Below are 57,671 nucleotides of genomic sequence, written 5' to 3'. Positions count from 1 at the left end.
TGTCTCCAGCGCGATGGGCATTGAGCGTGTTCGCTATGCGGCACGTATCGCCAAGGTCTCTCAGCTGCCAATTCTTATTTCCGGAGGCTCACCTTTGTCTTCGCCTCCCAGCGAAGCGGAATTGATGACCGAGGTCATGGAAAAAGACCTGGGCGTATCGGTGCGGTGGCAGGAGAAAGACAGCCGTACCACGTGGGAAAATGCGACGCTCAGCGCGGCTATTCTCAAACCAGCAGGTGTTAAGCGAATCGTGCTGGTTACCCAGGCGTTTCATATGGCGCGTGCCCGGTGGTGCTTCGAGCGCCAGGGGTTCGAGGTGATCGCTGCGCCAATGGGATTCATGAGCACGCCTAACGGCAAGCCGCTGGGAGGATGGGTGCCCGAGGCCAAGGCAATTGCCCAAAGCATGATTCTGTTGAACGAAGCGATAGGGCTCATAGCCTATCCGCTGGCCTACCGTTGAAGTAGGGCAGGCCAGGCAGCTGGCCTGCCACTGTCTGTCCTTAGACGATAGGGCGGGAGCGCTCAAGGCCTCTACGAGCCAGCGCCCAAAGCACCAGCAAGCCACACAGAATGGCCAGCGGCCAGAGGCGCCAGGTCAGGTAAGGTGTGGCTCCCTTCATCGGCACGACCGACCCATGCAGTGTAGCCAGCTCAAATGACGGAATCTGGGTGGTGATGCGGCCAAAGGGGTCAATCAGGGCCGTGACACCATTATTGGTGCCCCGGATCATCCAGCGACCACTTTCCAATGCACGCATCCGGGCCATTTGCAGATGCTGCTGAGGACCGAATGATTTACCGAACCATGTGTCGTTACTTACCGTCAGCAGAAGATCGCTACGGGTGGCCATGTCTGCCACGAATTCCGGATAGACCACTTCATAGCAGATGAACGGGGCGATCTGGTATCCCTTGGCCGTCAACAACGGCTGACCTTCGGGGCCCGGGACGAAATCGGACATCGGTAGGTTGAAGAAGGTGATCAGTCCGCGTAGCTGCTCCTGCAAGGGAACATACTCGCCAAACGGCACCAGCTTCTGTTTGTAATACGTGTTTGTATTGTCGCCATTGACCGTTAGCGCGTTATAAAAACGATCCTGGCCCTTGTCGTCACGCTCACGTACCGGAATGCCCGTGATAAGCGTTGCGCCGCGCTGGTTGGCGATAGCCGTAACGTCTTGTAAATAGCCGTCAGCATATTCCTTGAGCACTGGAATGGCATTTTCCGGCCAGACAATCAGATCGGTCTTGCCTTCCCGAATAGTCATCTGGCGATACAGGGCCAGCGTATCCTGCACATGGCCCGGATCCCACTTGAGTTCCTGGGCAATATTGCCTTGCATGGCGGCTACCTTGAGCGGCTCGCCGGCTGGCTGAGTCCAGACTTGTCCTTTGAAGGCAATGGCGCCGAACCAGGGTGCAATCAGCAGGACGATACCTGCAACCAGGCTGACGGGTCTGCGAATCAGCCAGGGAATATTGACGAGCAGAGCGGCGATCAACGCCACGCTGAATGACAGAAGCCAGACACCTCCTACTGGAGCAAGGCTGGCCAGCGGGCCATCCATCTGGCTGTAGCCTGCAAACAGCCAGGGAAAGCCGGTCAGGAACCAGCTGCGGAACAGTTCCAGGCCAAACCAAAGCGCTGCAAAGGCCAGGGCGTCACTGGCGGGTGCATGATTGCGGCGCAAACAAAGCACCCATAACCAGGCTGGCAGCGCAAAAAACAGGGCAATACCGGCGCAGAACCCAAACGTGAGGCCCGCCGCCAACGGCATGGATGCCGCACCGTAGTCGTGGATGCTGACATATACCCAGCTCGTACCCGCCAGAAAGGCCCCCAGGCCATAGCACCAGCCTCGCAGAAAGGCCCATCCGGCGCGCAATTCGCGCAATGAAAGATAGAAGAGGGCAATCGATACTATTTCCAGCGGCCAGAAGTTGAACGGCGCCAGTGCGAGGGGCGTTAGTGCGCCGGCAACCAGTGCCAGCAAATTGCCTTTCCAGCCGGGAGTAATCATCCAGCGCATCGGAAATCCTTGGTCTATGCAGCGGTGCGCAAGCTTAATGGATGCCAGGTGCTGCTAGCTACTAAGAGAGGTATATACGGGGCTATTCAGCGGCTTGCCTGCTCAGGCGAGCAGACAGGCCGCTGCAGTTTATCGCTCGGTGAGCGGAGTCATGCGCAGCAGATGGATGCGACGACCGTCTGCGTTGAGTACACGAAAGCGGAAGTCGTCGATGACCACTTCCTCGTTTCGGCGAGGAAGATGACCGAAGGCGCTCATGACAAGACCGCCCACTGTATCTACATCCTGATCGGGGTACTCTGTGTCGAAGAAATCATTGATGGCCTGGACAGGTGTCAGCGCCTTGACGATGAAGTCCCCGCTGGGAAGCGGTTTGATGAAGCTCTCTTCCTCGACATCGTGCTCGTCTTCAATGTCACCCACGATCTGCTCAAGCACGTCCTCAATGGTGACAAGACCTGCCACACCACCATACTCATCCACCACAATGGCCATATGGTTGTGCGTGGTACGAAACTCACGCAGAAGCACATTGAGCCGCTTGGATTCTGGAACAAAGGTGGCCGGGCGCAGAATAGTCTTGAGATCGAAGGCTTGGTCACCGTGAATGATCAGGGGCAGCAGGTCCTTGGCGAGCAGGACGCCAAGGATATCGTCAGGCGTCTCGCCAATGACTGGATACCGGGAGTGAGCGGCCTCGATAACGGCCGGCAGAAACTCCTGGGGCGTCTGGTGGGCCTTGACGCTAATGATCTGTGAGCGCGGCACCATGATGTCGCGTACTTGCAGGTCGGCAACAGAGATAGCGCCCTCGACAATGGATAAGGCTTCACTGTCGAGCACCTTGTTTTCGTGAGCCTCACGGAGCAGCTCCAGGAGTTCCTGGCGGCTCTTGGGCTCGTGGGCAAAAGCCTGGACAATCCGTTCCAGCCAGGACCTGTGCCCGTTACTCGATCGATCTTCGTTCATGTCAGTTTTGTTCGTCGCCATAGGGGTCGGGATGACCTAGTTCTGCCAGCAATTCTCGTTCCAGGCTTTCCATTTCTTCCGCTTCTTCGTCTTCGATATGGTCATAGCCAAGCAGGTGCAGGCAGCCATGAATAACCATATGAGCCCAATGGGCCTTGAGAAGCTTACCCTGCTCGGCAGCCTCACGCGCGATGACTGGTGCGCAGATGATGACGTCACCCAGCAGCGGAATATCCAGCAGCTCGTCGGGTACATCGGCCGGGAAAGTAAGTACGTTGGTGGCATAGTCCTTGTGCCGGTAGGTGCGATTGAGTTCGCGACCTTCCGGCTCATCCACCAGGCGGATGGTCAGTTCTGAATCAGTGGTGCGCTGGCGGAGGGCGACCTCACACCAGCGACGTAACTCAGGTTCCTCAGGTAGATCGGGCGCTTCGCTGGCGATTTGTACATCAAGCTCAATCGTCATTCGTGTTTTCCCGCGACTGACGTTTGTCAGTCTGCTGTTGTTCGAAGCGATCATAAGCTTCGACAATGCGCTGTACCAGAGGATGACGTACCACGTCCTTTGCCAGGAAGTGCGTAAATCCAATGCCCGGCACGTCTTTCAGGACGTTGATGACATGAGCCAGGCCTGAGCGCGTGCCGCGGGGCAGGTCGACCTGGGTGATATCGCCGGTGATGACGGCTGTAGAGCCGAAGCCGATACGTGTCAGGAACATTTTCATCTGCTCGACGGTAGTGTTCTGGCTCTCGTCAAGAATGATGAAGCTGTTGTTGAGCGTTCGACCCCGCATGTAAGCCAGTGGAGCCACTTCGATGACCTGCCGTTCGATCAGTTTGGCTACGGTCTCAAAGCCAAGCATCTCGTACAGGGCGTCATACAAAGGACGCAGGTACGGGTCGATCTTCTGAGCCAGATCACCCGGTAGGAAGCCGAGCTTCTCGCCCGCTTCAACCGCGGGGCGAACCAGCAGGATACGGCGGATCTGCTCTCGTTCGAGAGCATCGACGGCACAGGCTACGGCGAGGTAGGTCTTGCCGGTGCCCGCCGGGCCAATGCCGAAGTTGATGTCATGGTCGAGAATCGACTTGACGTACCGCTGCTGATTGGCACCGCGAGGACGAATCATGCCTTTGCGGGTGCGCAGCGAGACATTCAGATCGCTCTGAGGCTCGGAAAGCCCCTCAAGGCCAGACTCCTGCAGAAACAGATGAACCATATTAGGCGTCAGGTCATCTTCGGTCTTGGTCTCGCGATACAAACGTCGCAGCAGATTTTCAGCCGACTGGATACGCTCCGGCGTGCCGACCAGTTCGAACTGGTTGCCGCGGTTGCGGATTTCGATATCGAGCCGTTTTTCGATCTGCCGAAGGTTTTCGTCGAGCTGGCCGCAAAGCTTGGCAAAGCGTTGAGCATCAAACGGTTCGAGAGTAAAGCGCCGAGGTTCTTGAGGTGTATTCAAGGAAGGAATAATCGCCCTATAGCTGATGGTGTTTACTTGAAGAGTAATCGGTTGTGCGCACTTCGCAAAGTGCGCACTCTACCAATAGTCAGACAGTGACTATGGCACTGGAAGTTGCATGCGGCTGTGCAATTTCTGCCAGAAGGGTGCCTCGCAGGGAGTGGGGCAGAGCGTCATCAATATGAACCTGGACGAACTGGCCAATCAGCAGGGCATTGCTAGAGCGGAAATTGACGATGCGGTTGTTTTCCGTACGACCCTGGAGCATGCCTGGGTCCTTCTTGGAAAAGTCGCTGACCAGGATGGTCTGGACCGTGCCAACCATGCGACGACTGATCTCGAAGCCCTGCTGGTTGATGCGGGCTTGCAGGATCTGCAGACGCTGTTTCTTGACCTCTTCCGGGGTATCGTCCACCAGATCCGCTGCCGGTGTGCCGGGGCGTGCGCTGTAGACGAAGGAATAGGAGAAGTCGAAGCCGACATCCTCGATCAGCTTCATGGTCTGCTCGAAGTCTTTCTCGGTTTCGCCCGGAAAGCCAACAATGAAGTCAGAGCTGATGCAGATATCAGGAACCGCCGCCTTGAGTTTGCGAATACGTGATTTGTACTCGATGGCCATGTGGTTGCGCTTCATGGCTGCCAGGATTCGGTCAGAACCCGACTGCACCGGCAGATGCACGAATTTGGCCAGTTCCGGGATTTCGGCGTGTGCCTGGATCAGGGCGTCGGAAAACTCCAGCGGATGCGAGGTGGTGTAGCGAATCCGGTCGATACCATCAACGGCCGCCACCACGCGCAGCAGCTCGGCAAAGTCGGCGATCCGGCCATCATGGGTCAGGCCGCGATAGCCATTGACGTTCTGTCCGAGCAGAGTGACTTCGCGAACGCCGTTCTCGGCCAGGTGAATCACTTCGGCCAGGACGTCATCAAAGGGTCGACTGACCTCTTCACCACGGGTATAGGGCACGACGCAGAACGTGCAGTACTTGCTGCAGCCTTCCATGATCGAGACGAATGCGCTGGGACCATCGACACGAGGTTCGGGCAGGCGATCGAATTTCTCGATTTCCGGGAAGGAAATGTCGACCTGTGGTGCGCGAGTAGCACGGGCCGCGTCGATCATTTCAGGCAGGCGATGCAGCGTCTGAGGGCCGAACACCACGTCGACGTAGGGCGCACGATCACGAATCGCGGCGCCTTCCTGGCTGGCCACGCAGCCGCCCACGCCGATCACCAGCTCGGGGTTCTGTAACTTCAGTTCGCGCCAGCGGCCCAGTTGCGAAAAGACCTTTTCCTGAGCCTTTTCACGAATGGAGCAGGTATTGAGCAGGATCACATCGGCTTCGGCCGGATTTGCGGTCAGCTCCAGCGCCTGATGCTCACCGAGGAGGTCGACCATGCGGGACGAGTCATACTCGTTCATCTGGCAGCCGTGAGTTTCGATGAAAAGCTTCTTGGTCATGCGCGCTTCGTCGGGGAAAAAATTGAGGACCGCATATTATAAGGATGAGAGTCCTTGCTTCCTAGCACTGATCGTCTCCTCACTGCTATTATCCGTCCCCGTTTTCATTCCTGTTACCCATCATCATGAGCAAACCAGCGATCTATAAGGTGATTTTTCATAACCAGGGACAGGTTTACGAGATGTATGCCAAGCAGATCTATCAAAGTGATCTGTGGGGCTTTCTCGAAGTCGAGGAATTCGTCTTTGGCGAGCGTACACAAGTCGTCGTAGACCCCAGTGAAGAAAAACTGAAGTCCCAGTTCGAAGGCGTTATCCGCAGCTTCGTTCCCTTGCACTCGGTCATCCGGATCGACGAAGTGGAGCGTCTTGGCCAGGCCAAGATCAGCGAAGCCAAGGGCGGAACGAACGTCATGCCATTTCCGGTACCAATGCCGGAGAAATAATGCCGCAAAACGCAGCCGTCATACCATGCGGCTGCGTCTACCGGTTTGTCAGGGAAGTGGCGCGAAAGGATTTCCGGTGCCTGCCGTCTGCAGATCCTGCAGGTAGTCTCTGAAAATCTGACCCAGCACCTGGGTTGCAATTTCCAGCTCATCCCTTCTCATCTGCTCAGCTACCAGATCCGCGGTGTCCATGGCGTCTTCCGAGCCGTTGATGGCAGCCATCTTGAGTACGATATAGGCCTGCACGGTATTGGCCTGAACACCTTCGCCACGGAAAAACATGGTGCCCAATCGGTACTGCGCATCAGCATGGCCCTTCAGCGAAGCCTGCTCGAACCAGATACGAGCCTGATTCAAATCCTTTGGGGTCTGTTTGCCATCGTAGTAAAAGCTGCCTAGCTCATATTGCGCCTGCGCATCACCGGCGCGGGCAGTCTGCTGGCACTTGGAGAGGGCTTGCGGAAGCTCTTCCGGGGCTGCATTGAGGTTGCAGCGGCTGGTGCTGGGAATGAGCAGGGAATTACCGCCCGCAAAGGCGAGCAGCGGGAACAGGAGCAAGCTGGTAATGATGAAACGGCCGGCGCGGTGCATGGAACGCCTCCAGGATCGAGGCAGGTTTTTCTGGAAACCCGACCGGCGAAACGCGCCGGCTCGCACATTATGAGTGAAGCCGATACCACCTTACAAAAAATTTACGCAGTTACGATGAACTTTTTTTGTAATTGCCTGATATCGGCTGTTTCAAACTGAGAGGCTCATTGCAAACGATGGTTCCGCTCCGTTTGCCTACAAGCGAAACCATCGATAGGCGGTACTCAGTTTTTCAGCGCGGCAAAGGCACGTTCGGCTGCTTTAAAGGTGATGTCGAGTTCCGCTTCGCCATGTGCAATAGAGGTGAAGCCGGCTTCGAATGCGCTGGGTGCGAGATAGACGCCACCGTCCAGCATCAGGTGGAAGAAGCGCTTGAAGCGCTCGACGTCGCTGGCCATAACGTCATCGAAGGTCACGATGTCGTCTGCCGTGCTGAAATAAAGGCCGAACATGCCGCCTGCCTGGGTGGTGACGAACGGAACGCCGGCTGCCTGGGCACGTTCGCGCAACCCGTCCAGCAGGCGGGTTGTCAGAGCGGTCAGCTCGTCGTGGAAGCCGGGACGGCTGATGAGCTTAAGCGTCGTCAGGCCAGCTGCCATGGCGAGTGGGTTACCGGACAGCGTGCCGGCCTGATAGACCGGGCCAAGCGGTGCAATCTTTTCCATGATGGCGCGCTTACCGCCAAAGCACCCGACAGGCATGCCTCCACCCACGATCTTGCCAAAGGTGGTGAGATCCGGTGTGATTTCGTAATGAGCCTGGGCACCACCCAAGGCAACGCGGAAGCCAGTCATGACCTCGTCAAAAATCAGCACCACGCCATGTTCATCGCACAGGGTACGCAAGCCTTGCAGGAAGCCGGGGGCAGGCGGTACGCAGTTCATGTTGCCGGCCACGGGCTCGACAATGATACAGGCGATATCCGCGCCTACTTTCTGCAGGGTTTCCTTGACGGCGTCCAGGTCGTTGTAGGGCAGGGTCAGGGTGTGCTGGGCAAACGCAGCGGGTACGCCAGGAGAGCTGGGAACGCCCAGGGTGAGGGCACCAGAGCCCGCTTTTACCAGAAGACTGTCCGAATGGCCGTGATAGCACCCTTCAAACTTGATGATGGTGTCGCGACCGGTATATCCACGTGCCAGGCGAATGGCGCTCATGGTAGCTTCGGTGCCTGAGCTGACCATGCGCACCATTTCCATGGAGGGCACCAGCTGGCAGATCAGATTGGCCATTTCGGTTTCCATGGCGGTTGGTGCGCCATAGGACAAACCATGTTCAAGCTGGCGGCGCACAGCATCCAGTACGTCGGGATGACTATGCCCCAGAATCATCGGGCCCCAGGAGCCTACATAGTCAACGTAACGCTTGTCGTCTTCGTCGATGACATAGGCGCCTGCGGCATGCTTGAAGAAAAGGGGCGTGCCGCCCACGCTTTTGAAGGCGCGAACCGGGGAGTTGACGCCACCTGGAATATGCTTCTGGGCATCGGCGAACAGTGTTTCGGAGCGTGACATGGCGAATTCTCTACGAAATGGGGTTGAACAGTGCACTGAATGCCCGGGCGCGGCGCTCTACCTCTTCGGCAGAGGGCGCGGAAAACAATGCATGAATGACGGCAATCAGACTGGCTCCACGCTCGATCAGTGAGGGGGCATTGTCGAGGGTAACGCCTCCAATGGCGCACACCGGCACGGTGAAGCGGCGTTGCGCCTCGATCAGCAGTTCAGGCGTGGCCGCCGGTGCGCCGGGTTTTGTGTTTGAGTTGAAGAAGCGACCAAAGGCGATGTAGCTGGCGCCTTCCAGGACAGAGCGTTCCGCCAGGGCCAGCTGGGCATGGCAGGTACCTCCCAGAATTGCCGCCTGACCTAACTGTTGGCGTGCTTCGGCGAGGGATCCATCTTCCTGCCCCAGATGCAGGCCCACACTCAATTGGAGTGCAAGCTCAAGGTCGTCATTGATGATGAGGTCTGCGCCGTGGCGTCTACACAGCTCGGACAGTGCCTGAGCTTCGTCCCGACGGCGGACCTGGTCGCTGGATTTGTCCCGATATTGAATCAAGCGGGCACCGCCCTTCAATGCGGCTTCCACATAGGGGAGAAGCTTGTCGTCGGCCAGGAGCTGGCTGTCAGTAATGGCGTACAGACCACGCAGTGGAGTCATGAGCAGAAGTCCAGTGGCAGGCGACGGGGAATATACTGGCCGCGGCCGGGACGCTCGGCATCACGCAGGGTGCGCCAGGTGTAGTCCAGAGCTGAGCGAACTGCGCTGGGCAGGGCTTCTCCCAGAGCCAGCCGACCGGCCAGTGCGCTGGCCAGCGTGCAGCCCGAACCGTGATAGCTACCGGGAAGACGCTGGCAGATAAAGGTTTCCTGATGCCCGTCACGGGTGTACAGGCGATTGTGCACTTCCTGCTCGTCACCATGACCGCCGGTGATGAGCAAATGCTCGCAGTAGGGGAGAAGTTTGTCGGCACACGCGTCTGCCGTCCCTTCCGGCAGTTCGGCCAGGATGCGGGCCTCGGGGAGGTTAGGCGTGACAATCGTTGCGCGCGGCAACAGCCGCTCGCGGATGGCATAACCCACCTCATCCTTGCCAAGGGCTCCACCACCACCGGCGCGTAGCACCGGGTCGCACACCAGTGGCAACTGTGGATGATCCGCGAGGATATCCAGTACTGTTTCAACCATTTCGATAGAACCAAGCATGCCCAGCTTGACGGCTGCGACAGGAAGATCCGTCAGCACGGCGTTGGCCTGGGCCATCACCCAGGCACGGTCCAGTACACGAAAGTCGGACACGTTGATCGTATCCTGAACGGTCAGCGCGGTGACGGCGGGTGCCGCATGGCAGCCCTGGGCGATCAGGGCTTCGATGTCTGCCTGCAGACCAGCGCCGCCGCTGGGGTCATGACCGGAAAGGCAAAGGACGACGGGACGAGCGTTGTGTGTATTCATGGCAAAAAGCTTATCACTAAACAGGCTGAACAAAGGCTCCGGTCGGCAGTGTAGCTGCTGGGCCGGCCTGTGATAGAGTGCCGCACCTAACTCAATGCTTGAAGGGATGCGTCGCACGAGAGGGCAGTTTGTGCATGATGCTGCCTGCGGGCTTTTCTGGCGAAGCCTTTTATATGCGCAACTGGTTCTTTTTCATTCTGCTCGCATGGCCCTGGTGGGTACAGGCCGTTGAGTTCGATGAGTCGATCGAACGATTGTCCCTCGGACAGTCGCTTGAGGTATTCGAGGATGTTCGTGGCACATCGACTATCGAAGACATCACATCACCGGCATTAAGTGGCAGCTTTATCCGGCATGGCGAAGATGTTTTTGGGGCCGGTTATTCACGCTCGGCCTACTGGATTCGCCTGGACCTTGCGTATCGACCCAAGACCGGCATTGGGCCCAAGAGCTGGCTGCTCGAACTCTCCTACCCACCACTCGACCGCTATGATATCTACGCACCCGATGCGCAGGGTGTGTACCGATTGGCCCAGCGCATGGGGGATACACTGCCGTTCAGCAGCCGTCTGATTCGGCACAGCAGCTATCTGTATCCGCTGTCGTTTGCACCGGGAGAGACGAAGCGGCTGTATCTGCGGGTTGAAAGTCAGGGGTCCGTTCAGGCCCCGCTGGTGCTCTGGACCACCAGGGCGTTTATCGAGGCTGAGCCGGCACGTGTTTATCTGCTAGGTATCATCTACGGTGTTCTGCTGGTGATGATGCTCTACAACCTGCTCATTTTCCTCAGCGTTCGCGATCCCAGTTACCTGTATCACATCTTTTATGTCGGCTCGTTCGGCTGCTATCTGCTGTCGATCAACGGGACCGGCTCCGAGTACCTGTGGCCGGACAGTCCTCGCTGGGCCAACATCGCAACGCCATTCTTTGTCGGCATGGCAGGTATCTTTGGTAGCCAGTTCACCCGACATTTCCTGCAGACCCGCCAGTACAGTCGTCGAATCGACCTCTGCATGAAGGGCCTGATCCTGCTGGCCTGCCTATGCGTCCTGACGTCACTGACCTGTGACTACGCGACCGCGATGCGGTTGGCCACGCTCCTGGCACTGATCTTTATCTTTGTCGTGTTCACGGCCGGTATCCGGGCCTGGTTCGATGGTATGCGTACCGCGCGTTACTTCATCATCGCATGGTCGATTTTCCTGCTTGGCGGGCTGGCCAATATTCTAATGGTAGCCGGTCTGTTGCCTTATAACTTCCTCACGGTCTATGCGAGCCAGATTGGCTCGGCGCTTGAGGTAGCCTTGCTTTCGTTGGCTCTGGCTGACCGGATCAATGCCATGCGCGAGGAACGGGCGCGGATTCTCGAAGAGTCTCGCCGTGCACTGGAGCGGTTGAACGAGGAGCTGGCCAACAGTAATCGCTTGAAGGATGAGTTTCTGGCTACCGTGACCCATGAGTTGCGAACGCCTATGAATGGAGTCATTGGCTCGCTGGAACTGATCCAGACGCAGCCCATGACGGTGGAGCTGGAGCAGTACCACCAGTCCGCCAGCGAGTCCGCGCGAGCAATGATGCGCATGGTGGATGACATCCTGACCCTCACCGAGCTGCGTGCCGGCAAGCAGGTGGCTCGGCGGGTGCCGTTCAGTCTGCATGGACTCTTTGACAGTTTACGCACGCGCTATACCCCGAGTGCCGAGGCCAAGCGTCTGGCATTCCAAGTGGAGATCGACCCGGCATTGCCCGATACCCTGGAAGGTGACGCACCAAAGCTGGCCAGAGCCTTGGGGCATCTGATCGAAAACGCCATTAAGTTCACGCATGAAGGATCGGTAACGGTGCGCGTACAGGCGCATCCGGATGCGCAGGCAGATGCTTATCGCCAGCCGCTGCTGATTGAGGTGGTCGATACGGGTATCGGGTTTACACCGGAGCAGAGCGAGCAGCTCTATCAGCGCTTCCATCAGCTCGATGGTTCTCTGACGCGCCGTTATGGCGGATTGGGAATTGGCCTGGCCCTGTGTCGCAAGCTGATCCATCTCCTGGGGGGAACGCTCAGCCATTCCTCGCAGGTGGGTACTGGAAGTCGCTTTCGCATGGCTATTACCTTGCCGCTACCGGGGCGTGTGGCGCTGCCGGCACCTGCGCGCCGCGCCTGTGTGCTGACGACACGGCAGCCCGGCAATTGCACGGTTCTAATCGTGGAGAGCAATGCTCATGACGAGATGATCCTGCGTGGCATGCTGCTCCGGCTGGGCTATCAGGTGCGGACTGCCGATTCCGGCTCTCAGGCACTTGAACTCCTGGATCAGGTAACGGTGGATGCCGTCCTGCTCGATTGCCAGATGCCGGTCATGGATGGGTTTGCCATCTGTCGGGCCATTCGGGCATTGCCCGATTGCGAGGAGCTGCCGGTGCTGGCGTTGTCATCCCATCCACACCACGGTGATCGGGAACGTTGCCTGGCGGCCGGGATGAGCGATTACCTGGCTAAGCCGGTCAGGCTGGGTGAACTGCAAACTCTTCTACAGGATTGGCTGCTCTGTCAGGCTCCGGTTCAGACGTCATAGAGGGCTATACTGGGCAGCTACTTATGTTCAGGTATTTCTTTACATGGCGCTTTGGACGTTACTGCGCGATTTTCTCTTTCGCCATCGACTGGCCTATTGCGGGGCAATCACCTGCCTGTTGGGCGTAGGCCTCTTGAATCTGACGCTGCCCTGGTGGGTAGGCAAAACCATTGATGCACTACGGGCCGGTGAGCTTGGGCAAACGGAGCTGCTAGGGCGTGTCGCCCTGCTGGCGGTGGTTGGTCTTGGGCTCTATGTGCTTCGTTATCACTGGCGGGTACGGTTGTTCGGAACCGCGTACAAGGTAGGCGTGGAGCTGCGCGATGCGTTTTACGCCAAGCTTACCCGACTGGATCCCGGCTTTTTTCAGGCGAGTCGTACGGGCGATCTACTGGCACGGGCTACCCAGGATATCGATGCAGTAGAGATGGCTGCCGGTGAGGGCGTGCTGTCCAGTTTTGACGGGGCCATGACCCTGGTGCTTGTACTGGCAGTCATGCTGGTCGGTATCGATGCGCCGTTGGCGCTCATGGCCCTGCTGCCGTTTCCGTTCATGGCCTGGGGGTTCTACCATGTGGCGAAGCGGGTTCAGCAACGCTTCGGGCAGACCTTGCAGCGCTTCTCAGACCTCAATGATCGCACTCAGGAGGCTTTGAGCGGGCTGCGTATGCTGCGACAGAACGCGCTGATCGAAGCGGAGCTGGATGATTTTGACGAGCGCGCCCGTGCGGCGGCTAAGGCTGATTACGCGGTTCAGCGAACCGAAGCCAAGTACGAGCCCATCATCTTCGTAGCGCTAAGCTGCGCCACGCTGCTGACATTGATCGTGGGCACCGGACGCTACATGCAGGGCGCCATTACGCTAGGACAGCTGACCAGCTTCAGCCTTTACCTTGTACAGCTGATCTGGCCAATGTTTGCCATTGGCTGGTGCCTCAATATCCTCCAGCGCGGAGAGGCGGGAGGGCGTCGCCTGCGGGAGTTTTTTGCCTCCGTAGAAAGCATCCGAGACGAGGGGGCACTGACGCCCGAGCCCGGATCGACGTTGAGCGTGCATATTCCTTCCTTTGTCTATCCTCAAGGCCAGACGCCTGCGTTGCAGGATATTCACTTCGAGCTTCCGGCAGGAAGTACGCTAGGCATTGTGGGCGCCACAGGCAGCGGGAAGAGCACCTTGCTGCGGCTGCTGCTCCGTCAGTACCCTTTGACGGACGGCGAGATTCGCCTGGGCAATCATCCTCTTGAGGCGTACTCACTGGAAGCGTTACGGGCTCAGTTTGCATACGTTCCCCAGGATCCTTTCCTGTTTGCCCGCAGTCTGGCTGAAAACGTTGCACTTGGACGACCTGAGGCTACCCCCGAGCAGATCCGGGGCGCTCTGACCGACGCGGCCTTTGCCACAGACCTCAATCAGCTCCCCGAAGGGCTTGAAACGCCGGTGGGTGAGCGCGGTGTGACATTGTCTGGAGGCCAGCGACAGCGAGTAGCCCTGGCGCGTGCACTGTTATCCGATGCGCCTATCCTGCTGCTGGATGACACGCTGTCGGCCGTTGATACCGCGACCGAAACACGTCTGCTCGAGACGCTGGCTCGCCTGGGCAATCGGACGCGCATCATTGTGAGCCACCGTCTGTCTGCCGTACGGGAGGCTGATCAGTTGATTGTGTTGGAGGAGGGCCGTATCGCCGAGCGAGGCTCGCATGAACAGTTGCTGGCGCAGGGTGGTGTCTACGCCCGACTCTGGCAGCTGCAACAGGCAGGAGGCGAACATGCCTAAGCATCGTGTTATCAAATTGCTGCTGGGGCCGGTGCTGGCCAATCCGCGCCGGCTGATGGCGGCTGTGGCTATCCTGATTGGGGCAACTGTCATGGACGTGATGGGCCCCTGGTTGACCAAGCATTATCTGGATACCTACCTGGTGCCTGGCGATCTGCGGGCTGAGCCCCTGATCGTGCTGTTCCTGATCTATGTAGTAACCCAGGCGCTCGCCGCACTCGGGCGTTACCTGCAAAGCCTGCGGTTTGCTGGCATCGCCATGGATACGGTACTGCTGTTGCGTCGGCGGCTGTTCCGCCATGTTCTGCACTTGCCGCAGAGCTTTCATGACCGTACGGCAACCGGGGAGCTGGTCGCGCGGGTAACCAATGACACAGATGCCCTGCGTGAACTCTATGTCGCGTTTTTGGGCACCATTGTCGGCAATATTGTGCTACTGATCGGCATTCTGGTGGCCATGGCACTGATGAATGTCCATCTCATGATGATCGCCATGCTGCTTATCCCGGCGGCCGCTTTTATCGTCTGGCTATATCAGCGCTTGAGCGGGCCGGCTGCCATGCGGGTGAGGGCGTTGCGCTCCGAGCAGAGCGCGCGTCTCAATGAGGCGATTGGCGGAATGGCTATTATCCAGGCCTTCAACCAGACCGCGCCGTTCCGCAAGCACTTCCATGATCTCAACCAGCAACAGTACGAGGCACGAATCAGTACGGTACGTTTCTCGGGCCTGCTCTTGCGTTCGGCGCTCGATCTGGTGAGCGTGATTGTGCTGGCGGTATTGCTCCTGACCTATGGTCTGAATCACCTGGGTGGAGGAGCCGAGATCGGGGTGATGTACGCCTTTGTGACTTACCTGGGGCGAGTGACGGAGCCACTGATGGAAATCACTCAGCGGTTCAATCTCTATCAGCAGGCGAGCGTTGCCGGTACGCGACTGCTTAATCTGCTCGATCAGGCCCAGGCACTACAGGGTACCGATAGCCGGCCGGTGGACAAGGCCTGCTTTGAGCTCAAACAGGTTCGCTTCCGCCATGAAGGTGCGGATCACGACACGTTGAGCGATATCAATCTGGAGATTGCCCCTGGCACGTTCCTGGCGATCGTCGGGCCGACCGGCAGCGGGAAGTCGACCCTGCTTGACCTTCTGGCCGGCTTGCAGCCGGTAACGGGTGGCCAGCTCCTACTGGATGGCCGTGAGCTGTCAAATCTGACGCCTGAGGCATTGGGAGCCGCCATTGCTACCGTACCGCAGGAGCCATTCATCCGCTCCAGCACCCTGCGCGATAACCTGCTGCTGGGCAGTGAGGCAGAGCCGTGGCGTCTTCAGGAGGCGCTTGATGATGCTCACCTGTCTCCCCTGATTGCACGGTTGCCCGAGGGGCTGGAAACCCGGCTGGGTGAACGTGGCTTTACGCTTTCCACGGGTGAGCGGCAATTGCTGGCGCTGGCGCGAGCCCTGCTGCGCCAGCCCAAGGTGTTGCTGCTGGATGAGGCGACGGCCAGTATCGACAGTGAAACCGAAACGCTCTTGCAGGAAGCGCTGCATGACTTGCGCGGTAAGGTGACGATGATTGTAGTGGCGCACCGGCTGTCGACGATCCGTGATGCTGATCGCATCATTGTGCTTCGGCAAGGACGGCTGGTAGAGGAGGGGAATCACACGCAGCTGCTGGCCAATCCAGAAGGGCATTATCATCACCTGTGGAATCAGCGCCGGGATTCTGAGCAATTGTCAGATAACCGTGATCCAACTCAGCTACTCTCTGACTAAATGCTGGCAAAGGGGCTGTCTGGCCTGCTGATGAGTCGACGCAGGAGCCAGAGTGCCTCGTTCATTCTTGAGTAAGGAAATCGTGCATGCCTCAGACGTTCGAAGATGGTTTTGTTGCAGCCCATTCGGCTAGCGAGGCGGTGGATCGGCTGGCTGCGCTGCATCAGCAGGCAACCCAGGCCTTGAGCAGTGCGCTCAAGCGCTACCTCAAGGATCGTATCGAGCCGACCGAAGCCGAGCGACAGCTGTTCCGGTATCCCGAGATCCGTCTGTGCTACCGCTCCTCCCAGGCGGTGCCGACTACCACGCGGGCCTATGCCAAGGTGCAGCTTCCGGGTACTTACCGGGCCACCGTTACGCACCCGGCTGCCTTTCGCAAATACCTGCTTGAACAGCTCGAACCGCTCATGGCGGAATACGACATTCTGGTCGAGGTGGGGCCGAGCGAGCAGGACATCCCCTATCCCTATGTGGTGGAGCAGGGAGATGAACTGGCCGGGTCGGGCGTGACGGCCGCCGAGCTGGCGCGCGTCTTTCCCAGTACCGACCTGTCCGCCGCCCATGACGATATCGCCGATGGCCTGTATGACTGGGCTCAGGAGACCATTCTTCCCCTATCGCTGTTCGATGCCGCCCGGACGGACTTTTCCCTGCGTCGTATCGTGCACTATACCGGCAGTGACTGGCGCCATGTGCAGCCCTGGATTCTCCTGACCAATTACCACCGCTATGTCGATCAATTCATTCGTCATGGCCTACAGCAGCTGCGGGACGATCCCCGGTTCGTGCGTATGGTGCTGCCGGGTAATGTCACTATCGAGCGCGGCCTGGATGATGGCGAGGCCCAGTCCATCATTGGCGGTATCGCCTGGCATCGCTTTCAGATGCCGGCCTATCACCTGATCGCCGCGGATGGTCATGGCGTTACCCTCGTAAACATCGGGGTGGGGCCATCCAATGCCAAGAATATTACGGATCATCTGGCCGTTTTACGCCCGCACTGCTGGCTGATGATTGGCCACTGCGGCGGACTGCGACAGTCACAGAACATTGGCGATTACGTACTTGCGCATGCCTACATGCGTCGTGACGGCATCCTGGACCGTGTGCTGCCGCCTCACATACCAATTCCGGCCCTGGCCGAGGTGCAGGTGGCCCTGGCCGAAGCGGCAGCTCAGGTGACGGGCGACCGTGGCGAGGCGCTCAAGCGCCGGCTGCGAACCGGCACAGTGCTGACCTATGACGACCGTAACTGGGAGCTGAGATGGGCGCAGGAGCGGCCTGTCATCAATCTGGCCCGCGCCATTGCGGTGGATATGGAGAGCGGCACCATTGCGGCTCAAGGGTATCGACTGCGCGTCCCGTACGGCACCTTGCTGTGTGTGTCAGACAAACCCCTGCACAGCGAGATCAAGCTGCCGGGCTCGGCCAATGCGTTCTACGAGCGAGCCGTCAGTCAGCACCTGGCAATCGGTATCGCGGCATTGGACCTGCTCCGGGCGCAACTGGACTCGCTGCACTCGCGCAAGCTGCGCAGCTTTGACGAACCGCCTTTCCGTTGATACCTGAAAACAAAAAGGCCAGCGTAAAGCTGGCCTTTTTTCTTATGCGCCTAGACTGGCCAGGCCGATGTAAGTGGCGGCACCGCCCAGGTAACCCAATAGCGCCAGCAGGCTGATGCGTTTCAGGTACCACATGAAGTCGATCTTCTCCATGCCCATTGCTGCTACGCCAGCAGCTGAACCGATGATCAGACAGCTGCCGCCTGTACCGGCGCAATAGGCCAGCATTTCCCAGAATCGTCCATCGGCCAGGAAATGGGTGAGCCAGCCGGCGTCAGCTGAGCTGGCCGCCGTCAGCGCTTCAGGGGAGACCAGCGGATACATTTTCATGGCGCCTGCTACGAGCGGTACATTATCGACCACCGATGACAGGAGACCGATTGCGATATTGATGGCATACACATCGCCTAAGCCGTCTTTCAGCCAGGTGGCGACCTGCACCAGGTGGCCCGCCGTCGCCAGGCTGGAGACTGCCAGCAGAATGCCCAGGAAAAACAACACGCTTGGCATATCGATCCGGCGCAGTACGCCAATCACGGACAGCGGGTGCTTGTCTTCATCGTTCTTGCCGCGATGGATGATTTCAGTCACGACCCACAGAACGCCAAGGCCCAACAGGACACCCATGTAGGGCGGCAGATGTGTCACGGTCTTGAAAATCGGCACAAAGAGCAGGGCGCCAATGCCTAGAGCAAAGACAAGGTTGCGCTCAAACGGAGTGGTTGGATTTGCACTGAGCTCGTGTTCATCCACAGCAGGTCGCTCACTTTCACCTTTTAGCTTAAAGCTGAGCAGTATCAATGGGATCAGAACACATACCAGACTAGGAATGAATAGACCCATGACAATACCAGTGGCAGAAATCTGGTTTCCGATCCATAGCATGGTGGTTGTTACGTCTCCAATTGGCGACCAGGCGCCACCGGCATTCGCAGCGATGACTACAATCCCGGCGTAAAACCAGCGCTCCTTGGCATCGGCAATAAGTTTACGCAGCAGGGAAATCATGACGATGGTAGTCGTCAGGTTGTCTAGCGCGGCAGACAGGAAGAACGTGATCAGGCCGACCAGCCATAGCAAACTGACGCGCTTGTTGGTACGAATACGGTCGGTGATGACCGTGAAGCCTTCGTGGGCATCGATTAGTTCGACGATGGTCATGGCGCCCATCAGGAAAAACAGGATCTCCGAGACCTCGCCCAGGTGGTGGCGCAGCTCCTCGACCACGAAATGGGTGTTGTCGCTGCCGGGTTGCAGGTGCGGCAGGATTTGATCTGCGCCCAGCACCAGCAGTGTCCAGCTGACAACGGCTGTCAGCAGCGCCGAGGCGGCTTTATCGATTTTTAGGGTGTGCTCGCAGGCGATACAGAGGTATCCGAGCACGAAGGTTAAGGCCATGAAGAGATACATGTTCGGCTTTCCAAGGCTAGGAAGTGAGGTCGAAACCGTCTTCAGTTTTTATGGGAAGGGCGCCGAGGATGCCTTATATGTTTCAAAAAATGAAGGAAAAGCACAAAAAGGGTCGACTGTCGCGTTGTCAGAAGGCCTACCGATACCCCTGGGCCTGCAGCTGGAACAGATGAGCGTATCGGCCACCCTGGGCGACCAACGCGTCGTGGCGTCCCTGTTCGATGATACGGCCATGCTCCAGGACCACAATTTGATCAGCCGAGCGAACCGTAGAGAATCGGTGAGAGATCAGGATCGTCATCTTGCCTTGGGCATGCTGACGAAACTGCTCGAAGACCTCTGCCTCGGCGGCGGCATCCATGGCAGCTGTGGGTTCGTCGAGCACGAGAATGTCGGCCTGGGTACGCATGTAGGAGCGAGACAGTGCGATTTTTTGCCATTGTCCGCCTGAAAGTTCCTGCCCGCCTTTGAACCAGCGACCCAGTTGTGTCTGATAGCCTTGGTCGAGCCGTTCGATGAAGTCGCTGGAGCGTCCACGTTCGGCTGCTTCCTGCCAGCGCTGCTCGTCGTCAAAGGCCTCGACATCGCCCACGCCCAGGTTTTCGCCGGCGCTGAACTGATAGCGAATGAAGTCCTGAAAAATCACACCGATACGTTGCCGCAAGGCTTCTGTGCTCCACTCCTGAAGGTCGCTGCCGTCCAGCAGGATACGGCCCTCGCTAGGTGTGTAGAGCCGGGTGAGCAGTTTGATCAGTGTGGTCTTGCCTGAGCCGTTCTCGCCCACCAGCGCCAGGCTTTCGCCAGGCCGCAGGTGCAGCGTGATCCCCTCGAGAGCGGCCCGGGAGGCGCCTGGGTAATGAAAGCTGACCTGCTCGAAGCGGATACCATCGCCTGGGGTCTTGCCTTGTTTCAAACTGCCATGCTCAGCAGCCACAGGCTGTTCGAGGTATTCATACAGGTTGGAAAGATAAAGATTGTCTTCATACATGCCGCTGATGGCGGTCAGGCTGCTGCTCACTGCCGCCTGGCCCTGTCGGAACAGCAGCAGATACATGGTCATTTCGCCCAGGCTGATGCGCCCCTGTACGGTGTCTACCACGATCCAGACATATGCGGCATAAAATGCCAGTGTTCCGAGCAGACCGAGCAGAAAGCCCCAGGTATCCCGGCGGATCGTCAGGGCCCGGTCTTCGGCATAGAGCTGAGTGAAGATATCGCGGTAGCGCTGGAGCAGGCGTGGCGCAAGACCAAAAAGTTTGACCTCCTTGATGTGGTCCTCCCTCGCCAGGACCGCTTCAAGATAACCCTGCATGCGTGCTTCAGGGGAGCGCCGCCGAAACAGGCGAAAGGCATCACCCGAAAACTTGGCTTCGGCAAAAAAGACAGGCAATGCCCCGACCACCAGGATAAGCAGCGCCCAGGGTGAAAAATGAATCAGCAGGATGGCAAAGCTGATCAGTGAAAGACCGTTCTGCATCAGGCTGAACAGCTTGTTGACCAGGGAGAGCGGGCGGATCGAGGCCTCGCGGCGGGCGCGGGTGAGCTTGTCGTAGAATTCCGAGTCCTCAAATTGGACCAGTGACAGTTGCTGGGCCTTTTCCAGGATCATCAGGTTGACCTTTTGCCCCAGCAGGACGCGCAGCAAGGACTGCTGGACGGAGAGGCCCCGCTGCGCCGCTGCGATCAGGGCGACCACGCCGGCTTCCATGGCCAACAGCCAGAGCACGGGCGACAGCAGGGCGTTCCCCTGTGTCTGATACAACTGCATGGCCGCTACGACCGAATCCACGATCTGCTTGCCGAGCCAGGCGGCCAGCGCTGGCAACACACCTGCTACCACGGTAGCCAGGGCAAGTCCCAGGGTCAGGGCAGGAGAGGTCGACCACACGAGGCCCAATGCCCGTGAGCTGTACTGAAAAAGGCTGAGCGCCCGGTGTCGCCAAGGCTGGCGCGGCGCAGGGGGTATGGCTGTCATGGGGTATTGGAGTGCATTCCTGGCGGGGAAATCCGTCAGGAATGCTGCCATGATTATGCTTGGATCTGCCAGCCAATCGTAAGAAGCTCATTTAGCCCTGCTTACGGAAATACTCTTCGTGACCCATTAGCTGTCTGTCCTGATAGCAGGCACTGCCCAGCTCTCGCCAGGCAGCGGTGCGCGGAAGGCCTCTTCCGGCAGTCCTTGGGCTTCGCGCTCCTTGGCGAGGTCCTGGGGAGGCGCAAACTGGGCTTCGTCACTGAGCGAGAAGGTACCGAAGTGAATGCCCATGCTGGTGCTGGAATGAAGAATCTTGTGTGCGGCTACTGCCTCCTGTGGATTCATGTGGCTCGACATCATGAACCAGCGTGGCTCATAAGCCCCGATGGACAACGCCGAGAAGCGCATGGGACCGAAACGGTCGTGAATCCGTTGGAAGTGCCCGCCCCATGCGGTATCGCCGGGGAAGTAGACAGGACCGCTGGCGGACTCAAGTACAAAGCCGCCCCATAAGGTACGGTTGGTATCGAAGCGGGTGCGGGCCGACCAGTGCTGTGAAGGCACGATATGCAAGGTTACCTGCTGGTTCAGGGGCTGACTCTGCCACCAGTCCATCTCCGTTACAGTGCCAAAGCCGGCCTCCTTGCGGATGAGTTCGGCGTTTCCCAGCAGCGTGACGACGGGCGTGAGCGGGTTGATCTCGGCGAGACGGCGAAGTGTCGCCAAGTCCATATGATCGTAATGGCTGTGGCTGACAAAGATCAGGTCAAGGGGCGGGAGTTTTTCCAGGGCCACGCCCGGGTCGTGGTAGCGCTTGGGTCCTATGAAGCTGAAGGGGCTAACCCGCTCGGACCAGACCGGGTCGGTCAGGATATTCAAGCCATGGTACTGAATGAGCAGGGTGGCATGGTTGATATAGGTGACACGCAGGTCATCGCCTGTCACGCGCTCGGGCAGCTCCTCCTGGCGCGGCGGAAGCGCCTGCCAGACCCACTCGGGACGCTCGCGGGTCAGCTGCCATTTGATCAGAGTCCAGAAACTCTTTTTGGTAAAGGGCTCCTGGTTGTAAAACTGCTGCCCATCGAAGTGATCCGAAGGCGGGCCTTTGTATTCCGGGCCGCCACAGCCTGCAAGAGCGAGAAGGTTGACCAGCCAGAGGGAGCGAAAGATTCTCATGAAGGACTCACATTGCCGGTAAGTGAAAATCGAGTGCCGGTTTTTCGGTACACTCGCGGGTATCTTTTATCGTTGCACCGCGTTTTTAACGTGCCCGTGCCTCAAGTGCCAGTCTTCATCATGCCTCGTTCCTACCGCTTCCCTCAAACCCCGCGTCCTCGTCGTGTTGCCAAGGCCCCGCCGGCCGAGCCGCGGCTGATCTTGTTGAACAAGCCATTCGATGTGCTGACCCAGTTTTCCGATGGGGACGGGCGGGCTACGCTCAAAGACTTCGTTCCGATTCCAGGCATTTATCCGGCTGGGCGGTTGGACCGGGACAGCGAAGGGCTACTCCTGCTGACCAATGACGGGCGCTTGCAGTCGCGCATTGCTGACCCCAGGCACAAGCTTCCCAAAACCTACTGGGTTCAAGTGGAAGGCACCCCTACAGAAGAACAGATACAAACGCTGCGAACAGGGGTCGAGCTGAATGACGGACCGACGCTTCCCGCAGAGGTGCGCCTGTTGGAGGAGCCGGAACTGTGGGAGAGAAACCCTCCCGTGCGCTTTCGCAAGAGTGTTCCCACAGCCTGGCTGGAGCTTGTGATTCGTGAAGGCCGCAATCGGCAGGTACGTCGCATGACGGCAGCCGTCGGCCTGCCTACATTGCGCCTGGTGCGAGTACGCATCGGCCCTTGGGCGTTGGAGGGTATGGCGCCGGGTGAATGGCGCGAGGTGCCGGCGCGGCTGTAGCCGCGCCAGCGGATCAGCTGTAGCGATCAGTAATGTGACGTGATAACCGAGATGCCTTCGTTCAACACGTCCCGCCAGGCTTTGAGCGTCTCGTCCGTGCACTGCGGGTCGTGGCTTGAAATGGTGGCAAGCAAGGTATCGACCCAGATGCCGTAGAGTTCCGGACGAATATCCATCTGATGGCGGCAATGGGTTTCGCCCAGCGCGCGCAACTTGGTATCCGGCATTCCGCGCGCCACCATGACCAGGTTCATGATGCCCTGTCGCAAGAGCTGCTTTTGGGCCTGCATGTTGGTATTGACGAACTTCTCGCGGATCAGCGGCGAGCTGGCAAGAAAGCGGGTATAGAAGTCATCGAAAAAGTCAGCGCTGGCGCAGCAGCGGCCGTAGCTCTGCATCACCTGGTCGGCGGGTTTCATGGCAAGTCCTTGCGAGTGTTTCGTCCACGTTTGTGGGTACAGCGGATGGGGAGCGAAGTGTAAACGGGTGGCAAGCCTATCAGGTTAAGACAATAGTCTTAAAGGCCTTTTGATATGGAGGGTTATTGGCCGTGCCCCTGTATGAGGCACGGCCGGTAGGTGAATGGCTTATTCGGGGTGACGACGCTTCTCGATCTCTTCAGCCGTCATCTCGCCCTGGGCATGGCCGAAATGCTCCAAGACAAAATTGGTGACCGCCGCCAGCTCCTGGTTGGAGTATCCGCGGGCAAAGCCCGGCATGAAGTGATCGCCGTGGGGATTCTCCAGCTTGTCTCCTCCCAGCAAGACCTGCACCAGATTGGTTGCCTCTGGATCGTTCACCGTGCGCAGGCCACTGAGCGCGGCAAAGGTGCTCTGCCGGCCCGAACCATCCCACAGGTGACAGCTGACGCAGGCGTCGGCAAACACCTTCTGGCCCAGCGGGTTGTTCCCTTTGGCCGGTGTGTCAGATGACAGTGCCTTGGGCTCCGGTCGCATCAATCCATACGGCTGACTGGGGACCGATTTCAAGTACACCACCATGGCGCGGATATCCTCAGGCGTCAGGAAGCGCAGGCTGTGATTGACGGCTTCGGCCATGGGGCCAGCCGCAACGCCATACCCTTCGGCATGGCCTGTAGACAGGTAAGAAGCCAGGGCCTCGTCCGGCCAGGCACCGATGCCGGTCTTCTGGTCACCGCTAATGTTGTAGGCCTTCCAGCCCTGGATCACCGCGCCACCCAGGTTTCGCGAGCTGTCACGCGCTTGGAAGATATTACGGGGGGTATGACATTCGCCACAGTGCCCCGCACCTTCCACCAGATACGCACCGCGGTTCCATTCAGCCGACTGGCTCGGGTCCGGCTCGAAGCGCTCGTTCGGGTTGAACATCATGTTCCAGAACATCATTCCCCAGCGTTGATTGAAGGGGAAGCTGATGTCGTTTTCCTTGTTCGGCTGTCTGATGGGCTCCAGGCTGAACAGATACGCCTTGATTGCCAGAATATCTTCCCGCGACATCAGTGTGTAAGACGTATAGGGAAAGGCCGGATAGTAATGCTTGCCGTCCTTGCCGACGCCTTTTTGCATGGCGCTGACAAAGTCGTCATCACTCCAGGTGCCGATCCCGGTTTCCTTGTCCGGCGTGATGTTGGGGGAATACAGCATACCGAACGGCAGCTTGAAACCACGACCGCCAGCGAACGGTTTACCGCCGTTCTCGTCAAGGTGACAGGCTACGCAGTCAGCTGCACGGGCCAGGTATTCGCCGCGCTGGACCATGGCCTCGTCAGCAGCCTGGGCAGACAGCGTTGTGAGGGCCAGCACCACAGGCGCCACGCTGCTCAACACCGTACGCGTCATGGTGCCCCAGATAGAAGTGAAACGATTCATAGGAGCTCCTTAAGCCACGTGGTAACCGGCGCGAACTACCGGCAGGCGACGAATGCGTTTGCCGGTTGCCGCATACAGGGCATTGACCAGCGCCGGTGCAATCATGGCGGTACCGGCCTCTCCAATCCCGCCAGGTGTTTCATGGCTTGGAATGATGTACGTCTCGACCGGAGGGGCATCGCTCATGCGCAGCTGCCGGTAGTCGTGGAAGTTGCTCTGTTCTACATGTCCATCCTTGACGGTGATCTCGTTGTAGAGCGCGGCAGACAGGCCGAACAGCGTGCCGCCCTCCAGCTGAGAGTGAACAGAGGTCGGATTGATCACCTCACCGCAATCTGCAACACAGACCAAGCGGGTGATGCGGATGCCGTTTTGCGCATCGACCTGCATTTCCACTACGGTAGCCATATAGCTGCCAAAGACTTCCTGTACAGCGATTCCACGGCCATGGCCCGCTGGCAGTTTCTGGCTCCAGTTGGCTTTTTCGGCGGCAAGCTTGAGTACCGCCTGCGCACGGGGATGCTCGCCGAGCAGCTTCATTCGATAATCGACCGGGTCCTGCTTGGCTGCGTAGGCCAGCTCATCGATAAAGCTTTCCATCACGTAGGCGCCATGCAGCGGGCCTACCCCACGCCACCAGGAATTGAGAATAGCCTTGGGCGCTTCAGGGACGTAACGGACCCTGAGGTTTGGAAGCGCGTAGACGGGTTTGTTGGAAACCTCTACCGCGTCGGCATCCAGCCCATTGGGTGGCACGGCGGCTGGCGCAAACCGCGCCATGACCGAGGCCCCGACAATGGTATGCGACCAGCCCACCGGCATGCCGTTGGCATCCAGGCCTGCGCTGAAGCGATCGATATAATGAGGACGGTACAGGTCATGGGCGGTGTCTTCTTCACGCGTCCAGACCAGCTTGATGGGGTAGTCGACCTGCTTGGCTATGGCTGCGGCCTGACCGATGAAGTCCGCTTCCAGGCGACGGCCAAAGCCCCCGCCGATGAGCTGGTTGTTGACGATGATCTTTTCCGGCGGCAGGCCGGTTGCCTTGGCGGCCGCCTGTTGGGCCATAACCGGCACTTGGGTGCCGACCCATAGTTCACAGGCATCCTCGCGGACCTGGGCCACACAGGTCATGGGCTCCAGCGTGGCGTGAGCCAGGAAAGGCATCTCGTATTCCGCCTCGATCTTGCTGGACGCACCGGCAATGGCCTTGTTGATGTCGCCAACCTCGGCGGCAATGGCGCCTTCGCGATCAAAGGCTGCATGCAGGGCGCGTTCGATCTGGGCGGAGTCGATACCGGCGTTCGGGCCCAGATCCCATTGGATCTCCAGTGCCTTCAAGCCTTTAAGGGCTGCCCACATGTGGTCGCCGATCACGGCAACGGCATTATCCAGCTTGACCACATCCCTGACACCGGGAACCGCACGAGCGTGACGGTCGTCCACTGAGGCAAGCGTGCCACCCACGACCGGACAGGCGCTGACAGTAGCGATCTTCATGCCTGGCACGTGCAGGTCGATGGTGAACTTGGCGGAGCCGTCTACTTTGCCGGGTGTATCGAGGCGGCGCAGTGGCTGGCCGATGACCTTGTAGTCTTCCGGCTTTTTGAGCGGGACGTTTTCCGGAACGGGCAGTTTGGCAGCTGCATCCACCAGCGCGCCGTAGGCCAGCTCCCGATTGCCAGGGCCGATGATCTTGCCATTTTCGGCGCGGCATTCATCCGGCGACACCTTCCATTGGTTGGCCGCGGCCTGGATCAGCATTACGCGGGCCGCCGCAGCGGCTTCCCGCAGGGGTTGCCAGTTGCTGCGAGTCGATGAGGAACCGCCGGTGGCCTGAAAGCCCAGAAGCTTGTCCCCATAAAGTTTTTCGTCTGGCGGTGCTTCCTGCACCCTGACCTGATCCAGGGTAACGTTCAGCTCTTCGGCTACCATCATGGCAAAGCCGGTCTGTACACCCTGGCCCATTTCGATCTTAGGCGAGATCAGCGTGATCCGCCCATCGTGGCCTATCCGAAGAAACGCTCCCAATGCCGTAGGGGTGTCCAGCGGTGCGTCTTCTGGCCCTTTGTTGACATACTGTTCGGCATAGCTGCGGCGGGAAAAAGGCAGTGCGGTTGCCAACAGCAAACCACCTGCGGCGATACCACTGGCCTGAAGCAGCTTGCGGCGCGACAAGGTTACGGCCTGCGCCAATACATTCTTGGTCATGGAGTGTGCTCCGCTCAGGCCTGGGAAACGCTTTTAATCGCGCCGCGGATACGGGTATAGGTACAGCAGCGGCAGATATTGCCGGACATGCCCGCATCAATTTCAGCATCGCCTGCGTCCGGGTGCTGGGACAGCAGCGCTACGGCCGACATGATCTGGCCGGACTGGCAATAGCCGCACTGCACGACTTCATGCTCAAGCCAGGCATCCTGCACTTTCTTGCCCAGGTCGGACTCGCCCACGGCTTCGATGGTCACGATCTTCTGACCTTGTGCAATGTTGCTCACAGGCAAGACACAGGCGCGAACAGCCGTACCGTCCAGATGAACCGTGCAAGCGCCACACTGTGCGATCCCGCAGCCGTACTTGGTGCCGGTCATTCCCAGCACATCACGTAGAACCCAAAGCAGGGGCATGTCGTCGGGGACGTCGACCTGATGGTCGGCCCCGTTGATGTTGAGTGTAAGCATTGCAACCTCATCAGCACGGTAGGACAGTCGACTCGTCATGCCGGAACGCCGTCGGGCAAGGTCATGCTGACGGAATCGCTGCGAGTCGATCGTTGGTTTATTCAGGACAGAATGAGCGGTGCTTCATTCCGTGTCCTTGGAAAAATTTAGATAAATAAATCTGATTTATCCATCTTCTGGCAAGAAACACCAGCATCAGCATCGGATTCGTGCAAATCCGTGGCCTCAGACAGATCCATGTAAATCGCGACGATACTCAGCCACGCAGGTGTTCAAGCGGCAGTTCAGTACTGGAGATGACCTGGTTGAGAACGAAGCTTGAGCGCACGCTCGAAACGCCTTCTATACGGGTCAGGGTACCTAGCAGCAGTTTCTGGTAGTGGTCCATATCTGGAACGACCACCTTGAGCTGATAGTCCGCATCCATGCCGGTCACCAGGCTGCATTCCAGTACCTCCGGGCACTGCCGAATGATCGACTGGAAATGCTCGAAGCGTTCAGGGGTATGCCGGTCCATGCCGATCAGTACGAAAACCGTCAGGCTAAGGCCCAGTTTCTTGCGGTCGAGCAGGGCAACCTGACGATTAATGTAACCATCGTCTTCCAACTGCTTGACCCGTCGTGAGCAAGGCGAAGGAGACAGGCCGATGCGTTCTGCCAGTTCCTGGTTCGAGATGCGTGCATCACGCTGAAGTTCGGCAAGAATACGTAGGTCGTAGCGGTCTAGTTTGTCCATTTTGAAACCAATCCTTTGGAAAATTGCGTTTAAAAGGTTTTTTTAGTTTTCTGTTGCTTAAACGGTAGAGGATATAGCAAAAAACGCAAACTTTGGTCGGTGCAACAGGGCTAAGCTGAACTCATTACTTCGATGGCCCGGACGAACAGTCCAACGGTGAGCTCCAGGAGGGCAAGCCGATAATGCCGCCGACCTATCAGGTCGTGCCGCTCCCGGGCCACTCACCGCCCAAAAGGCTGTGTGATCGCAGCAGTCGCCAAAAGCGACTCAGAGGACAGAATTCCGGAAGGGGGCGAAAGCCTCCTTTTTTGTGCGCCTGATAAAATTGTACGCCTGTGCTCCGCCTATCCGTCAATGCTCGCCTCGCGCATACTCCTGGCTTAGATTGAGGATTCGACCGCCGCCTCGCCATTTTCGGAGCGACTGGCGGTAAGCAGGAGATAGGGTCATGAAGCGCCGCGGGCGTTTGACAGGTATCGGTCTGATAGTCGCATTGAGCGCAGGCCACGTGCTGGCAGGGCCTTTTGAGGCCGGACAGACGCAGTTCGGCAATCCGTCCGGCGGCGCTGCGCCTCAGTCTCAGGCGGGGCAGGGTCGCGTTGGAGATCACCCGGACTACTCGCCCTCTCGGGGAATGGATCCTAATGCCGGGTCCCGTCCGGGGGCGGGTCGCCCTATCGGGCAGGATGGCTCGCGCTGGCAGACCGGCAGTGGTCAGGATCTTCCCCATCAACGCTATGATTTTCCCCGGCGGCCTGTCGAGCGGGTCGATGAAAACGGTGTACGGTTTATTACCGCGCCTCCGCGAGAGGTCACAGGGCAGGCGAACCACTCTCGGGAAGACGGCTGGAATCGACCCGATGCCGTTCGGCGTGGCGATGAGCGTGCTCGCTGGGAGCAATCCGGGCCGAATGATTTGAATCGAGGCTGGGAAAATCAGCCCCGTGTCATTGATCATCCTGATTATGGGCCGTACGGCAACTGGAATCGTCCGCACAGGCACAACGACTTTGATCGTCGTGGTTGGGGACCAAACCCTGATTGGCGTCCCGGCTATGTGCTACGCCGCCCACCGCCCCGATACACCCGTATCTGGCATCAACGCTATGAGTATTATTACTCCGACGGCTACTGGTACCGCCCACAAGGGTCGAGCTATGTCATCGTGACACCGCCGCGCGGCGTGTATGTCAGTAATTTGCCCAACTATGCGCAGACGTTGGTGATCGGCGGGCTGACCTACTACTTTGCCGCTGGCACCTATTACCAGCCGCAACCGGAATACAACCGTTACATTGTTGTAGAGCCGCCTGTGCAAAACGGTGGCTATGCCATTAGCAGTAATGCCTTTGATGTCGCCATAAGCCCTGCCTATGGCCAGACGCAGGCCCAGATGGAGCAGGATCGTTATGACTGCCAGCGTTGGGCGGTCAGTGAATCAGGCTTTGATCCATCCCAAGTGACCACCGCGCCACCGGCTGATGTGGCAGATCGTTATCGGCGTTCGCTGGGCGCCTGCCTAAGTGGCAGGGGGTATAACGTGACTTATTGAGGAGGGCCGTCTGACTGTAATCTGATGAAGTCAGACGCCCTTGAGCCCTCAGCTCGGAGGCAGCGGATGCCGGTGGGGGACATCGGGTGCATCCAGCGGGTCGGCATGCACCAACACTTCGGCCTGCGGATACTCCGCCATGATCGCCGCCTCGGCCTCGTCGCACAGGCGATGGGCTTCGGATAGGGTCATTTCTCCCGGTAACTCCAGATGCAGTTGGACGAACCAGTGGCTTCCCGAAATACGCGTGCGCAAATCATGAGCCCCCAAGACTTGGGGCACGCTGCACGCCAGCGTCAACATGTGCTCGCTGACTTCATAGGGCAATTCCTGATCCATCAGCACACTTAGCGAGTCGCGTGCGATTCCAATGGCACTCCAAAGGATATACAACGCAATACCCAGGCCAAAGATGGCATCCAGCTGATCCCAGCCGTAGCTGGCAGCAATCAGGGCAATCAGGATGCTGGTGTTGAGCAGAAGATCAGAGCGGTAATGCAGGGAGTCGGCGCGAATCACTGCGGACCCTGTAATCTGAATGACGTGCCGCTGTAGCATCAGCAGGCCTGCAGTCACAATCAATGAAACGATCATGACTGCAATGCCCAGCAGAGGCGTTCCCAGGGGTTCAGGTTCTTTCAGGCGTCCGATGGCCTGCATGCCGATCAGGATTCCGCTGGCGCCAATGAACAGGGCCTGGGTAATGCCCGCCAACGACTCCGCCTTGCCATGGCCGTAACGGTGGTCGTCATCGGCGGGCTTTAGGGAATAGCGCACCGCCAGCAGGTTGAACAGGGAGGCCGCGCCATCGAGTACGGAGTCGGTCAGCCCGGCCAGTAGACTGACCGATCCGCTGAACCACCAGGCGATGGCCTTCACGGTAATGAGCAGGCCAGCCACTGCGAGTGAAGCAGTGGTGGCCAGGCGCAACAGCCTGGCGTGTTCGGTACGGCTCTTCATCAGGTGTTATGCCGCAGGGCGCAACCCGAAGGCGGCCAATTGCTCAGGGCTGCCGCTGTGCTGAATCAGGCGTGGATCGGTCAGCGGCAGGGAGCGGCCGGTTTCCTGTTCGATGATGGCTTTGAGGCGCGCCTTATTCACCTTGCCATCCGCGTCGATAGCATCTTTTAGCTTTTCCGGGTCGACCGAGGCGTGCTGGTCGTTGGGCAGGTAGATGGCTCCGGACGTAAAATCAACACCGAACGCAATCAGGCCGGGAATGATGTAGAACAGCAGGCCTACCGCATCCAGGATGGCAATGCCCGGGTCGATCTGGCCAGTAATTTGGCCGCGACGCTCAGGATAAAACAGCGTACCGCAGGCCGAAATCTGGGTCAGCACTGCTGCAGCAAGGGCGCCACAGATCAGGCGAGTGCGCATTGGCATAAACACCTCCATAGGTCAGGAAACCGCACTATAACCGGCGTTGCGAGAGGCCGGAAGCGGGCCGCTGGAGTCGTTATAATCAGCAGCCACCGTATATGACCACGTGCACAGCAGAATGACGCCATTACCCATCGATACCGTATTGCCTACCCTGCGCGCCGCCTTGGTCGAGCGCGACGAAGCTGTGCTGGAGGCACCTCCAGGTGCAGGCAAGACCACACGTGTACCGCTGGCGCTGCTGGATGAGCCCTGGCTAGCGGATCAGCGGATTCTCATGCTGGAACCACGGCGCTTGGCCGCTCGGGCAGCGGCGGAGCGGCTGGCAGCCGAGTATGGCGAACCCGTGGGCGAGACGGTGGGATACCGCATTCGCCTGGAGAGCAAGGTAGGGCCCAGGACACGGATCGAGGTCGTTACGGAAGGTATTCTTGCGCGTCGCCTGCAGGATGATCCTGCCCTCGAAGGCGTTGGTTTGGTCATTTTCGACGAATTTCACGAGCGAAGCCTGGATGCCGATTTGGCGCTGGCACTCACTTTGAATGGGCGTGAGCTCTTGCGTGACACTCCGCTCAAGGTCCTGGTCATGTCCGCAACCCTTGAGGGTGAGCGGCTTTCGGCCTTGCTGCAAGGGGCTCCGGTGGTGCGCAGCGAGGGGCGCATGTTTCCGGTGGAGATCAAATGGGGGCGGCCCACTTCGACGGATGAGCGCCTGGAGCCCAGGGTTGTTCAAACCATCCAGCAGGCACTGGATGAGCAGGACGGGAGCCTGCTCGTCTTTTTGCCGGGGCAGGCTGAAATCCGGCGGGTTCATGAATTGCTGGATGATGCGCTGGCTGGCAGGGTGGATATCCGGATCGCGCCGCTCTACGGTGAGCTTGATCTGGCTGCCCAGAGAGCAGCGATTGAGCCGGCACCGGCCGGTATTCGCAAGATTGTGCTGGCGACCAATATCGCCGAAACCAGTCTTACCATCGAAGGCGTTCGGGTGGTGGTAGATGCCGGACTTGCCCGGGAGCCCGCCTTCGATCCCGGCAGTAGCATGACGCGGCTAGCGACGCGACGCATCTCTCGCGCCTCGGCCACCCAGCGAGCGGGACGGGCGGGGCGTCTGGAGCCAGGGGTGTGCTATCGCTTGTGGTCGGAGACGCAGCATGACCAGTTGCCCGCCTATGATTCACCAGAAATTCTGCAGGCCGATCTGGCGGGGCTTGCGCTTCAGCTGGCGCGCTGGGGCGCTGATGCAGATGAGCTGGTCTGGTTAGACAAACCTCCTGCTGCGGCCCAGGCACAGGCTCAGGATCTGCTTGTGCGTCTGGGTGCGCTCAATGCTGATCGAACGGCCCTGACAGCCCATGGACAAGCCATGAGTACCCTGCCGGCTCATCCGCGACTGGCCCATCTTCTGCTTCGGGGACAGGCCCTGGGGTTGGTGCCATTGGCCTGTGATCTGGCGGCTATTTTGTCCGAGCGGGATATCGTGCGTGGCGAGGGTGCGGATATACAGACTCGCCTTGCGCTGCTGGCAGGCGAGGGGAAAGGGCCGCGAGGTGGTATCGCGCGCATTCGCCAGCTGGCAAGACAATTCAAGGGCTTGCTGCGTGGCGCTTCCGAAATGCCTGTGAGCGATCCGGATCATCCACGCTGGGTAGGGTGTCTGCTGGCTTTTGCTTACCCGGAGCGGGTCGCACAGCAGCGGCGATCCGGCGGCGCGGAGTATCGGCTGGCCAATGGTCGTGCAGCACTGTTTGCCGATGTCGATTCGCTAATGAAATCACCATGGTTGGTGATTGCTGATCTTGGGAGCCGACAAGGGCAGCGTGAAGAGCGTATCTATCTGGCTGCCGAGCTTGATCCTGCCTTGTTTGAAGGGCCTCTGGCCGAGCAGGTATCGACCCATGAGGAGGTGGACTGGGACGAGCGAGAGGGCGTACTGCGCGCCGAGCGGCAGGTGCGAATCGGTGAACTGGTCCTTTCCCGCGAACCCTTGAGTTCGCTGGATGATGACGCGCGCAGCCGGGCATTACTGGGGCTAGTCAGGCGTAAAGGGCTTGAACTCTTGCCCTGGACACCGGAGCTGCGCCAGTGGCAGGCACGGGTCATGCTTCTGCGGCGGCTGGACCTGGAGCAGGGCGGTCTCAGCGAGTGGCCTGACGTGACCGACACGGCACTGCTGGCAATGCTGGAGAATTGGCTGCTACCGTATCTGGGACGGGTGACTCGCCTGTCCCATTTCGCTCAGCTCGATCTGGGCGCCATCCTGCAGGGCTTGTTACCCTGGCCGCTGCCGAGCCGCCTGGACGAGTTGGCGCCCCGCTCGATAGAGGTGCCTTCAGGTTCTCGTATTCGGCTGGACTACACCGAGGAGCCGCCCGTGCTGGCCGTCAGGTTGCAGGAGATGTTCGGCCTGGCCGACACCCCTCGGATCGCCGGCGGACGGCTTGCCGTAAAGCTGCACCTGCTGTCCCCTGCGCATCGCCCGGTGCAGGTTACCCAGGATCTGGCTAACTTCTGGCGCAGCACCTATGCCGAGGTAAAGAAGGATCTGAAAGGCCGCTATCCAAAGCACTATTGGCCGGATGACCCGCTCGTTGCGGAGGCGACTGCACGGGCCAAGCCTCGTCGTTAGTGCCGAGGCTGTACAGATCAGACTCGTGCCACGCGGGCGATCTGTTTGGCCAGGAACGGCCCGGATGCGATCACGCCAATCAAGCGCAAGGCCTGCATGGCCAGTACCAGCCCGACGTCCGCATGGCTGTCCACAGCGATGATCGCCATCGAGTCCAGGCCGCCAGGACTGGTCGCAAGGTAGGCGGACAAAAAGTCCTTGTTCATCAGATGAGCCAGGAACAGGGCTGAAAGAGCGCACATGGCGATCAACATCAGCGAGGCCATGATCATCTTGGGCAGGGCTCGGGTGACATAGCGCACCGTGGTTTTATCGAACCGCAAGCCTACATAGCAACCCATCGAGCCAAACGCGATGGCCAGTAACCAGTGGGGAAGGGTAATGGTTACCCAACCGTTGAGCTGCAATATGGTGCCCAACGCAATAGGCACCATTAGGGCGCCGGCCGGCAGGCGCTTGCCTAACCAGACGCCTACTACCACGACGGCCAGCGTAATTCCAAATGACTGCAGGGTGTTCCAGTCAAAGGTGATCGCGGCCGAGTGAGAGGCTGCTCCTGTACCTTCAGCCCCTAAAAAGCGGCCAACCAGGGCACTGATCACGACCACACAAACAACACGTACATACTGCATGGTTGCCACGATGCGGGAGTCCGCCCCGTATTCCTCCGCCATGGCAACCATGGCGGAGGCCGCGCCGGGCGTAGTACCCCAGGCGGCGGTGGAGCCGGGTAAACCGCCGAAGCGAACCAGGATGACACCCACCAGTACGCTGAGCAGAACGGTAATGGCAGTGGCCAGCAGCATGACCGGCCAGTGCGTAGCGACCATAAGCAGAACGGCCGCTGTCATGGAATGGGCGATCAGACAGCCCACCACGCCCTGGCTTAGCTGGAACAGTGGTTTGGGTAGACGGATCGTGGCCCCTTTTACGCCAAAGCAGATGGCGACCAGCATGGGCCCTAGGAACATGGCCGCAGGGATACCGGCACGATCAAGGCAAAAGGAAGCCAGACTGGATACAACAATCAGGGCAGCCCACTGCAGGGCAGGATGTCGTGATGGCGGTGCTGCAGATGAAACAGGGGCGTGAGGCAATGACGTCCTCCTCAAGAGGTGGCAGCCACAGACGGCGTAGCCGCGCTAGAGCCTTATTATACGCGCTTTCCGGCTAACATTTGATAGCAAGATAACTAACGAAACGATCACGAATCGTAATGGCGGTCCTGAAGCAATCGCAGGCATTGTCGGATGTGTTTGCGGTATTCCTTGTAGCAAGGCGTTATGACCGCGAAACAAGGCATCCTGATAATACTGCTTCGCTAAGGTCCGGGTCTTGGAGGGTCAGCCTGATCTTGGCTTTGTTTAATCGGGTGGGTTGGACGTTCGATATCGGATTACCAAGGCATTCTCCCGGACCACTATGCCCCGGCTGTTAGAGTCGCAGCATTTGGGGCAAGAAGCATCACTCACCAATGCCATGCCCAGAAGGACAACACCGGTATCCACCCAGGCCGCCGAGTGACGGCCCGGGTAAGATGAGGTTAGCGGACCAGATGCAGGAACTGCAGGTGTCGCTCGTACTGGTCGAGCATGTCGTTGATGATCTGCTCCTTGGTGTAGCCCACCAGGTCATAATCCTGGCTGCCCTCAGCCAGATAGACCTCTGCACGGTAGTAGCGACGGTTTTTCAGGTGCAGCCCGCCCATACCGGCTCGGGCAAAGCTCGGTGTGAAATACCCCTGCATGATGACCCGATAGATAAAGGGATGCTGTTCGCCATGACCAACCTCAAGGCTCAGGTTGGCATTGGTAGGATCAAGCTCGGTCTGTACGGCCAATCCTTTTTCCCGGAATACCTCGGCCACTTCCTCAATCGCCGGGCGAACAATGGTGTCCATTACCCGATAGACCTCATCGCGCGACGGGAAGTGAACAGCCTTGGCAAGGCGCTGACGCCAGCCACCGCTGCGGCGTGGGTTGGCCTGAGACACTGGGGCCAGGGAATGTGATCGAGCCCGTTGCCGCTGCGATTCGGTGTAGAACGCCTTGTGCAAGCCCCACATCATCAGCAGGGTTACCAGAGAGAAGGGCAGAGAGGTCAGCACCACCGCGGACTTCAATGCATCCATGCTACCGGCGACCAGCAGACCACCCGTGACAAGGGCAGTAGCCGTTCCCCAGAAGACGCGCAGCCACTTTGGACCATCTTCGTCCGCTTCGCCGCCTGTCGAGGACAGGGTCGACAGCACCACAGTGCCCGAATCCGCCGATGTCACGAAGAACACAAAGCTTACGAATACCGCCACCGCAATGACAATACGGCTGGCAGGATACGTTTCCAGGAGGTGATAGAGCGCCATGGATGGCTCGCGAATAGCCGTTTCGGCCAGGCTGGTCAGGTTGTGGTTTAGCACCTGATCCAGCGCGCTATTACCAAAGATGGACAACCACGCGAGGGTAAAGCCAAGCGGAATGAACAGTACGCCAAAGACGAATTCACGAATGGTGCGGCCACGGGAAATTCGTGCGATGAACAGGCCTACAAAGGGTGCCCATGCGATCCACCAAGCCCAATAGAACACGGTCCAGCCGCCCAGCCAGTCGGACGGTTTGTCATAGGCATAGAGGTCAAAGCTCTTGGTGGGAACAGCGCCCAGATAATCGCCGATGTTCTGGATCAGCGTATTGAGCAGGTGCTGGGTCGGCCCGGCAAACAGGACAAACAACAGCAGACCGACCGCCAAGAGCATGTTGATATCGGACATGACGCGCACACCCTTGTCCACACCTGATACGGCAACAAGAATGGCGGCTCCCATCATCACGGCAATCAGCAGGGCTTGTACCCATTGGGTATGGGGTACACCGAACAGATAGTCCAGGCCCGAGTTGAGCTGAAGCACACCAAAGCCCATATCGGCGCCCAAGCCAAAAACGGTGGCAATGATGCCGAAGCAATCTACCGCATGGCCAATAGGGCCGTTGATGCGCTTGCCGATCAGAGGGTATAGCGCTGAACGTAAGGCCAAGGGCAGGTTATGGCGATAGGCGAAATAGGCCAATGCCATGGCAACGAGTGCAAAGACCCCCCAACCATGCAATCCCCAGTGCAGAAAGAGCAGTTGCATGGCCTGACGCGCAGCAGCCTGCGTGCCGCCTTCGCCTTGAGGGGGATGCATGAAATGCGTCAGGGGTTCTGACACGCAGAAAAAGAACAGGGTAATACTGATACCAGCTGCGAATAGCATGCCGGCCCATGAAAGGTAACTGAACTCAGGCTGATCGTGATCTGCGCCAAGCTTGATCTTGCCGTACCCTGAAAGGGCCGTGACGATGACAAAGACCAGATAAAGCGTCATGGCCAGTAAGTAGTACCAGCCTACCGTCTGTGAGGCCCATGTCTGGGCTTCCAGCAGCCAGGCTCCGGCGCGCTCGGGGAAGGCGATTACCACCAAAGCAAAGACCAGGATCGCTGTGGCCGCGCTGTAAAAGGCGGGCGGATTGAGTCGTACGTTACCGGATGGGGTCGTGCTGCTCATGGAGCATGTTCTCCTATAGGGCAGGTGCCAAAGAGTCCGTACAGTCGAGTCGCGGGTTTCCGGTCACTCGCGATGCTGTCGGGCTAGTAGCTCAAGGTGATTCGAAAAAGGGACATTCCTTGCCCGTCGTTTGTAGTCATTTTTTATTAATTGATCGTTCAATATAAAAAGATAACACGAAAAGGCGTCAAGCGGAGCTTGAATCGCCTCCATATGTCATTTTGCTATAGTCCGTCGAGGAGGGGCGAAACCGAAGGGCCTGAGTCAGAGCGGAAGCAGGCCTGCTACGGTTGCCATTGGGTATCACTGCCGGAGAGTTTGCGGTTCAGGAAATAGGCAGCGCTGATCAGGGCCAGATGGGTCAGGGCCTGAGGAGTATTGCCCAGGTGACGTCCACGGGCGTCAAGCTCCTCGGCAAAGAGTCCTACAGGGCTTGCGTATTTCATGAGTTTTTCAAACTCCATATGCGCCTCGTCTATCCTGCCGGCCCGCGCAAGGCACTCTACATACCAGAATGAGCAGGCCGCGAACGAGCCTTCTTCACCTGAGAGTCCATCGGACATTTCAGACTGATCGTAGCGCTTGACCATACCATCGCAGACCAGACGCTCCTTGATGGCATCTAGAGTTGCCAGCCACGCCGGGTCTGTTGCGCTGACAAATCTGAACAACGGCATCAGGAGCAGAGAGGCATCTAATGTGTCCTTCCCCTGAATCGCAGTAAAGTGACCTTTTTCCTTGTTCCAGAAATTAGTCCAGATATCTTCCTGTATATCCCCGCGCGTTCTGAGCCAGCGCTCATAAGGCATAGAGAGGGAACGCTTTTGTGCCAATCGGATGGCACGATCGATAGCCACCCAGCACATCAGTCGCGAATGTAGAAAGTGCTGGGGTTCGTCACGAATTTCCCAGATACCGGCATCTCTGAATTGCCAGTGCCCGCAAACATAATCAATGATGCTGACAACATGCATCCAACCTCGGCGCGAAATGGCTTGACCATATTTGTTAGATAAATAAACGGCATCCATCAATTCGCCATAGATATCTAGCTGGACCTGACCAAACGCATCATTGCCAATACGTACAGGTTTAGCACCACCATGGCCGCTCAGGTGATCCAATTCCTCCTCATGTAGCTCCCGACCGCCATCGAGGCGGTACATGATCTGTAACTTTTGCGGCAGATCACTGCTGCGCTCGATACAGTCGCCCACCCAGCTCATGAAGTGGTTGGCTTCGTCGGTGTATCCCAGGCGCATGAAAGCATAGACGGTAAACGAGGCGTCCCTTATCCAGGTAGCCCGGTAATCCCAATTTCGCTCGCCACCTGGTGTTTCCGGCAGGCTGAAGGTTGCCGCAGCAGCAATGGAACCGTGCTGCTGCGAGACCAGAAGCTTGAGCACCAGAGCCGAGCGCGAGACCATTTCCCGCCAGCGGCCGGTATAGTTGCTTTGACGAGCCCATCGCTGCCAGAACCTGAGGGTATGCTTCAGGCAGAGATCAAGATCTTCTTCCATGACTTTTCGATCTTCGGCGCAGCCAAAGACGAATGTCGCGCTTTCTCCTTCCTTGAGGGTAAAGTCCGCTACGGCCGTATTCCCGTCGAGCGTAAGCGTCTCGGAACCGGCCAAGCGCATACTGCGCTGGCCCTCGGCCTGAAACACAATGCTGCCATGCTCTACCATAGCCCTGGTTTCAGCCCGGGCGTAATCAAGCCGCGGTGAACACTTCAGACAAATGCGCGAGTCGCCTTTGACGGCATAAACCCTCCGCACCAGACGGGGCATGGTGTTCTCTTCCGTCAGGATGGGCATCCAGTCGGTCAACTCGACGGCGCCGTCGTCATCAAGCCAGCGGGTCTGCAAGACGTTACTGTCGGGGAGGTAGATCTGTTGGCGTCTGGCGTTGGGACGGTTGGGTGCAATCGTGAACAGTCCGGCCTCGTCACCATTGAGCAAGGCGGTAAAAACCGAGGGGCTATCTAGGTCAGGCCAGCAGAAATAGTCGATGCTGCCGTCATCGGCGACCAGCGCGCAGGTGCGCATGTCGCCGATGACTCCATGGGCATCGATGGACCGAATCCCGGCGTTGCGATCAACCATTGTCCTGGAATCCTGGATACAGACACATGCCACCATCGACAAAGAGAGTAGTACCTACTACATAGTCGGACAGGTCGGATGCCAGCCAGACGACTGCATTGCCGATGTCTTCCACATCCCCGACACGCTTGTAGGGGATCAGTTTGAGCAATTCGCGGCGGCCTTCCTCGTTGCCAGTCACCTCTTCATTGATGGCCGTGGCGATGGCGCCGGGCGCAATGCTGTTGATGCGGATGCGCTTTTCAGCCACTTCCTGAGCCAGGGTTTTCATCATCAGGCTGACCCCACCCTTGGAGGCCGCGTAATTGACATGGCCTGCCCACGGAATGACCTCATGTACCGAGCTCATGTGAATGATCTTGCCCGCCGCGCGTGACAGGTCGGTATTGACGCCCTGTTTCAGGAATTGCTGGATGGCGGCGCGTGCGCACAGGAATTGGCCGGTCAGGTTGGTCTGGATGACCATGTTCCAATCCTTGAGGGTCATCTCGTGGGAGGGTGCATCGCGCTGAAGCCCGGAATTGGCGACCAGGATGTCCAGGCGGCCAAAGGTTTCGATCGTCTTGGCAAAGAGCTGTTCGACGGCCTGCTCATCACCGACATCAGCGCCCACGGCAATGGCCTGACCACCGGCCGCCTTGATTTCGTCGACAAGCTCTTCAGCAGGCTCGGCATTGGTGTGGTAGTTGATGACAACGGCTGCGCCTACCTGAGCCAAGGCCTTGGCCGACGCGGCGCCGATCCCTGAACTACCGCCGGTGACCAGCGCAACCTGGCCATCGAGTGAAATTTTCATGGCAAACCCTCAAGCAATTGGGTGAAAAGTCCTTGTCACCTGACCGTTGGCAGCTTGCGAGAGTTCAGAGGGGTAAAGGGCTGCCTGCCGACTCGCAGGCAGCCTTCCAGTGAGTCAGCTGGGTTTGAGGGTATGCAAGTGGTCGCGTTTGGCGAGGGTAGGGAAGAGCTTGATCCAAAGGCCTGTCACAATCAGCGTTCCTGCGCCGCCCAGCACGACCGCTTGCACTGTGCCCAGCCAGGCTGCCGTTACACCGGACTCGAACTCGCCCAGTTGGTTTGAGGCACCGATGAACAGGCCGTTGACGGCACTGACGCGGCCGCGCATTTCATCCGGCGTCTCCAGTTGCACAAAGGCGCCGCGAATGACCATGCTGATCATGTCAGCCGCTCCCAGAGCCGCCAGCACGGCCAGGCTGAACCAGAACGAGGTAGAAAGACCAAAGGCGATGGTTGCCACGCCAAACACACCTACCGAGATAAACATGATGCGTCCGACGTTTCGCTCGATGGGAAAGCGCGCGAGCCAAAACGACATCAGCAGGGCGCCCACGGCGGGTGCTGAGCGCAACAGGCCCAGCCCCCATGGGCCGGTCATCAGAATATCCCGGGCAAACACGGGTAGCAGCGCCGTAGCGCCGCCCAGCAGAACGGCAAAAAGATCCAGGGAGATAGCGCCGAAAATATCGCGGCGGCTGCGAATGAAGCGAATCCCAGCCAGTAGCGAATCCAGACTGGCCTTCTCCTTACGCGGTTGCTGTTCACGCACAGGCAGGCTCAGCACGAGGAGAATTGCCACACCATACAGGGCCGTTGCCGGTGCATAGACCCAGAAGGCACCTAAGGCGTACAGAAAACCACCCAACGCTGGCGCCACGATTGTCGCACCCTGCATGGCGGAGGCCGAGGCCGCAACGGCCCGGGGAAATAGCGAGGCGGGGACGATGTTGGGCAGAAGCGCCTGGGTCGCTGGCATTTCGAAGGCCCGGCAGGTGCCCAGCATGAAGGCCAGGATAAAGATCAGCTCACGAGTCACATTGTCGGTCAGGCTGCCATAGACCAGCACCAGTGCGGTAAGGGCCTGACCTGTCTGGCAGAGTGCGGCTACCTTACGTCGGTCGTAGCGGTCCGCCACATGCCCTGTATACAACATGAAGAACAGGCGCGGCAGGAATTCCACCAGGCCGACCAGGCCCAGGTCGAGCACATTATGCGTCAGTGAATAGATGTGCCAGCCAATGGCTACGGTGAGCATCTGAAAGCTACTGGCGGTACAGACGCGGGCAAACCAGAACGCCAGAAAGGGTCGGTGATGACGCAAATATAAAGGGTCTGAGGTCATGATGGGGCTCTTCGAGAGGTCTCTCATCATAGCCTCGGCAAGCGTTTTTTGTGCACTGATCGAGATATATTCTGAAACAGTTGGTGGGTAACAAGTTGTGTGCGCCACCTTGACGCGCGACATCTGACCACGGACCCCACTGCGTTTTAGAGGTCTAGAATGAATCCAGACGTTGACCTACGTCAGAGCCTTGCGGCTTAAAATGCGATAGTCGGACCACCTTTCAAGCGTTCCGTTAGAACGAATTGAGCACGCAAGCGCTCGAAACATTGCCTTGTGATTTGCTTAACGTTATTGACCGCCTGCGTGATAAACGCACCGGCTGCCTGAAGAGGACCGCCTATGTTCGGCTTGGAGGCTCTGGATCTTGCGAGGATCCAGTTTGCATTCACCGTCTCGTTCCACATTATCTTCCCTGCCTTGTCTATCGGAATGGCGAGCTTTCTAGCCGTTCTCGAAGGACTATGGCTCAAAACCAACGACTCTACCTATAAGGACCTGTACCACTTCTGGTTGAAGATCTTCGCGGTCTTCTTTGGAATGGGTGTAGTGTCCGGACTGGTCATGGCGTATGAGTTCGGTACCAACTGGAGCGGCTTTGTCGACTTCGCCGGTGCCGTAACGGGTCCGCTCTTGACCTACGAGGTGCTGACCGCCTTCTTTATCGAAGCGGGTTTTCTCGGGGTCATGCTGTTTGGCTGGAACCGCGTAGGACGTGGGTTGCACTTTTTGTCCACTATCATGGTGGCGATTGGCACCCTGATGTCCACGTTCTGGATTTTGTCCTCGAACAGCTGGATGCATACCCCGGCTGGGTACGAGATTGTCGATGGCCGCGTAGTGCCAGTCCATTGGCTGGAAGTAATCTTCAACCCGTCGTTCCCCTTCCGCTGGGCGCACATGACCATCGCGGCCTACCTGTCGGTGGCCTTCCTGGTCGGCGCATCGGCGGCTTGGCACCTGTTGCGTGGGAACAATAACCCGGCCATTCGCAAGATGTTCTCCATGGCCATGTGGATGGCCCTGTTCGTGGCGCCGATCCAGGCGTTCGTGGGGGATGCCCACGGTTTGAACACGCTGGAGCACCAGCCAGCCAAGATCGCGGCGATCGAAGGCCACTGGGAGAATCCGCCCGGTGAGGCAACGCCGCTGATTCTGTTCGGTCTGCCGGATATGGAGCGTGAGGAAACCCGCTTCAAGGTCGAGATCCCTGTGCTGGGCAGCTTGATCCTCACGCACAGCTTTACCGAGCAGATTCCCGCACTCAAGGACTTCCCGAAAGAGGATCGTCCACCGGCGTATGTGGTGTTCTGGTCATTCCGCATCATGGTGGCTCTGGGGCTGCTCATGATTGCTGCCGGTGTGTGGAGCCTGTTCCTGCGCTGGAGACACAAGCTGTATGAAACCAAGGCCTTCCTGCGGCTGATCATGTGCATGGGGCCGGCTGGTCTGATTGCTCTGCTGGCAGGCTGGTTTACCACCGAAGTGGGTCGTCAGCCCTGGATCGTATATGGCCTCTTGCGTACCAAGGATGGTGTAGCCAATCACAGCGTGACGCAACTGAGCATCACCTTGGTCAGCTTCGTAATTGTGTATTTCGCGGTCTTTGGTATTGGTACGGTCTATGCGCTGCGCATGATTGGCAAGGGACCACATACCGGTGAAGGCGACCTTCCTACCCAGGGTGGACCGGGACACGATCGTCATCCGAAGCGCCCCCTTTCGGCTACTGATGAAGGTACCGAAAAGGCTCATTCCCATGATCAACTGACGGGGCACTGAACATGGCTTCTGGAATTGTTGGTATTGACCTCGCACTGATCTGGGCGGTGGTCATCATTTTCAGCCTGATGATGTACGTAGTCATGGACGGCTTCGATCTGGGGATTGGCATTCTCTTCCCCTTCGTGAAGGGCAAGGAAGAACGCGATGTCATGATGAACACCGTGGCTCCGATCTGGGACGGTAACGAAACCTGGCTGGTGTTGGGAGGGGCCGGTTTGTACGGCGCCTTCCCGCTGGCATATGGCGTCATTCTGCCGGCCCTCTACCTGCCGCTGATCTTCATGTTGATCGGCCTGATCTTCCGTGGCGTAGCCTTTGAGTTCCGCTTCAAGGTGCAGGAAGGCAAGGAAGGGCTCTGGGACAAGTCTTTTATCTTCGGCTCGCTCTTGGCAACCTTCTGCCAGGGGGTCGCGCTGGGTGCCTTCATCGACGGCTTCCATGTGGAGAATCGTCAGTATGCCGGTGGCTCGCTGGACTGGCTGACGCCTTTTTCGGTGTTCTGTGGTTTTGGCCTGATCGCTGCCTACGCACTGCTGGGCAGTACTTGGCTGATCATGAAAACCGAAGGCCCGCTACAGGCTTCCATGCGTCGCATGACCAAGCCGCTGGTGCTGTTGCTGCTGCTGTTCATTGCAGCCGTCAGCCTGTGGACGCCGCTGTCCCATGACGCCATCTCCCAGCGCTGGTTCACCATGCCGAACCTGTTCTGGTTCCTGCCTGTGCCGATTCTCGTGCTGGTAACAGTCGTGTTCCTGCTGCGCGCGATCCTGAAGGAAGAGGCTCATGTATCTCCCTTCGTACTAACGCTGATCCTGATCTTCCTGGGCTATAGCGGCCTGGGCATCAGCCTGTGGCCCAACATCATCCCGCCGGCGATTTCGATCTGGGAAGCCTCGTCGCCACCGCAGAGCCAGCTGTTCCTGCTCATCGGTACGCTGTTCATCATCCCGATCACATTGATGTACACGGCGTGGGGCTACTACGTGTTCCGCGGTAAGGTTCGTACAGGCGAGGGGTATCATTGATCATGGCCGGCAAAGAGCGTGACCGGAAGGCCGGACCCCCCAACCCAGCTGACAACCAACCGCTGATCAAGCGTCTCGGCTGGATGGTCCTGATCTGGGCCTGCAGTATCGTGGCCCTGGGCATTGTGTCCTACGGGCTGCGGCTGGTCATGACTGCCGCCGGCCTTAAATCCTGATACATCAGACCCCGGCACTCGCCGGGGTCTTCTTTTGTCCGTTTCTCCAGGCAGATTGTCCGCTTGCACGGTAGGCTTTCATCTACGCTATCTGTCTTACCGTCTTGGAGACACGCCCATGGAAAGCAGACCCCCATTGCCACCCTTTACGCAGGAAACTGCACGCCAAAAGGTCCGCGCAGCGGAAGATGGCTGGAATGGCCGCGATCCCCACAAGGTTGCACTGGCCTATAGTAACGACAGCATCTGGCGTAACCGGGCCGAGTTCATCAAGGGACGCGAAGCCATCGTAGGTTTTCTTACGCGCAAGTGGCAACGCGAGCTCGACTACCGGCTGATCAAGGAGCTATGGGCCCATGATGGCAACCGGATCGCCGTACGCTTCGCCTATGAGTGGCATGACGATTCCGGCAACTGGTTTCGCGCCTATGGCAATGAGAACTGGGCGTTCAATGAGCAGGGGCTCATGGTGGAGCGGCATGCCAGCATCAACGATCTGCCGATCACCGAGGCCGAGCGCCTGTTCCGCTGGCCGCAGGGACGTCGACCGGATGATCATCCCGGGCTGAGCGAGCTGGGACTATAACGACGAATCACTAGGCGTTGCGGCTGCGCTTTCTTACACTGGCACTCCTTTGTAAGCAGCGAAGCCGCCCATGCCCGAGACATGCTCCCCTGAAGTCCTGCAAACCCTGCTTGATCGTGTTGCCCAGGAGGCACGGCAAGACATGGGAGAAGGCAAGGTTGCTGACTATATCCCGGCACTGGCCCAGGTAGAACCCGATCAATTCGGAATTGCCCTATGCGATGTAGAGGGTCGAGTCTTCCAGGCGGGGGCAGGGGATACACCGTTTTCCATCCAGTCCATTTCCAAGGTGCTCAACCTGGTCATTGCCATGCAGCGGCTGCCGGAAGAGGACATCTGGACGCGTGTAGGTCGGGAGCCCTCCGGTCAGGCGTTCAACTCCATCGTACAGCTGGAAGTGGAGCGGGGCGTCCCGCGCAATCCCTTCATCAATGCCGGTGCGTTGCTGGTAACCGATATCCTGGTTTCGCGCATCATGTCCATCCAATACCTGATGCGCGAACAGGCGCGGCGGTTAAGTGCCAATCCGACCATCAACTTCGATACGCGGGTGGCGCGTTCAGAGATGGACCACAAGGCGCGTAACGCTGCACTGGCCTACCTCATGAAGGCTTATGGAAACCTGCATGGCGAAGTGGATGAGGTGCTGGAAACCTATTTCCATGGCTGTGCGCTGTCCATGAGTTGCGTGGATGTGGCCCGCGCGTTCGCCTTTCTGGCTCACCGGGGCATCAATCCCCACGATGGCAGCGAGGTGTTATCGCCTCAGCAGACGCGGCAGCTCAACGCATTACTGTTGACGTGCGGCCTGTATGACGCCGCGGGGGATTTTGCCTGGCGCGTCGGGCTGCCCGGCAAGAGCGGCGTGGGTGGCGGTATTGTGGCCATCGTTCCCGGCCGCATGAGCATTTGCGTCTGGTCGCCCCGCCTGGACAGCTACGGCAATTCCGTTGCCGGTCTGCGTGCTCTGGAGCGACTCGTGGATGGCCTGGGTGTCGCTCCGCTGGGCTAAAGGACCGGCGAGAACAGTCGGGCTACCCGCATGGCTGCCTTGTGCAGGCGCCGAACATTGGCATTGTCCTTGGGCGTTAGCTCGACCGACTTGGAGAAGTCGACTTCCAACATCGAGCGGACTTCCCAGGCGAAGTCAGTATCCACGGTCATGACCATGATCTCGAAATTCAGCCGGAACGAGCGATTATCCAGATTGGCGCTCCCGATGGCGGAAACCTCTTCATCGATCAGCACTACCTTCTGATGCAAAAAGCCTGGTTGATAACTGAAGACTCGAATGCCCGCATCCACCGCCTTGAAGGCATACAGGTAGGATGCGGCGTACACCACCTTGTGATCCGGGCGTGACGGCAGAAGGATGCGCACATCGACGCCGCGTAGAGCGGCCAGATGCAGTGCGGCTGAGACGGCCTCGTCAGGGATGAAGTAGGGCGTTGTGATCCAGATTCGCCGCTGCGCCGAGTGAATCGCCTCAACAAAAAACAGCGAGCAGGTCTCCTGATCGTCCGCCGGACCGCTGGCAACCACCTGGCACAGCATGCCGCCATCCTCATAACGTTCAGGCAGCACCAGGGTCGGAAGCTTTTTGGTCACCCAGAACCAGTCCTGGGCAAAGGTTTCCTGCAGGGTCGCCAGAGCGGGCCCACGAATTTCGATATGGGTGTCGCGCCAGGGAGCCAACGGTGGCTTGTGCCCCAGGTATTCCTCACCCACGTTGTGTCCGCCGACAAATCCTACTTCACCATCCACCACAACGATCTTGCGGTGATTGCGGAAGTTGACCTGAAAGCGGTTGATCAGTCCTCGGCGGTTGCTGAATGCCTTGACCTGCACGCCTGCCTCACGAAGCTTTGACACGTAGCTCCGCGGCAGGGCATGGCTGCCAATGGCATCGTAAAGGAGAAACACCTCGACACCCTCCCTGGCCCGCTCGATCAGTGTGTTTTGCAGTGCCCGGCCAAGAGCGTCGTCATGAATGATGAAGAACTGCACCAGCACGACCTGCCGGGCTTCCCGAATAGCGCCCAGAATGGCGCTGAAAGTTTCCGATCCGTTGACCAGAAGACGCACCTTGTTGCTGGCTACACAGGGGGTGCGGGTCAGCGCCGTCATGGCTTTGAGCTTGCGGTTTGCCGCGCTGCATTGCTGCGCAGCCAGGGCCTCAGCGATCCACGGGCGCCAGTTCAGCTCGGCAGCAACGCGGGCCATCTCTTCATCGGCCTGTCGGCGCGCCTTTACATAACCATCGAAACGACGCCGACCAAAAACCAGATAAGGCAACAGGCTCAGAAACGGCATAAAAACCAATGCAATGGCCCAAGCCATGGCGCCCTGAGCCGTACGAACGGTGATGACGGCATGGATAGCCGCCAAAACGCCGCAGACCTCTATCAAAATGGCAAAGATGTGAAGATCGAAAGGTAACCCTGGCACGTAAGATCCCATCCGGTGCGTATGTTCGTCCTGTCAGTAGGCAAAAGGCATCACCTGGCGCCTATCTTAAAACGGTGGCGACCCAGCCTAGGCGGAATCATCCAGTCTGGATACTGCTCTGAGGCACGTTACCCGCTATGCCAGCCCGCTTGAATAAGGTCTGGCATAGGGCACAGCATCACGCTCAGTTAGCTTCGACCGCACGCAGCACCACGAATTTCGGGGTGGCAGCAACCTGTTCGACGCGCTTGAACAGCCGCTTGAGCTTGAGGTGATAACCGAGGTGGCGATTGCCGACGATCCAGAGTTCACCTTGGCGGTCGAGAGCAGCACGCGCCTGTTGAAACATCCGCCAGGCCAGAAAGTCCCCCACCACCTGTTGCTGGTGAAACGGTGGGTTACACAGGACTACATCCAACGAGCGAGCCGGTTGGCTGGCCAGCCCATCATCGGCGCGCAACGTGACGGGACGATCACCCAGGGCGGCACGCCAGTTTTCATGTGCCGACTGGATAGCCATATAGGACTCATCTACCAGCGTGTACTGTGCTTGGGGATTGGTCAGTGCACTGGTGATGGCCAATACGCCATTGCCGCAGCCCAGGTCGGCCACGCGTGCATTGCCCAAGTCAGTAGGCAGATGTGGAAGAAAGGCGCGTGTCCCGATATCGAGTCCTTCTCGGCAGAACACGTTGGCGTGATTGATCAGTGTCAGCGCTGGGTCGTCCAGTCGGTAGCGGGTCGGGTAGGGTGAGGCTATCCGCTCCCTGGGTTCGGGGGTGGCAAACAGCAGGCGCGCCTTCTTGACTGCCAGCGATGCCTGGACTCTGCCGATATGACGCTCAAGCAGATCTCCTGCCGCGCGCGGCAGATGCTTGATCATGGCTGCTGCGATGACTCGCGCACCCGGTGCCAGCTGATCATGCAGGCGAATCAGCTGTTCCTCCAGCAAGGCCAGGGTTTTTGGAATACGGATCAGCACCAGGTCAAAGGGGCCTTTAACCGGCTCGCTGGATGGCACGAATAGCACCCGACCATCACGCCCGTTGCGCTGCAGGTTATCGTTAAGCGCGAGGGCTGCAAGGTGGGAATCTCCACTGGAAACAACGTGACCCTGATCAGCCAGGCTTGCCGCCAGGGCGCCGAAACTATCGTTTAACACCAGAATTCGGGCGTTGTCTGGCAGGCCCTGTTCGGCCAGATGATTAAGCAGATATTCATCCGCCGCATCGAAAGCTTGTAACGGATCGTCCCTGCGGGGTGGCTGGCGGTGCAGGTCAAGTTGGGCAAAGGGTGTGGACAGTAGAACCATGGCAGAAGATCGGAGCTGACGACAAAGGCGTCAGTGTAGGGGAGCGGCATTGCTTATGCTGCTCTTTTCTCTGGATGCCGGCTGAACGCACCGGGCGTCTGGCGGGTCGAACAGACGTTTTGCGGGCTCAGGATGACAGGTCAGCCCGCGTTTACCACCCCTCAGGAGGCATCATGGTGGCTAACCCATTCGATTTGTCAGGCAAGGTCGCGATCATCACCGGGTGTGATGCCGGATTGGGAAGGAGCATGTGTGTAGCTCTGGCCAGTGCCGGTTGCGATATTGTTGGGATCAGCCGGCGCGAACCCCATGACACCCAGGGTGAGGTAGAGGCCAAGGGCCGACGATTCGTGAGCATCCGGGCAGATCTCAGCGCCACGGATGCGGTGCCCTTTATTGTGGATGAGGCGCTACAGGCTTTTAGTCGTATCGATATCCTGGTCAACAATGCCGGAACGATCCGGCGTGAGGAGGCACTGAATTTCACCGAAAAAGATTGGGATGATGTCATGGGCGTCAACCTCAAGACGGTGTTCTTTCTCTCTCAAGCCGTGGCACGTCAGTTCATTGCGCAGCAGAGCGGCGGCAAAATTATCAATATCGCTTCGATGCTGTCTTTCCAGGGCGGCATCCGTGTCCCATCCTACACAGCCTCCAAGAGTGGCCTGATGGGGCTGACCAAGGCGCTGGCCAACGAGTGGGCCAAGCACGGTATCAACGTCAATGGCATTGCGCCCGGCTATATGGCAACGAACAACACGGTTGCCTTGCGTGCCGATGAGCAGCGCAACGCAGAAATCCTGGGACGCATTCCGGCAGGTCGCTGGGGCGAGCCAATCGACCTGGCAGGGCCTGTGGTGTTTCTGGCGTCGTCTGCCTCGGATTATGTCCACGGTCATACTCTGGCCGTGGACGGTGGTTGGCTGGCGCGTTAGTCCGGCCGGTTACACCTACAGTTTGTCCGTTGAAAACCAGTGCCGGGCTTGTTTTCATGACGGCCTGATATCGGCCCGGAAAACGAGGTAGCCCAGCATGACCGCCAGTGACGAGAAATACACCCGCCAGACCATCACGGAGGTGTGGCCCTGGGCCGATAATCTGTTCAGCCTGCGTACGACGCGTGATCCGCGCTTTCGCTTCAGTGCCGGCCAGTTTGCCCGCCTGGGTGTCGAAAAGGCAGACGGCGAAATCGTCTGGCGTGCCTATTCAATGGTCTCCGCGCCTCATGACGAATTTCTGGAATTCTTTTCCATTGTCGTGCCTGGCGGAGCCTTTACCAGCGAGCTGAGTCGCCTCAAGCCCGGTGATACGTTGCTGGTGGAAAAGCAGCCCTATGGATATCTCACCCTGGAACGCTTTACCGGCGGACGCGATTTATGGCTGTTATCCACCGGTACGGGATTGGCACCGTTTCTGTCCATGCTTCAGGAGCCGGATGTCTGGCAGCGGTATGAGCGTATCGTGCTGGTGTATAGCGTCCGGGAAGCAAAGGACCTGGCCTATCAGGAAATGATTAAGGGACTGGCGGAGCTGGAATATCTGGAAGGGGTTGCACAGAAGCTGGTCTATATTCCTGTCGTAACTCGTGAGGATCATTCGGGCGCGCTGAGAGGGCGAATCACGACCCTGATCGAAAACGGTGAGCTGGAGAAGGCCGCAGGGCTTGAGCTTTCAACAGAGCACTCCCGCATCCTGCTCTGTGGTAATCCTGAAATGGTGGATGACACGCGAGCCGTGCTCAAGGCACGTGATTTCCAGCTGGCCCTGACGCGCCGGCCTGGACAGATCGCGGTAGAAAATTACTGGTAAAAGATGCGGATGGGGCCCGCAAGGGCCCTATTTGTAGCGAACAGTCACGAAGAGGTCGGAGGGTCATTACGTGTGACGGTGGCCTCAGGCTTCTGGCTTTGTTCCTTGAGCAGGTCGCGAATTTCAGTCAGCAGTACTTGATCCTTGGTAGGACCGGCCGCTGCCTTCTTTTCCTCATGCAGGCGTAGTCGATTCAGAACCTTGATGGCGCTGAAAATGGCGAATGCAATGATGATGAAGTCGAAGATCGATTGCAGGAACTTGCCGTAAGATAGCAGCACTGCCGGTTTATCGCCTTGGGCAGCCTGCAGCGTAATGGCAAGGTGCGAAAAGTCCACGCCACCCAAAAGAATCCCGAGAGGTGGGGTGATCACATCGGCGACGAATGACGACACGATCTTGCCGAAAGCGCCGCCAATGATGATACCAACAGCCAGATCGACGACGTTGCCCCTCATGGCGAACGATTTGAATTCGCTGAAAAAGCTCATAAGCACTCCTTTTGCGGTGGAATGGTAGTGACGCCATCGCTAACGTCTCGGGCACTTTGAACCGCAAAAACGTCTCGTTGTTTCGAAATGCTTCCTGAAAAAGTGTGCTGCCTCTCGTTGCTGCACTTTGCCGAACGGCTGCGGTCCACCATATGGATGGGCTGAAAGGCTCAAGATATTCAACCTGCCTCAGGAGGTCACACATGGTTGCCGAGCACAACTTGCACAAGGATTTTCCAGACAAGGTTCAGAAGTTTGAAGAGCTGCGCCAGAACAATCCAGAATTTGCCAAGCTGATCGAGCAATACGATGCGCTGGATCAGGAGATCCTGGAAATCGAAGGGATGGTCGAGAACAGTGGCGATGAGGAATTGAATCGATGCCGACGAGAACGCGTCGTGATCAAGGACAAGATCGCACGCGAGCTGCAAGGTAGCTGATCAGCTCTAGGCCGCTGCCCCTGCGTAGCGGCCATAACTTAAAACGCTTGGCTTGGGTATTGATTCTGCCAATAGCGGAACAAAAGGTATTCAATTTAGCGAAGCGGTTCGGGTTCCTTACTCTTTACGTGCTTGGAACAGAGCACTTAAAAAAGAGAGGAACCCAACAATGTCCATTCGGACCTTTTCCGGATATGCCCTGAATCTGCTTGCAGCGGGCATCCTGTCTGCCACAGTCGCTTCGGCGGCCTATGCAGGTACCCTGACGCGTGACAACGGTGCGCCAGTCGGAGACAACCAGAACTCCCAGACCGCTGGAGCCACAGGCCCGACGCTCCTGCAGGACGTGCAACTGGTACAAAAGCTTCAGCGCTTTGACCGTGAGCGTATTCCAGAGCGTGTCGTTCACGCGCGCGGCGCGGGTGCCCACGGAGAGTTCGTCGCCTCGGCCGACATCTCTGACCTGACCAAGGCCAAGGTTTTCCGCCCAGGCGAGAAAACGCCGGTCTTCGTACGTTTCTCTGCGGTGATCCATGGTAATCACTCACCGGAAACCCTGCGCGACCCGCGCGGCTTTGCCACCAAGTTCTACACTGCTGACGGCAACTGGGATCTGGTAGGCAACAACTTCCCAACGTTCTTCATCCGTGACGCCATCAAGTTCCCGGACATGGTTCATGCGTTCAAGCCTGACCCACGTACCAACCTGGATGACCCGCGTCGTACGTTCGACTTCTTCTCTCACATTCCGGAAGCGACCCGTACCCTGACCGAGCTGTACTCCAATGAAGGTACACCGGCCAGCTACCGCACCATGGATGGCAATGGCGTACATGCCTACAAGTTCGTCAATGCCAAGGGTGAAGTTCACTATGTGAAGTTCCACTGGAAGAGCTTGCAGTCTGGCAAGAAGAATCTGGATCCGAAGGAAGTGGCCGAAGTTCAGAGCAAGGACTACAGCCATCTGACCCGCGATCTGGCCAACGCCATCGACAAGGGCGACTACCCGAAGTGGGACCTGTACGTTCAGGTGCTCAACCCAGAAGATCTGCCCAAGTTCGACTTTGACCCGCTGGATGCCACCAAGATCTGGCCGGGCGTGCCCGAGCGCAAGATTGGTCAGATGGTCCTGAACAAGAACCCGGACAACTTCTTCCAGGAAACCGAGCAGGTTGCCATGGCGCCTGCCAACGTTGTGCCTGGCATTGAGCCCTCCGAGGATCGTCTGCTTCAGGGGCGTGTGTTCTCCTACGCCGATACGCAGCTCTATCGCGTTGGCACCAATGGTCTGCAGCTGCCAATCAACAAGCCTCACGTAGAGGTGAACAACGGCAACCAGGACGGGGCGATGAACATCGGCCACACGGCGACCTCCGTAAACTACCAGCCGAGCCGCCTGCAGCCGCGTGAGGAAGACACTTCCGCACGTTACAGCCAGCTGCCGCTGTCTGGTACGACCCAGCAGGCCAAGATCCAGCGCGAGCAGAACTTCAAGCAGGCGGGTGATCTGTATCGCTCCTACAGCAAGAAGGAGCGTCAGGACCTGATCGAAAGCCTGGGCGGTGATCTGCGTGTTGTGGATGACGAAAGCAAAAACATGATGCTGGCGTACTTCTACAAGGCTGACGCGGAATATGGAGAAGGCTTGACCAAGGTAGCCAAAGGCGACCTCAAGCGCGTCAAGGAAGTGGCCGCGACCCTCAAGGACTGATGTCCTCCGGGCAGGCCAGTCCTGCCCGTGCTCCCTTGTCGGCTTGCCTGCCTGGATAGGCAAGCCCGACAAATTGCCTGGCGAGTGTTCATGCCAGCCGGGTAACCATAGACAGTGCACAAGCCAGATCATGCCCAATGCCGCTCGCGCACGGGCAGCCCTGACCGCGAGAGAACACGCTATGCGCTTATTTTTTCTTGGCATTACGATGCTTTCCCTCACCAGCACATTGGTATTGGCTGATCCGCCACCTGAGGCGTCGGTAGCCGAGCCGGCTGCAGTCGAGGCGAAAACACCTAGTCAGCCCTCATCCGACGCGGTAAAGGCACAGCTCAAAAGCTATTTCTTCGATGCTGCCCGTGATGGCCGTCAGGAGATACTGGAAGAGTTCATCAAGGCTCATTATGACCTCAATACCCAGGATGAAAAAGGTTACACCGCCTTGATCCTGGCGGCCTACCATGGCCACAAGGAAGCCGTCGAGCAGCTGCTGGCTGCAGGCGCAGACCCCTGCATACAGGACAACCGAGGCAATACTGCATTGATGGGCGCCATCTTCAAAGGGGAGATTACTATTGCCCACCGCCTGGTTCAGGCCAAGTGCAACCCTGACCAGCGTAACAATGCCGGCCAGACGGCCGCCATGTACGCTGCGCTTTTTCAACGCAAGAGTGTGCTGGACGATCTGGCGGCCAAGGGCGCAGACCTTAATGCCAGGGATGCGATGGGCAACGATGTCGAAAAGCTCAAGCGCGGTGAATTCAGCCAACCCCTGACCCGTTGACCCTAGCGCTGCAACAAATCTTGGGCTGGAAACGCGAATCGAGTTAACTGTAAATTCATACAGTGGTGTATAATCAAGCTTTGTTTTCAGGAGCCTGGAATGGCCAAAGCCAAGCGCATGTACGGCTGCACAGAGTGCGGCGCAACGTTTCCCAAATGGGCAGGGCAGTGTGGCGAGTGCGGCGCTTGGAACACGCTTGTCGAAACGGTTGTTGAGTCAGCGCCCGGTGCCTCCGGCCGTGGCGGCTGGGCGGGCCAGCAGGCCGTGCTCAAGACATTGGCCGAGGTCAGCGTTGAGGAAACTCCACGCTTCACTACAGACTCCACAGAGCTGGACCGCGTATTGGGTGGTGGCTTGGTCGATGGGTCGGTTGTGCTGATCGGCGGTGATCCAGGCATTGGTAAATCCACCATTTTGCTACAGACGCTTTGCCGCATTGCCGAGCGTATGCCAGCACTTTATGTGACAGGCGAAGAGTCCCAGCAACAGGTGGCCATGCGGGCCCGGCGCCTTGGGCTGCCGGAAGACAAACTCAAGGTCATGACCGAGACGAGCATCGAGAGCATCATTGCCACGGCACGTCAGGAAAAGCCGCGGGTCATGGTAGTGGACTCCATCCAGACCATTTTTACTGAGCATCTTCAATCCGCACCGGGTGGCGTTGCCCAGGTGCGTGAAAGCGCGGCACTTCTGGTGCGTTTTGCCAAACAGACCGGAACGGCTGTGTTTTTGGTCGGACATGTGACGAAGGAGGGTGCCCTGGCGGGTCCGCGCGTGCTTGAGCACATGGTGGACACTGTTCTGTATTTCGAGGGCGAATCGGATGGCCGTCTGCGTTTGCTTCGGGCAGTGAAAAACCGCTTCGGTGCTGTAAATGAGCTGGGTGTTTTCGGAATGACCGATAAAGGCCTGAAGGAAGTATCCAACCCGTCGGCCATTTTTCTGACCCGTGCACAAGAGGCCGTGCCAGGCAGTGTGGTCATGGCTACCTGGGAAGGCTCCCGACCGATGCTGGTTGAGGTGCAGGCCCTGGTCGATACCAGTCACTTGGCCAACCCGCGTCGGGTGACGGTCGGTCTCGATCAGAACCGTCTGGCCATGCTGTTAGCCGTACTGCACCGCCATGGCGGCATTCCCACCTATGACCAGGACGTGTTTATAAACGTCGTTGGCGGTGTGAAGGTGTTGGAAACAGCTGTGGACCTGGCCTTGATGGCAGCGGTTATCTCCAGCCTACGTGACCGCCCCTTGCCGCACGACCTACTGGTCTTTGGCGAGATCGGTCTTTCGGGTGAGATTCGTCCAGTGCCCAGTGGACAGGAGCGCTTGAAGGAAGCCGCCAAGCATGGCTTCAAGCGCGCCATCGTACCTAAAGGCAATGCGCCCAAGGAGGCACCCGCTGGTCTTGAAGTGGTCGCAGTGACCCGTCTTGACCAGGCGCTGGATGCCTTATTCGAATAAGCCGCCTGGGTCAGTCCTTGCCAAGGGCCGCCAGTTCGCGCTCAAGCAGGGACTGGTCGCCCAGGTTGAGTTCGACCAGACGGCGCAGGTGGCTGATGGAGTCGAGATCGATCCGCTGGCAGGCAAAGCCCAGCTGTTCGGCTTCTAGCCGTACCAGTTCGGCGCTCATCTCGACCAGTGTTTCCGCGTCCAGTCTAATGACGATCTGGAAAGGCTCCTCCTGACGGCCGCTCCAGTCGTCAGGCTTTTGTGTCAGTAATCCCTTCAGGGAAATGTCATTGACCAGCGCTGTCCAGTGCTGTTCGCCCTGTTGAATCCGCGCCGTGGCGTCAAACGCGAAGCGCTTGAAACGCCGACGTTCGGTTGAATCAGTCATGTCGCTACTCCTGAATGCGATAGAGGTGACTTCACCTCATTCTATCGGCCCAAGGCGCGGCGTCTAAAGTATTGCCGCTTAGCGTTACAGCTTAGTCAACGAACGGCAGGTTGTTCGACAAAAGGTCCGGGCTTGGTCTGCTGATGCAACCGGGTGTCGGCATGACTATCCGGCATCTGCCTTCTGCGGTATGAATATTCAAATGGCCACTACAAACCAAACGCTCTAGACCAAGGTCTGATGGCGGAATTGCCAGCTTGAACTAAGCTTGAGCGGCAGCTTCTTTGTCCGTTTGTCATGGAGCCTTTATGAATAATAACAAGAGTGTATTCCGCCACGTGCCCTGGGCCGTGGTCGCGGCTGTAGGGGCTTGCGCCTTGGGAGTGGTGGCCTTGCGCCGTGGAGAGACGATCAATGCATTATGGATCGTCGTTGCAGCCGTCGCGCTCTATCTCGTTGCCTATCGCTATTACAGCCTGTTCATCGCTACCAAAGTCATGCAGCTGGACCCGAACCGGGCAACACCGGCTGTTCTCAATAACGATGGTCTGGACTACGTACCGACCAACAAGCACATCCTGTTCGGTCACCATTTCGCTGCCATTGCAGGCGCAGGCCCGCTGGTCGGCCCGGTACTTGCCGCGCAAATGGGCTACCTACCCGGCACACTCTGGCTGATTGCCGGCGTAGTCTTTGCCGGTGCGGTCCAAGACTTCATGGTGTTGTTCATCTCGACCCGTCGTAACGGCCGCTCACTGGGCGAGATGGTTCGCGAGGAGATGGGGCAGATACCGGGAACCATTGCCTTGTTTGGCTGCTTCCTGATCATGATCATTATCCTGGCGGTGCTGGCCCTGATTGTGGTGAAAGCTCTGGCCCACAGCCCATGGGGGATGTTTACCGTTCTGGCAACGCTGCCCATCGCGGTATTCATGGGCGTTTACATGCGTTATATCCGCCCGGGCCATATCGGTGAGATTTCTGTAGTCGGCCTGGTATTGCTTCTGGCCGCGATCTGGTTTGGTGGCGTGATTGCTGCTGATCCAGTATGGGGACCGCGGCTCACCTTTACTGGCGAGCAGATTACCTGGATGCTGATCGGCTATGGCTTCGTGGCTTCCGTGCTGCCCGTCTGGCTGCTGTTGGCGCCCCGTGACTACCTGTCGACCTTCCTCAAGATCGGCACCATCATCGCGCTGGCTATCGGTATTCTCTTCATTGCACCTGAGCTGAAGATGCCGGCTGTTACCCAGTTTGTGGATGGTACCGGCCCGGTCTGGAAGGGTAGCCTGTTCCCGTTCCTCTTTATCACCATCGCCTGTGGCGCTGTTTCCGGTTTCCACGCGTTGATCTCGTCAGGCACCACGCCCAAACTGCTCAGCCGTGAGACGGATGCCCGTTACATTGGATATGGCGCCATGCTGATGGAATCCTTTGTGGCGATCATGGCCATGGTGGCAGCATCGGTGATCGAGCCGGGCGTTTACTTTGCCATGAACAGTCCGGCGGCCATTGTGGGCGCTGATGCCGCAAGCGTTGCTGCCACGATCAGCTCCTGGGGCTTTGCGGTAACACCCGAGATCCTGACCCAGACCGCACAGGATATTGGCGAAACCACCATCCTGGCGCGGGCCGGCGGTGCTCCAACGCTGGCGGTCGGTATCGCGCAGATCCTGCATCAGGTGCTGCCGGGTGAAAACACCATGGCCTTCTGGTACCACTTCGCGATCCTGTTCGAGGCGCTCTTTATCCTGACGGCTGT

Annotated in this window: 49 protein-coding genes (2 of these 49 cut by a window edge); 21 read left to right on the top strand and 28 right to left on the bottom strand. The window is 58.4% G+C overall.

Going from position 1 to position 57,671, the window contains the following annotated elements; genetic code table 11:
• Positions 1–463 carry the 3' portion of a YdcF family protein gene (locus QWJ10_RS02640; RefSeq protein WP_289924191.1) on the top strand. 299 nt of this gene lie to the left of the window's left edge, so the window shows 463 of its 762 coding nt (coding positions 300–762); its start codon lies off the left edge, out of view; it ends in the stop codon at positions 461–463.
• A gap of 40 nt (positions 464–503) precedes the next feature.
• Here the strand turns inward: QWJ10_RS02640 and lnt are convergent, their stop codons facing one another.
• The 5 genes from lnt to miaB form a co-directional block, all read right to left on the bottom strand.
• Positions 504–2,033, bottom strand: a complete 1,530-nt coding sequence (gene lnt, locus QWJ10_RS02635) for an apolipoprotein N-acyltransferase (protein ID WP_289924189.1) — start codon at positions 2,031–2,033, stop codon at positions 504–506.
• Between the two features lie 129 nt (positions 2,034–2,162).
• Positions 2,163–3,002, bottom strand: coding sequence for an HlyC/CorC family transporter (locus QWJ10_RS02630; protein ID WP_019364055.1), 840 nt, complete (start codon positions 3,000–3,002; stop codon positions 2,163–2,165).
• A 1-nt stretch (position 3,003) separates the two neighbouring features.
• The gene (gene ybeY, locus QWJ10_RS02625) at positions 3,004–3,468 is read right to left on the bottom strand and encodes an rRNA maturation RNase YbeY (RefSeq protein ID WP_289924188.1); all 465 of its coding nucleotides are present in this window, start codon (positions 3,466–3,468) and stop codon (positions 3,004–3,006) included.
• On the bottom strand, positions 3,458–4,465 hold the full coding sequence (locus tag QWJ10_RS02620; protein WP_197872188.1) for a PhoH family protein: 1,008 nt from the start codon (positions 4,463–4,465) through the stop codon (positions 3,458–3,460). The genes ybeY and QWJ10_RS02620 overlap by 11 nt, the downstream gene beginning before the upstream one ends.
• An 88-nt stretch (positions 4,466–4,553) precedes the next feature.
• Complete coding sequence (gene miaB / locus QWJ10_RS02615; protein WP_197872189.1) at positions 4,554–5,927, bottom strand: tRNA (N6-isopentenyl adenosine(37)-C2)-methylthiotransferase MiaB; 1,374 nt, start codon at positions 5,925–5,927, stop codon at positions 4,554–4,556.
• A 125-nt stretch (positions 5,928–6,052) separates the two neighbouring features.
• Here miaB and QWJ10_RS02610 point away from each other — a divergent pair, with 125 nt between their 5' ends.
• Complete coding sequence (locus tag QWJ10_RS02610; RefSeq protein WP_010797115.1) at positions 6,053–6,373, top strand: DUF1820 family protein; 321 nt, start codon at positions 6,053–6,055, stop codon at positions 6,371–6,373.
• Between the two features lie 48 nt (positions 6,374–6,421).
• Here the strand turns inward: QWJ10_RS02610 and QWJ10_RS02605 are convergent, their stop codons facing one another.
• The 4 genes from QWJ10_RS02605 to QWJ10_RS02590 form a co-directional block, all read right to left on the bottom strand.
• Complete coding sequence (locus QWJ10_RS02605; RefSeq protein WP_010797116.1) at positions 6,422–6,964, bottom strand: tetratricopeptide repeat protein; 543 nt, start codon at positions 6,962–6,964, stop codon at positions 6,422–6,424.
• A 224-nt stretch (positions 6,965–7,188) separates the two neighbouring features.
• Positions 7,189–8,475, bottom strand: coding sequence for a glutamate-1-semialdehyde 2,1-aminomutase (hemL, locus tag QWJ10_RS02600; RefSeq protein WP_150347998.1), 1,287 nt, complete (start codon positions 8,473–8,475; stop codon positions 7,189–7,191).
• 10 nt (positions 8,476–8,485) lie between these two features.
• Complete coding sequence (gene thiE, locus QWJ10_RS02595; protein ID WP_289924182.1) at positions 8,486–9,121, bottom strand: thiamine phosphate synthase; 636 nt, start codon at positions 9,119–9,121, stop codon at positions 8,486–8,488.
• On the bottom strand, positions 9,118–9,915 hold the full coding sequence (locus QWJ10_RS02590) for a hydroxymethylpyrimidine/phosphomethylpyrimidine kinase (protein ID WP_026003714.1): 798 nt from the start codon (positions 9,913–9,915) through the stop codon (positions 9,118–9,120). The genes thiE and QWJ10_RS02590 overlap by 4 nt, the downstream gene beginning before the upstream one ends.
• A 173-nt stretch (positions 9,916–10,088) precedes the next feature.
• Here QWJ10_RS02590 and QWJ10_RS02585 point away from each other — a divergent pair, with 173 nt between their 5' ends.
• From QWJ10_RS02585 to amn, 4 genes are all read left to right on the top strand, one after another.
• Positions 10,089–12,488 (top strand): hybrid sensor histidine kinase/response regulator, encoded by a 2,400-nt coding sequence (locus tag QWJ10_RS02585; protein WP_289924535.1) that lies wholly within the window; start codon positions 10,089–10,091, stop codon positions 12,486–12,488.
• Positions 12,489–12,531: 43 nt separating this feature from the next.
• Positions 12,532–14,265 (top strand): ABC transporter transmembrane domain-containing protein, encoded by a 1,734-nt coding sequence (locus QWJ10_RS02580; RefSeq protein ID WP_289924177.1) that lies wholly within the window; start codon positions 12,532–12,534, stop codon positions 14,263–14,265.
• The gene (locus QWJ10_RS02575; RefSeq protein WP_289924174.1) at positions 14,258–16,036 is read left to right on the top strand and encodes an ABC transporter transmembrane domain-containing protein; all 1,779 of its coding nucleotides are present in this window, start codon (positions 14,258–14,260) and stop codon (positions 16,034–16,036) included. Before QWJ10_RS02580 ends, QWJ10_RS02575 begins: the two co-directional genes overlap by 8 nt.
• Before the next feature lie 86 nt (positions 16,037–16,122).
• Complete coding sequence (gene amn / locus QWJ10_RS02570; RefSeq protein WP_010797123.1) at positions 16,123–17,598, top strand: AMP nucleosidase; 1,476 nt, start codon at positions 16,123–16,125, stop codon at positions 17,596–17,598.
• Between the two features lie 42 nt (positions 17,599–17,640).
• Here the strand turns inward: amn and nhaD are convergent, their stop codons facing one another.
• From nhaD to QWJ10_RS02555, 3 genes are all read right to left on the bottom strand, one after another.
• On the bottom strand, positions 17,641–19,008 hold the full coding sequence (gene nhaD / locus QWJ10_RS02565; RefSeq protein WP_289924171.1) for a sodium:proton antiporter NhaD: 1,368 nt from the start codon (positions 19,006–19,008) through the stop codon (positions 17,641–17,643).
• Positions 19,009–19,144: 136 nt separating this feature from the next.
• Entirely contained in the window at positions 19,145–20,983 is a 1,839-nt protein-coding gene (locus QWJ10_RS02560) for an ABC transporter ATP-binding protein (RefSeq protein WP_289924534.1), read from the bottom strand.
• 126 nt (positions 20,984–21,109) lie between these two features.
• A complete protein-coding gene (locus tag QWJ10_RS02555) occupies positions 21,110–22,159 on the bottom strand; it encodes an MBL fold metallo-hydrolase (protein WP_289924170.1) in 1,050 nt (349 codons plus the stop codon).
• A 120-nt stretch (positions 22,160–22,279) separates the two neighbouring features.
• On the opposite strand from QWJ10_RS02555, the gene QWJ10_RS02550 reads away from it, so the two are divergent.
• The gene (locus QWJ10_RS02550; protein WP_289924168.1) at positions 22,280–22,891 is read left to right on the top strand and encodes a pseudouridine synthase; all 612 of its coding nucleotides are present in this window, start codon (positions 22,280–22,282) and stop codon (positions 22,889–22,891) included.
• 26 nt (positions 22,892–22,917) lie between these two features.
• Here QWJ10_RS02550 and QWJ10_RS02545 read toward each other — a convergent pair whose 3' ends face one another.
• From QWJ10_RS02545 to QWJ10_RS02525, 5 genes are all read right to left on the bottom strand, one after another.
• Positions 22,918–23,310 (bottom strand): globin, encoded by a 393-nt coding sequence (locus QWJ10_RS02545; RefSeq protein WP_122043408.1) that lies wholly within the window; start codon positions 23,308–23,310, stop codon positions 22,918–22,920.
• 168 nt (positions 23,311–23,478) lie between these two features.
• Positions 23,479–24,711, bottom strand: a complete 1,233-nt coding sequence (locus QWJ10_RS02540) for a cytochrome c (RefSeq protein ID WP_289924533.1) — start codon at positions 24,709–24,711, stop codon at positions 23,479–23,481.
• Between the two features lie 39 nt (positions 24,712–24,750).
• A complete protein-coding gene (locus tag QWJ10_RS02535) occupies positions 24,751–26,952 on the bottom strand; it encodes a xanthine dehydrogenase family protein molybdopterin-binding subunit (RefSeq protein WP_289924164.1) in 2,202 nt (733 codons plus the stop codon).
• Positions 26,953–26,966: 14 nt separating this feature from the next.
• Positions 26,967–27,422, bottom strand: a complete 456-nt coding sequence (locus tag QWJ10_RS02530; protein WP_197872211.1) for a (2Fe-2S)-binding protein — start codon at positions 27,420–27,422, stop codon at positions 26,967–26,969.
• 256 nt (positions 27,423–27,678) lie between these two features.
• Positions 27,679–28,158, bottom strand: coding sequence for an Lrp/AsnC family transcriptional regulator (locus QWJ10_RS02525; RefSeq protein WP_010797133.1), 480 nt, complete (start codon positions 28,156–28,158; stop codon positions 27,679–27,681).
• A gap of 448 nt (positions 28,159–28,606) precedes the next feature.
• On the opposite strand from QWJ10_RS02525, the gene QWJ10_RS02520 reads away from it, so the two are divergent.
• On the top strand, positions 28,607–29,710 hold the full coding sequence (locus QWJ10_RS02520; protein WP_125887202.1) for a DUF6515 family protein: 1,104 nt from the start codon (positions 28,607–28,609) through the stop codon (positions 29,708–29,710).
• Between the two features lie 48 nt (positions 29,711–29,758).
• On the opposite strand, the gene QWJ10_RS02515 is transcribed toward QWJ10_RS02520, so the two are convergent.
• Entirely contained in the window at positions 29,759–30,670 is a 912-nt protein-coding gene (locus QWJ10_RS02515; protein WP_125887201.1) for a cation diffusion facilitator family transporter, read from the bottom strand.
• A gap of 6 nt (positions 30,671–30,676) precedes the next feature.
• Positions 30,677–31,096, bottom strand: a complete 420-nt coding sequence (locus tag QWJ10_RS02510) for a polyribonucleotide nucleotidyltransferase (protein ID WP_289924156.1) — start codon at positions 31,094–31,096, stop codon at positions 30,677–30,679.
• Positions 31,097–31,211: 115 nt separating this feature from the next.
• Here QWJ10_RS02510 and hrpB point away from each other — a divergent pair, with 115 nt between their 5' ends.
• Positions 31,212–33,722 carry an ATP-dependent helicase HrpB gene (gene hrpB, locus QWJ10_RS02505; RefSeq protein WP_289924154.1) on the top strand — a complete coding sequence of 837 codons (2,511 nt, stop codon included), beginning with the start codon at positions 31,212–31,214 and terminating at the stop codon, positions 33,720–33,722.
• A gap of 17 nt (positions 33,723–33,739) precedes the next feature.
• Here the strand turns inward: hrpB and QWJ10_RS02500 are convergent, their stop codons facing one another.
• From QWJ10_RS02500 to QWJ10_RS02480, 5 genes are all read right to left on the bottom strand, one after another.
• Positions 33,740–34,819 (bottom strand): AbrB family transcriptional regulator, encoded by a 1,080-nt coding sequence (locus QWJ10_RS02500; RefSeq protein ID WP_010797138.1) that lies wholly within the window; start codon positions 34,817–34,819, stop codon positions 33,740–33,742.
• 446 nt (positions 34,820–35,265) lie between these two features.
• Entirely contained in the window at positions 35,266–37,263 is a 1,998-nt protein-coding gene (gene betT, locus QWJ10_RS02495; protein ID WP_010797139.1) for a choline BCCT transporter BetT, read from the bottom strand.
• 284 nt (positions 37,264–37,547) lie between these two features.
• Positions 37,548–39,368 carry a glycoside hydrolase family 15 protein gene (locus tag QWJ10_RS02490; RefSeq protein ID WP_289924146.1) on the bottom strand — a complete coding sequence of 607 codons (1,821 nt, stop codon included), beginning with the start codon at positions 39,366–39,368 and terminating at the stop codon, positions 37,548–37,550.
• Positions 39,361–40,164, bottom strand: a complete 804-nt coding sequence (locus tag QWJ10_RS02485) for an SDR family oxidoreductase (protein WP_122043399.1) — start codon at positions 40,162–40,164, stop codon at positions 39,361–39,363. Before QWJ10_RS02485 ends, QWJ10_RS02490 begins: the two co-directional genes overlap by 8 nt.
• A gap of 114 nt (positions 40,165–40,278) precedes the next feature.
• Positions 40,279–41,505 (bottom strand): MFS transporter, encoded by a 1,227-nt coding sequence (locus tag QWJ10_RS02480; protein WP_289924142.1) that lies wholly within the window; start codon positions 41,503–41,505, stop codon positions 40,279–40,281.
• 342 nt (positions 41,506–41,847) lie between these two features.
• Here QWJ10_RS02480 and QWJ10_RS02475 point away from each other — a divergent pair, with 342 nt between their 5' ends.
• From QWJ10_RS02475 to glsB, 5 genes are all read left to right on the top strand, one after another.
• A complete protein-coding gene (locus QWJ10_RS02475) occupies positions 41,848–43,287 on the top strand; it encodes a cytochrome ubiquinol oxidase subunit I (protein WP_010797143.1) in 1,440 nt (479 codons plus the stop codon).
• A 2-nt stretch (positions 43,288–43,289) separates the two neighbouring features.
• Positions 43,290–44,315, top strand: coding sequence for a cytochrome d ubiquinol oxidase subunit II (gene cydB, locus QWJ10_RS02470; protein WP_074822941.1), 1,026 nt, complete (start codon positions 43,290–43,292; stop codon positions 44,313–44,315).
• Positions 44,316–44,317: 2 nt separating this feature from the next.
• Positions 44,318–44,491 (top strand): DUF2474 domain-containing protein, encoded by a 174-nt coding sequence (locus QWJ10_RS02465; RefSeq protein ID WP_197872051.1) that lies wholly within the window; start codon positions 44,318–44,320, stop codon positions 44,489–44,491.
• A 118-nt stretch (positions 44,492–44,609) separates the two neighbouring features.
• A complete protein-coding gene (locus QWJ10_RS02460; RefSeq protein ID WP_074822938.1) occupies positions 44,610–45,077 on the top strand; it encodes a nuclear transport factor 2 family protein in 468 nt (155 codons plus the stop codon).
• A 70-nt stretch (positions 45,078–45,147) separates the two neighbouring features.
• Complete coding sequence (glsB, locus tag QWJ10_RS02455; protein WP_010797147.1) at positions 45,148–46,089, top strand: glutaminase B; 942 nt, start codon at positions 45,148–45,150, stop codon at positions 46,087–46,089.
• On the opposite strand, the gene cls is transcribed toward glsB, so the two are convergent.
• Together cls and QWJ10_RS02445 are read right to left on the bottom strand one after the other, a co-directional pair.
• Positions 46,086–47,537 (bottom strand): cardiolipin synthase, encoded by a 1,452-nt coding sequence (cls, locus tag QWJ10_RS02450; protein WP_074822936.1) that lies wholly within the window; start codon positions 47,535–47,537, stop codon positions 46,086–46,088. The two genes, glsB and cls, sit on opposite strands and share 4 nt — an antisense overlap.
• 172 nt (positions 47,538–47,709) lie before the next feature.
• Positions 47,710–48,837 carry a class I SAM-dependent methyltransferase gene (locus tag QWJ10_RS02445; RefSeq protein WP_289924132.1) on the bottom strand — a complete coding sequence of 376 codons (1,128 nt, stop codon included), beginning with the start codon at positions 48,835–48,837 and terminating at the stop codon, positions 47,710–47,712.
• Between the two features lie 173 nt (positions 48,838–49,010).
• Between QWJ10_RS02445 and kduD the strand changes: the two genes are divergently transcribed.
• Both kduD and QWJ10_RS02435 read left to right on the top strand, forming a co-directional pair.
• Positions 49,011–49,772 carry a 2-dehydro-3-deoxy-D-gluconate 5-dehydrogenase KduD gene (gene kduD / locus QWJ10_RS02440; RefSeq protein ID WP_289924131.1) on the top strand — a complete coding sequence of 254 codons (762 nt, stop codon included), beginning with the start codon at positions 49,011–49,013 and terminating at the stop codon, positions 49,770–49,772.
• 97 nt (positions 49,773–49,869) lie between these two features.
• On the top strand, positions 49,870–50,646 hold the full coding sequence (locus tag QWJ10_RS02435; protein ID WP_289924129.1) for a ferredoxin--NADP reductase: 777 nt from the start codon (positions 49,870–49,872) through the stop codon (positions 50,644–50,646).
• 44 nt (positions 50,647–50,690) lie between these two features.
• On the opposite strand, the gene mscL is transcribed toward QWJ10_RS02435, so the two are convergent.
• Positions 50,691–51,137: a large-conductance mechanosensitive channel protein MscL gene (gene mscL / locus QWJ10_RS02430; protein ID WP_010797152.1), complete on the bottom strand. Its 447-nt coding sequence runs from the start codon at positions 51,135–51,137 to the stop codon at positions 50,691–50,693.
• Between the two features lie 203 nt (positions 51,138–51,340).
• Between mscL and QWJ10_RS02425 the strand changes: the two genes are divergently transcribed.
• The 4 genes from QWJ10_RS02425 (at position 51,341) to radA (ending at position 55,533) form a co-directional block, all read left to right on the top strand.
• Positions 51,341–51,577 carry a DUF465 domain-containing protein gene (locus QWJ10_RS02425; protein WP_010797153.1) on the top strand — a complete coding sequence of 79 codons (237 nt, stop codon included), beginning with the start codon at positions 51,341–51,343 and terminating at the stop codon, positions 51,575–51,577.
• A gap of 169 nt (positions 51,578–51,746) precedes the next feature.
• Positions 51,747–53,288 (top strand): catalase, encoded by a 1,542-nt coding sequence (locus QWJ10_RS02420; protein ID WP_289924126.1) that lies wholly within the window; start codon positions 51,747–51,749, stop codon positions 53,286–53,288.
• A 208-nt stretch (positions 53,289–53,496) separates the two neighbouring features.
• Complete coding sequence (locus QWJ10_RS02415; RefSeq protein WP_289924532.1) at positions 53,497–54,072, top strand: ankyrin repeat domain-containing protein; 576 nt, start codon at positions 53,497–53,499, stop codon at positions 54,070–54,072.
• 99 nt (positions 54,073–54,171) lie between these two features.
• Complete coding sequence (gene radA / locus QWJ10_RS02410; protein ID WP_125887188.1) at positions 54,172–55,533, top strand: DNA repair protein RadA; 1,362 nt, start codon at positions 54,172–54,174, stop codon at positions 55,531–55,533.
• Between the two features lie 10 nt (positions 55,534–55,543).
• Here the strand turns inward: radA and QWJ10_RS02405 are convergent, their stop codons facing one another.
• A complete protein-coding gene (locus tag QWJ10_RS02405) occupies positions 55,544–55,909 on the bottom strand; it encodes a PilZ domain-containing protein (protein WP_289924123.1) in 366 nt (121 codons plus the stop codon).
• 308 nt (positions 55,910–56,217) lie between these two features.
• On the opposite strand from QWJ10_RS02405, the gene QWJ10_RS02400 reads away from it, so the two are divergent.
• Positions 56,218–57,671 carry the 5' portion of a carbon starvation CstA family protein gene (locus QWJ10_RS02400; RefSeq protein WP_074822916.1) on the top strand. It continues 613 nt past the right edge of the window, so 1,454 of the gene's 2,067 nt are visible here — the first part of the coding sequence; the start codon lies at positions 56,218–56,220; its stop codon lies off the right edge, out of view.

The organism is Pseudomonas sp. WAC2, assembly GCF_030403525.1.
Classification (GTDB): Bacteria; Pseudomonadota; Gammaproteobacteria; order Pseudomonadales; family Pseudomonadaceae; genus Chryseomonas; species Chryseomonas luteola.
The sequence above is the reverse complement of the archived record's forward strand: the minus strand, read 5'-3'. Positions and strand labels throughout refer to the sequence as shown.

Coding starts and splice junctions, on each gene's coding strand:
- lnt (WP_289924189.1), bottom strand. CDS start 2,033: ATGCGCTGGATGATTACTCCCGGCTGGAAAGGCAATTTGCTGGCACTG.
- QWJ10_RS02630 (WP_019364055.1), bottom strand. CDS start 3,002: ATGAACGAAGATCGATCGAGTAACGGGCACAGGTCCTGGCTGGAACGG.
- ybeY (WP_289924188.1), bottom strand. CDS start 3,468: ATGACGATTGAGCTTGATGTACAAATCGCCAGCGAAGCGCCCGATCTA.
- miaB (WP_197872189.1), bottom strand. CDS start 5,927: ATGACCAAGAAGCTTTTCATCGAAACTCACGGCTGCCAGATGAACGAG.
- QWJ10_RS02610 (WP_010797115.1), top strand. CDS start 6,053: ATGAGCAAACCAGCGATCTATAAGGTGATTTTTCATAACCAGGGACAG.
- QWJ10_RS02605 (WP_010797116.1), bottom strand. CDS start 6,964: ATGCACCGCGCCGGCCGTTTCATCATTACCAGCTTGCTCCTGTTCCCG.
- hemL (WP_150347998.1), bottom strand. CDS start 8,475: ATGTCACGCTCCGAAACACTGTTCGCCGATGCCCAGAAGCATATTCCA.
- thiE (WP_289924182.1), bottom strand. CDS start 9,121: ATGACTCCACTGCGTGGTCTGTACGCCATTACTGACAGCCAGCTCCTG.
- QWJ10_RS02590 (WP_026003714.1), bottom strand. CDS start 9,915: ATGAATACACACAACGCTCGTCCCGTCGTCCTTTGCCTTTCCGGTCAT.
- QWJ10_RS02585 (WP_289924535.1), top strand. CDS start 10,089: ATGCGCAACTGGTTCTTTTTCATTCTGCTCGCATGGCCCTGGTGGGTA.
- QWJ10_RS02580 (WP_289924177.1), top strand. CDS start 12,532: ATGGCGCTTTGGACGTTACTGCGCGATTTTCTCTTTCGCCATCGACTG.
- QWJ10_RS02575 (WP_289924174.1), top strand. CDS start 14,258: ATGCCTAAGCATCGTGTTATCAAATTGCTGCTGGGGCCGGTGCTGGCC.
- amn (WP_010797123.1), top strand. CDS start 16,123: ATGCCTCAGACGTTCGAAGATGGTTTTGTTGCAGCCCATTCGGCTAGC.
- nhaD (WP_289924171.1), bottom strand. CDS start 19,008: ATGTATCTCTTCATGGCCTTAACCTTCGTGCTCGGATACCTCTGTATC.
- QWJ10_RS02560 (WP_289924534.1), bottom strand. CDS start 20,983: ATGACAGCCATACCCCCTGCGCCGCGCCAGCCTTGGCGACACCGGGCG.
- QWJ10_RS02555 (WP_289924170.1), bottom strand. CDS start 22,159: ATGAGAATCTTTCGCTCCCTCTGGCTGGTCAACCTTCTCGCTCTTGCA.
- QWJ10_RS02550 (WP_289924168.1), top strand. CDS start 22,280: ATGCCTCGTTCCTACCGCTTCCCTCAAACCCCGCGTCCTCGTCGTGTT.
- QWJ10_RS02545 (WP_122043408.1), bottom strand. CDS start 23,310: ATGAAACCCGCCGACCAGGTGATGCAGAGCTACGGCCGCTGCTGCGCC.
- QWJ10_RS02540 (WP_289924533.1), bottom strand. CDS start 24,711: ATGACGCGTACGGTGTTGAGCAGCGTGGCGCCTGTGGTGCTGGCCCTC.
- QWJ10_RS02535 (WP_289924164.1), bottom strand. CDS start 26,952: ATGACCAAGAATGTATTGGCGCAGGCCGTAACCTTGTCGCGCCGCAAG.
- QWJ10_RS02530 (WP_197872211.1), bottom strand. CDS start 27,422: ATGCTTACACTCAACATCAACGGGGCCGACCATCAGGTCGACGTCCCC.
- QWJ10_RS02525 (WP_010797133.1), bottom strand. CDS start 28,158: ATGGACAAACTAGACCGCTACGACCTACGTATTCTTGCCGAACTTCAG.
- QWJ10_RS02520 (WP_125887202.1), top strand. CDS start 28,607: ATGAAGCGCCGCGGGCGTTTGACAGGTATCGGTCTGATAGTCGCATTG.
- QWJ10_RS02515 (WP_125887201.1), bottom strand. CDS start 30,670: ATGAAGAGCCGTACCGAACACGCCAGGCTGTTGCGCCTGGCCACCACT.
- QWJ10_RS02510 (WP_289924156.1), bottom strand. CDS start 31,096: ATGCCAATGCGCACTCGCCTGATCTGTGGCGCCCTTGCTGCAGCAGTG.
- hrpB (WP_289924154.1), top strand. CDS start 31,212: ATGACGCCATTACCCATCGATACCGTATTGCCTACCCTGCGCGCCGCC.
- betT (WP_010797139.1), bottom strand. CDS start 37,263: ATGAGCAGCACGACCCCATCCGGTAACGTACGACTCAATCCGCCCGCC.
- QWJ10_RS02490 (WP_289924146.1), bottom strand. CDS start 39,368: ATGGTTGATCGCAACGCCGGGATTCGGTCCATCGATGCCCATGGAGTC.
- QWJ10_RS02485 (WP_122043399.1), bottom strand. CDS start 40,164: ATGAAAATTTCACTCGATGGCCAGGTTGCGCTGGTCACCGGCGGTAGT.
- QWJ10_RS02480 (WP_289924142.1), bottom strand. CDS start 41,505: ATGACCTCAGACCCTTTATATTTGCGTCATCACCGACCCTTTCTGGCG.
- QWJ10_RS02475 (WP_010797143.1), top strand. CDS start 41,848: ATGTTCGGCTTGGAGGCTCTGGATCTTGCGAGGATCCAGTTTGCATTC.
- cydB (WP_074822941.1), top strand. CDS start 43,290: ATGGCTTCTGGAATTGTTGGTATTGACCTCGCACTGATCTGGGCGGTG.
- QWJ10_RS02465 (WP_197872051.1), top strand. CDS start 44,318: ATGGCCGGCAAAGAGCGTGACCGGAAGGCCGGACCCCCCAACCCAGCT.
- QWJ10_RS02460 (WP_074822938.1), top strand. CDS start 44,610: ATGGAAAGCAGACCCCCATTGCCACCCTTTACGCAGGAAACTGCACGC.
- glsB (WP_010797147.1), top strand. CDS start 45,148: ATGCCCGAGACATGCTCCCCTGAAGTCCTGCAAACCCTGCTTGATCGT.
- cls (WP_074822936.1), bottom strand. CDS start 47,537: ATGGGATCTTACGTGCCAGGGTTACCTTTCGATCTTCACATCTTTGCC.
- QWJ10_RS02445 (WP_289924132.1), bottom strand. CDS start 48,837: ATGGTTCTACTGTCCACACCCTTTGCCCAACTTGACCTGCACCGCCAG.
- kduD (WP_289924131.1), top strand. CDS start 49,011: ATGGTGGCTAACCCATTCGATTTGTCAGGCAAGGTCGCGATCATCACC.
- QWJ10_RS02435 (WP_289924129.1), top strand. CDS start 49,870: ATGACCGCCAGTGACGAGAAATACACCCGCCAGACCATCACGGAGGTG.
- mscL (WP_010797152.1), bottom strand. CDS start 51,137: ATGAGCTTTTTCAGCGAATTCAAATCGTTCGCCATGAGGGGCAACGTC.
- QWJ10_RS02425 (WP_010797153.1), top strand. CDS start 51,341: ATGGTTGCCGAGCACAACTTGCACAAGGATTTTCCAGACAAGGTTCAG.
- QWJ10_RS02420 (WP_289924126.1), top strand. CDS start 51,747: ATGTCCATTCGGACCTTTTCCGGATATGCCCTGAATCTGCTTGCAGCG.
- QWJ10_RS02415 (WP_289924532.1), top strand. CDS start 53,497: ATGCTTTCCCTCACCAGCACATTGGTATTGGCTGATCCGCCACCTGAG.
- radA (WP_125887188.1), top strand. CDS start 54,172: ATGGCCAAAGCCAAGCGCATGTACGGCTGCACAGAGTGCGGCGCAACG.
- QWJ10_RS02405 (WP_289924123.1), bottom strand. CDS start 55,909: ATGACTGATTCAACCGAACGTCGGCGTTTCAAGCGCTTCGCGTTTGAC.